The 54838-nt window shown below is 71.5% G+C and carries 61 protein-coding genes and 1 riboswitch (1 of these 62 cut by a window edge); of the genes, 31 read left to right on the top strand and 30 right to left on the bottom strand.

Features of this window, described 5'->3' with window-relative positions:
- A protein-coding gene (miaB, locus tag VGO10_RS00585; protein WP_327464135.1) for a tRNA (N6-isopentenyl adenosine(37)-C2)-methylthiotransferase MiaB crosses the window boundary here: on the top strand, nt 1-111 show its 3' end. The gene continues 1221 nt to the left of window position 1, outside the view; only the last 111 of its 1332 coding nucleotides appear in the window; its start codon lies off the left edge, out of view; the stop codon is at nt 109-111.
- A gap of 69 nt (nt 112-180) precedes the next feature.
- Nucleotides 181-2220, top strand: a complete 2040-nt coding sequence (locus VGO10_RS00580; protein WP_327464134.1) for a hypothetical protein — start codon at nt 181-183, stop codon at nt 2218-2220.
- Here VGO10_RS00580 and VGO10_RS00575 read toward each other — a convergent pair.
- Nucleotides 2217-3008 (bottom strand): SDR family NAD(P)-dependent oxidoreductase, encoded by a 792-nt coding sequence (locus VGO10_RS00575; RefSeq protein ID WP_327464133.1) that lies wholly within the window; start codon nt 3006-3008, stop codon nt 2217-2219. The two genes, VGO10_RS00580 and VGO10_RS00575, sit on opposite strands and share 4 nt — an antisense overlap.
- 67 nt (nt 3009-3075) lie before the next feature.
- Between VGO10_RS00575 and miaA the strand changes: the two genes are divergently transcribed.
- Genes miaA through dapD form a run of 3 tightly spaced genes read left to right on the top strand, consistent with a single transcriptional unit; the run spans nt 3076 to nt 5843 of the window.
- Nucleotides 3076-3966: a tRNA (adenosine(37)-N6)-dimethylallyltransferase MiaA gene (gene miaA / locus VGO10_RS00570; RefSeq protein ID WP_327464132.1), complete on the top strand. Its 891-nt coding sequence runs from the start codon at nt 3076-3078 to the stop codon at nt 3964-3966.
- Between the two features lie 14 nt (nt 3967-3980).
- Nucleotides 3981-4829: a diaminopimelate epimerase gene (gene dapF, locus VGO10_RS00565; RefSeq protein WP_327464131.1), complete on the top strand. Its 849-nt coding sequence runs from the start codon at nt 3981-3983 to the stop codon at nt 4827-4829.
- Between the two features lie 12 nt (nt 4830-4841).
- Nucleotides 4842-5843: a 2,3,4,5-tetrahydropyridine-2,6-dicarboxylate N-succinyltransferase gene (gene dapD, locus VGO10_RS00560; protein ID WP_327464130.1), complete on the top strand. Its 1002-nt coding sequence runs from the start codon at nt 4842-4844 to the stop codon at nt 5841-5843.
- 357 nt (nt 5844-6200) lie between these two features.
- Here the strand turns inward: dapD and VGO10_RS00555 are convergent, their stop codons facing one another.
- From VGO10_RS00555 to VGO10_RS00545, 3 genes are all read right to left on the bottom strand, one after another.
- The gene (locus tag VGO10_RS00555; RefSeq protein WP_327464129.1) at nt 6201-7337 is read right to left on the bottom strand and encodes a pyridoxal phosphate-dependent aminotransferase; all 1137 of its coding nucleotides are present in this window, start codon (nt 7335-7337) and stop codon (nt 6201-6203) included.
- A complete protein-coding gene (gene dapE / locus VGO10_RS00550) occupies nt 7328-8386 on the bottom strand; it encodes a succinyl-diaminopimelate desuccinylase (RefSeq protein WP_327464128.1) in 1059 nt (352 codons plus the stop codon). The genes VGO10_RS00555 and dapE overlap by 10 nt, the downstream gene beginning before the upstream one ends.
- Before the next feature lie 89 nt (nt 8387-8475).
- Nucleotides 8476-8871 carry a TOBE domain-containing protein gene (locus VGO10_RS00545; RefSeq protein WP_327464127.1) on the bottom strand — a complete coding sequence of 132 codons (396 nt, stop codon included), beginning with the start codon at nt 8869-8871 and terminating at the stop codon, nt 8476-8478.
- Between the two features lie 170 nt (nt 8872-9041).
- On the opposite strand from VGO10_RS00545, the gene hflX reads away from it, so the two are divergent.
- The 3 genes from hflX to VGO10_RS00530 all read left to right on the top strand — a co-directional run bounded on the left by hflX (nt 9042) and on the right by VGO10_RS00530 (nt 11643).
- The gene (gene hflX / locus VGO10_RS00540; RefSeq protein WP_327464126.1) at nt 9042-10343 is read left to right on the top strand and encodes a GTPase HflX; all 1302 of its coding nucleotides are present in this window, start codon (nt 9042-9044) and stop codon (nt 10341-10343) included.
- Nucleotides 10343-10798 (top strand): dUTP diphosphatase, encoded by a 456-nt coding sequence (gene dut / locus VGO10_RS00535; protein WP_327464125.1) that lies wholly within the window; start codon nt 10343-10345, stop codon nt 10796-10798. The genes hflX and dut overlap by 1 nt, the downstream gene beginning before the upstream one ends.
- A 146-nt stretch (nt 10799-10944) precedes the next feature.
- Complete coding sequence (locus VGO10_RS00530; RefSeq protein ID WP_327464124.1) at nt 10945-11643, top strand: DUF4097 family beta strand repeat-containing protein; 699 nt, start codon at nt 10945-10947, stop codon at nt 11641-11643.
- 85 nt (nt 11644-11728) lie between these two features.
- On the opposite strand, the gene VGO10_RS00525 is transcribed toward VGO10_RS00530, so the two are convergent.
- The 4 genes from VGO10_RS00525 to VGO10_RS00510 all read right to left on the bottom strand — a co-directional run bounded on the left by VGO10_RS00525 (nt 11729) and on the right by VGO10_RS00510 (nt 16007).
- Complete coding sequence (locus VGO10_RS00525; RefSeq protein ID WP_327464123.1) at nt 11729-13432, bottom strand: glycine betaine ABC transporter substrate-binding protein; 1704 nt, start codon at nt 13430-13432, stop codon at nt 11729-11731.
- Nucleotides 13429-14151 carry an ABC transporter permease gene (locus VGO10_RS00520; protein ID WP_327464122.1) on the bottom strand — a complete coding sequence of 241 codons (723 nt, stop codon included), beginning with the start codon at nt 14149-14151 and terminating at the stop codon, nt 13429-13431. The genes VGO10_RS00525 and VGO10_RS00520 overlap by 4 nt, the downstream gene beginning before the upstream one ends.
- On the bottom strand, nt 14148-14948 hold the full coding sequence (locus VGO10_RS00515) for an ABC transporter ATP-binding protein (RefSeq protein WP_327464121.1): 801 nt from the start codon (nt 14946-14948) through the stop codon (nt 14148-14150). Before VGO10_RS00515 ends, VGO10_RS00520 begins: the two co-directional genes overlap by 4 nt.
- A gap of 111 nt (nt 14949-15059) precedes the next feature.
- Complete coding sequence (locus VGO10_RS00510) at nt 15060-16007, bottom strand: hypothetical protein (protein ID WP_327464120.1); 948 nt, start codon at nt 16005-16007, stop codon at nt 15060-15062.
- Nucleotides 16008-16267: 260 nt separating this feature from the next.
- Between VGO10_RS00510 and VGO10_RS00505 the strand changes: the two genes are divergently transcribed.
- Nucleotides 16268-16693: a GFA family protein gene (locus VGO10_RS00505; RefSeq protein WP_327464119.1), complete on the top strand. Its 426-nt coding sequence runs from the start codon at nt 16268-16270 to the stop codon at nt 16691-16693.
- A gap of 7 nt (nt 16694-16700) precedes the next feature.
- On the opposite strand, the gene VGO10_RS00500 is transcribed toward VGO10_RS00505, so the two are convergent.
- From VGO10_RS00500 to VGO10_RS00465, 8 genes are read right to left on the bottom strand one after another with little or no spacing between them, the layout of a single operon-like run.
- Complete coding sequence (locus VGO10_RS00500; protein WP_327464118.1) at nt 16701-17444, bottom strand: glutamine amidotransferase; 744 nt, start codon at nt 17442-17444, stop codon at nt 16701-16703.
- The gene (locus VGO10_RS00495; protein ID WP_327464117.1) at nt 17437-18171 is read right to left on the bottom strand and encodes a class I SAM-dependent methyltransferase; all 735 of its coding nucleotides are present in this window, start codon (nt 18169-18171) and stop codon (nt 17437-17439) included. The genes VGO10_RS00500 and VGO10_RS00495 overlap by 8 nt, the downstream gene beginning before the upstream one ends.
- Before the next feature lie 31 nt (nt 18172-18202).
- Nucleotides 18203-19588: a Mur ligase family protein gene (locus VGO10_RS00490; protein ID WP_327464116.1), complete on the bottom strand. Its 1386-nt coding sequence runs from the start codon at nt 19586-19588 to the stop codon at nt 18203-18205.
- Nucleotides 19585-20490, bottom strand: coding sequence for a diacylglycerol kinase family protein (locus tag VGO10_RS00485; protein ID WP_327464115.1), 906 nt, complete (start codon nt 20488-20490; stop codon nt 19585-19587). Before VGO10_RS00485 ends, VGO10_RS00490 begins: the two co-directional genes overlap by 4 nt.
- A gap of 20 nt (nt 20491-20510) precedes the next feature.
- Nucleotides 20511-21329 (bottom strand): HAD-IIA family hydrolase, encoded by an 819-nt coding sequence (locus VGO10_RS00480; protein ID WP_327464114.1) that lies wholly within the window; start codon nt 21327-21329, stop codon nt 20511-20513.
- Complete coding sequence (locus VGO10_RS00475) at nt 21326-21817, bottom strand: GNAT family N-acetyltransferase (RefSeq protein ID WP_327464113.1); 492 nt, start codon at nt 21815-21817, stop codon at nt 21326-21328. Before VGO10_RS00475 ends, VGO10_RS00480 begins: the two co-directional genes overlap by 4 nt.
- A 30-nt stretch (nt 21818-21847) precedes the next feature.
- Nucleotides 21848-22561 (bottom strand): SOS response-associated peptidase, encoded by a 714-nt coding sequence (locus VGO10_RS00470; RefSeq protein ID WP_327464112.1) that lies wholly within the window; start codon nt 22559-22561, stop codon nt 21848-21850.
- A 2-nt stretch (nt 22562-22563) separates the two neighbouring features.
- On the bottom strand, nt 22564-23178 hold the full coding sequence (locus VGO10_RS00465) for a hypothetical protein (protein WP_327464111.1): 615 nt from the start codon (nt 23176-23178) through the stop codon (nt 22564-22566).
- Nucleotides 23179-23246: 68 nt separating this feature from the next.
- On the opposite strand from VGO10_RS00465, the gene VGO10_RS00460 reads away from it, so the two are divergent.
- Nucleotides 23247-23630, top strand: coding sequence for a hypothetical protein (locus tag VGO10_RS00460; protein WP_327464110.1), 384 nt, complete (start codon nt 23247-23249; stop codon nt 23628-23630).
- A 49-nt stretch (nt 23631-23679) separates the two neighbouring features.
- Here VGO10_RS00460 and VGO10_RS00455 read toward each other — a convergent pair whose 3' ends face one another.
- A complete protein-coding gene (locus tag VGO10_RS00455) occupies nt 23680-24471 on the bottom strand; it encodes a hypothetical protein (RefSeq protein ID WP_327464109.1) in 792 nt (263 codons plus the stop codon).
- A gap of 172 nt (nt 24472-24643) precedes the next feature.
- Here VGO10_RS00455 and VGO10_RS00450 point away from each other — a divergent pair, with 172 nt between their 5' ends.
- From VGO10_RS00450 to VGO10_RS00430, 5 genes are all read left to right on the top strand, one after another.
- Nucleotides 24644-25426 (top strand): phosphodiester glycosidase family protein, encoded by a 783-nt coding sequence (locus VGO10_RS00450; protein ID WP_327464108.1) that lies wholly within the window; start codon nt 24644-24646, stop codon nt 25424-25426.
- 52 nt (nt 25427-25478) lie between these two features.
- The gene (locus tag VGO10_RS00445) at nt 25479-26810 is read left to right on the top strand and encodes a glycosyltransferase family 4 protein (RefSeq protein ID WP_327464107.1); all 1332 of its coding nucleotides are present in this window, start codon (nt 25479-25481) and stop codon (nt 26808-26810) included.
- Nucleotides 26807-28567, top strand: a complete 1761-nt coding sequence (locus tag VGO10_RS00440; RefSeq protein WP_327464106.1) for an ABC transporter ATP-binding protein — start codon at nt 26807-26809, stop codon at nt 28565-28567. Before VGO10_RS00445 ends, VGO10_RS00440 begins: the two co-directional genes overlap by 4 nt.
- Nucleotides 28564-29226, top strand: coding sequence for a hypothetical protein (locus tag VGO10_RS00435; protein WP_327464105.1), 663 nt, complete (start codon nt 28564-28566; stop codon nt 29224-29226). The genes VGO10_RS00440 and VGO10_RS00435 overlap by 4 nt, the downstream gene beginning before the upstream one ends.
- 329 nt (nt 29227-29555) lie before the next feature.
- Nucleotides 29556-30125, top strand: coding sequence for a CAP domain-containing protein (locus VGO10_RS00430; protein ID WP_327464104.1), 570 nt, complete (start codon nt 29556-29558; stop codon nt 30123-30125).
- A gap of 39 nt (nt 30126-30164) precedes the next feature.
- On the opposite strand, the gene VGO10_RS00425 is transcribed toward VGO10_RS00430, so the two are convergent.
- The 5 genes from VGO10_RS00425 to VGO10_RS00405 all read right to left on the bottom strand — a co-directional run bounded on the left by VGO10_RS00425 (nt 30165) and on the right by VGO10_RS00405 (nt 34372).
- Nucleotides 30165-30446, bottom strand: coding sequence for a DUF2277 domain-containing protein (locus VGO10_RS00425; protein WP_327464103.1), 282 nt, complete (start codon nt 30444-30446; stop codon nt 30165-30167).
- A 131-nt stretch (nt 30447-30577) separates the two neighbouring features.
- Nucleotides 30578-31504: a peptidoglycan-binding protein gene (locus VGO10_RS00420; RefSeq protein WP_327464102.1), complete on the bottom strand. Its 927-nt coding sequence runs from the start codon at nt 31502-31504 to the stop codon at nt 30578-30580.
- Between the two features lie 8 nt (nt 31505-31512).
- Nucleotides 31513-31647, bottom strand: a riboswitch (cyclic di-AMP (ydaO/yuaA leader).
- A 67-nt stretch (nt 31648-31714) separates the two neighbouring features.
- Nucleotides 31715-32542 (bottom strand): ABC transporter permease, encoded by an 828-nt coding sequence (locus VGO10_RS00415; protein WP_327464101.1) that lies wholly within the window; start codon nt 32540-32542, stop codon nt 31715-31717.
- The gene (locus VGO10_RS00410; protein ID WP_327464100.1) at nt 32539-33324 is read right to left on the bottom strand and encodes an ABC transporter permease; all 786 of its coding nucleotides are present in this window, start codon (nt 33322-33324) and stop codon (nt 32539-32541) included. The genes VGO10_RS00415 and VGO10_RS00410 overlap by 4 nt, the downstream gene beginning before the upstream one ends.
- 46 nt (nt 33325-33370) lie before the next feature.
- Nucleotides 33371-34372 (bottom strand): ATP-binding cassette domain-containing protein, encoded by a 1002-nt coding sequence (locus VGO10_RS00405; protein WP_327464099.1) that lies wholly within the window; start codon nt 34370-34372, stop codon nt 33371-33373.
- 439 nt (nt 34373-34811) lie between these two features.
- On the opposite strand from VGO10_RS00405, the gene VGO10_RS00400 reads away from it, so the two are divergent.
- Complete coding sequence (locus tag VGO10_RS00400) at nt 34812-35015, top strand: cold-shock protein (RefSeq protein WP_327464098.1); 204 nt, start codon at nt 34812-34814, stop codon at nt 35013-35015.
- A 185-nt stretch (nt 35016-35200) separates the two neighbouring features.
- Here VGO10_RS00400 and VGO10_RS00395 read toward each other — a convergent pair whose 3' ends face one another.
- Nucleotides 35201-35725 (bottom strand): cupin domain-containing protein, encoded by a 525-nt coding sequence (locus tag VGO10_RS00395; protein ID WP_327464097.1) that lies wholly within the window; start codon nt 35723-35725, stop codon nt 35201-35203.
- 24 nt (nt 35726-35749) lie between these two features.
- Here VGO10_RS00395 and VGO10_RS00390 point away from each other — a divergent pair, with 24 nt between their 5' ends.
- From VGO10_RS00390 to VGO10_RS00370, 5 genes are all read left to right on the top strand, one after another.
- Complete coding sequence (locus tag VGO10_RS00390; protein WP_327464096.1) at nt 35750-36289, top strand: ribonuclease H; 540 nt, start codon at nt 35750-35752, stop codon at nt 36287-36289.
- 45 nt (nt 36290-36334) lie between these two features.
- Nucleotides 36335-36601, top strand: a complete 267-nt coding sequence (locus VGO10_RS00385; protein ID WP_327464095.1) for an SAP domain-containing protein — start codon at nt 36335-36337, stop codon at nt 36599-36601.
- 66 nt (nt 36602-36667) lie between these two features.
- On the top strand, nt 36668-37486 hold the full coding sequence (locus tag VGO10_RS00380) for a helix-turn-helix transcriptional regulator (protein ID WP_327464094.1): 819 nt from the start codon (nt 36668-36670) through the stop codon (nt 37484-37486).
- Nucleotides 37487-37584: 98 nt separating this feature from the next.
- Complete coding sequence (locus tag VGO10_RS00375; protein ID WP_327464093.1) at nt 37585-38265, top strand: ferritin-like domain-containing protein; 681 nt, start codon at nt 37585-37587, stop codon at nt 38263-38265.
- Between the two features lie 19 nt (nt 38266-38284).
- Nucleotides 38285-38953: a ferritin-like domain-containing protein gene (locus VGO10_RS00370; protein WP_327464092.1), complete on the top strand. Its 669-nt coding sequence runs from the start codon at nt 38285-38287 to the stop codon at nt 38951-38953.
- A gap of 16 nt (nt 38954-38969) precedes the next feature.
- On the opposite strand, the gene VGO10_RS00365 is transcribed toward VGO10_RS00370, so the two are convergent.
- Nucleotides 38970-40400 (bottom strand): FAD-binding oxidoreductase, encoded by a 1431-nt coding sequence (locus VGO10_RS00365; RefSeq protein ID WP_327464091.1) that lies wholly within the window; start codon nt 40398-40400, stop codon nt 38970-38972.
- A gap of 77 nt (nt 40401-40477) precedes the next feature.
- Here VGO10_RS00365 and VGO10_RS00360 point away from each other — a divergent pair, with 77 nt between their 5' ends.
- The 4 genes from VGO10_RS00360 to VGO10_RS00345 are packed head-to-tail and all read left to right on the top strand — an operon-like array spanning nt 40478 to nt 42985.
- Nucleotides 40478-41554, top strand: coding sequence for a histidine kinase (locus VGO10_RS00360; RefSeq protein WP_327464090.1), 1077 nt, complete (start codon nt 40478-40480; stop codon nt 41552-41554).
- Nucleotides 41542-42198 (top strand): response regulator transcription factor, encoded by a 657-nt coding sequence (locus VGO10_RS00355; protein ID WP_327464089.1) that lies wholly within the window; start codon nt 41542-41544, stop codon nt 42196-42198. Before VGO10_RS00360 ends, VGO10_RS00355 begins: the two co-directional genes overlap by 13 nt.
- 27 nt (nt 42199-42225) lie before the next feature.
- Entirely contained in the window at nt 42226-42420 is a 195-nt protein-coding gene (locus VGO10_RS00350; RefSeq protein ID WP_327464088.1) for a hypothetical protein, read from the top strand.
- Between the two features lie 25 nt (nt 42421-42445).
- Nucleotides 42446-42985: a cysteine hydrolase family protein gene (locus tag VGO10_RS00345; protein ID WP_327464087.1), complete on the top strand. Its 540-nt coding sequence runs from the start codon at nt 42446-42448 to the stop codon at nt 42983-42985.
- Between the two features lie 25 nt (nt 42986-43010).
- Here the strand turns inward: VGO10_RS00345 and VGO10_RS00340 are convergent, their stop codons facing one another.
- The 4 genes from VGO10_RS00340 to VGO10_RS00325 are packed head-to-tail and all read right to left on the bottom strand — an operon-like array spanning nt 43011 to nt 46153.
- Nucleotides 43011-43895 (bottom strand): MYG1 family protein, encoded by an 885-nt coding sequence (locus VGO10_RS00340; protein WP_327464086.1) that lies wholly within the window; start codon nt 43893-43895, stop codon nt 43011-43013.
- Nucleotides 43895-44446 (bottom strand): HhH-GPD-type base excision DNA repair protein, encoded by a 552-nt coding sequence (locus VGO10_RS00335; protein ID WP_327464085.1) that lies wholly within the window; start codon nt 44444-44446, stop codon nt 43895-43897. Before VGO10_RS00335 ends, VGO10_RS00340 begins: the two co-directional genes overlap by 1 nt.
- A 25-nt stretch (nt 44447-44471) precedes the next feature.
- Nucleotides 44472-45467 (bottom strand): hypothetical protein, encoded by a 996-nt coding sequence (locus VGO10_RS00330; protein WP_327464084.1) that lies wholly within the window; start codon nt 45465-45467, stop codon nt 44472-44474.
- On the bottom strand, nt 45464-46153 hold the full coding sequence (locus VGO10_RS00325) for a hypothetical protein (RefSeq protein ID WP_327464083.1): 690 nt from the start codon (nt 46151-46153) through the stop codon (nt 45464-45466). The genes VGO10_RS00330 and VGO10_RS00325 overlap by 4 nt, the downstream gene beginning before the upstream one ends.
- A gap of 74 nt (nt 46154-46227) precedes the next feature.
- Between VGO10_RS00325 and VGO10_RS00320 the strand changes: the two genes are divergently transcribed.
- Nucleotides 46228-47142: a crotonase/enoyl-CoA hydratase family protein gene (locus VGO10_RS00320; protein ID WP_327464082.1), complete on the top strand. Its 915-nt coding sequence runs from the start codon at nt 46228-46230 to the stop codon at nt 47140-47142.
- Here the strand turns inward: VGO10_RS00320 and VGO10_RS00315 are convergent.
- Both VGO10_RS00315 and VGO10_RS00310 read right to left on the bottom strand, forming a co-directional pair.
- Complete coding sequence (locus tag VGO10_RS00315; protein WP_327464081.1) at nt 47132-47827, bottom strand: glycerophosphodiester phosphodiesterase; 696 nt, start codon at nt 47825-47827, stop codon at nt 47132-47134. The genes VGO10_RS00320 and VGO10_RS00315 overlap by 11 nt on opposite strands.
- A 65-nt stretch (nt 47828-47892) precedes the next feature.
- Entirely contained in the window at nt 47893-48696 is an 804-nt protein-coding gene (locus VGO10_RS00310; RefSeq protein ID WP_327464080.1) for an MBL fold metallo-hydrolase, read from the bottom strand.
- 102 nt (nt 48697-48798) lie between these two features.
- Here VGO10_RS00310 and VGO10_RS00305 point away from each other — a divergent pair, with 102 nt between their 5' ends.
- The 5 genes from VGO10_RS00305 (at nt 48799) to VGO10_RS00285 (ending at nt 54643) form a co-directional block, all read left to right on the top strand.
- Nucleotides 48799-51462: a choice-of-anchor Q domain-containing protein gene (locus VGO10_RS00305; RefSeq protein ID WP_327464079.1), complete on the top strand. Its 2664-nt coding sequence runs from the start codon at nt 48799-48801 to the stop codon at nt 51460-51462.
- A 124-nt stretch (nt 51463-51586) separates the two neighbouring features.
- A complete protein-coding gene (locus tag VGO10_RS00300; protein ID WP_327464078.1) occupies nt 51587-52756 on the top strand; it encodes a tyrosine-type recombinase/integrase in 1170 nt (389 codons plus the stop codon).
- Nucleotides 52738-53442, top strand: coding sequence for a tyrosine-type recombinase/integrase (locus tag VGO10_RS00295; protein ID WP_327464077.1), 705 nt, complete (start codon nt 52738-52740; stop codon nt 53440-53442). Before VGO10_RS00300 ends, VGO10_RS00295 begins: the two co-directional genes overlap by 19 nt.
- The gene (locus VGO10_RS00290; protein WP_327464076.1) at nt 53439-54245 is read left to right on the top strand and encodes a site-specific integrase; all 807 of its coding nucleotides are present in this window, start codon (nt 53439-53441) and stop codon (nt 54243-54245) included. The genes VGO10_RS00295 and VGO10_RS00290 overlap by 4 nt, the downstream gene beginning before the upstream one ends.
- Nucleotides 54242-54643 (top strand): DUF6262 family protein, encoded by a 402-nt coding sequence (locus VGO10_RS00285; protein ID WP_327464075.1) that lies wholly within the window; start codon nt 54242-54244, stop codon nt 54641-54643. Before VGO10_RS00290 ends, VGO10_RS00285 begins: the two co-directional genes overlap by 4 nt.
- The last annotated feature ends 195 nt before the right edge of the window (nt 54644-54838 follow it).

The raw sequence follows: 54838 nt of genomic DNA, 5'->3' as shown, positions 1-54838 counted from the left end.
TTCTCGGGTCTGGCACAGGCCGGCGAGATCGTTCCGGTCCAGATCACCGGCTCGACCTCGCAGACGCTTTCCGGCGAGATGTCGCTGCTCGCGCGGGCCCTCGTCTCCTGACGAACGCAGAAGTGCCTGCTACGAACAGATGTTCGTAAATCCGTAACAGCTATGCGAACATGTGTTCGCATGCGGTGGGACAATCTGAAGATCGAGGGCGAGGAGGAGGCACGGCTTCCGGGCTATCGCGAGCCGGCGGCGGTGCGGCGTTTCGATGCGCCCGAGGCGCTCGACATGCGCTTCTACGAGATCCACGCCAAGAGCGCGCTCAACCGCGTGCCCGAGGCATCACGTATGCCGTTTCGGTGGACGATCAACCCGTACCGCGGCTGCTCGCACGCCTGCGTGTACTGCCTGGCCGGCGAGACGCCGATCCTGATGGCCGACGGGCGCACGCGCCCGCTGGCGGAGCTCCGCGTTGGCGACGAGATCTACGGCACCGAGCAGGAGGGCACGACCTACCGACGCTACGTGCGCACGCGGGTACGCGCCCACTGGGCCACCGAGAAGGCCGCCTACCGCGTGACGCTGCAGGACGGCACCGAGGTCGTGGCCAGCGCCGACCACCGCTTCCTGACCAACCGCGGGTGGAAGCATGTGCTGCGCGCCGAGCGCGGCGCGACGCCGCGGCCGTACCTGACCCGGGCGGTGTCGCTGCTCGGGCCGGGCCGCTTCGTCACGCCGCCCGTCGACACGCCTGAATATCGGCGTGGCTACCTCTGCGGGGCGGTGCGCGGCGATGCACAGGAACCCGAGGCGCGCGGGCGCGCCTCGGCCTACCTCGCCGCCTGTGGCATCGACGGCGGCCTGGTCGGACTCAGCGGGATCGGGGGCGCGACCACGCGCCGCCGGCGGACGCCGGGCGCGCTGCTGCGCGCCGAGCGGATCGACGCGCTGGTCGTGTGGCCGTTCACGCCGAGCGACGACTGGCGCAAGGGCTATCTGGCCGGCATCTTCGACGCCGACGGCAGTTGCGGCAGCGACGGCCTGCGGATCGACAACGCCGACCCGACGATCCTGTCGTGGACGGAAGCGTGCCTGCAGTCCTTCGGCTTCGCGTGCGACGTCGAGCCGCCCGACGCGCTCGGGGTACGGGGTGTGCGCGTGCGCGGCGGCGTCCGTGCCCAGCTGCGCTTCTGCCACCTGACGGGTCCCGCGGTGACGTCGAAGTGGGGGCTGGAGGGCCGTCCGGTGAAGTCCAACGCCGATCTCGCCGTCGTGGCGGTTGAGCCGCTCGGCGCACCGCAGAAGTTGTATGACATCACCACCGGGACGGGGGACTTCATCGCCAACGGCGTCGTCTCGCACAACTGCTTCGCCCGGCCGACGCACACCTACCTCGAGTTCGATGCAGGCCGTGACTTCGAGCGCGAGATCGTCGTCAAGGTCAACGTGCCCGAGGTGCTGCGCGCCGAGCTGCGGCGGCCGTCGTGGCAGGGCGAGCACATCGCGATGGGCACCAACACCGATCCGTACCAGTGGGTCGAGGGCCGCTACCGGCTGATGCCCGGCATCTGGGAGGCGTTGCGCGACTTCCGCAACCCGTGCTCGGTGCTGACCAAGTCCCCGCTCGTGCTTCGGGATCTGCCGTTGCTCAAGGAGATCGCTGAGGTGACCGATGTGAGCGCCAACCTCAGCGTGCCGACGATCGACGAGCAGGCCTGGCGGGCGACCGAGCCGCACACGCCCCATCCCCGTGCCCGGCTGGAGGCCGTGGCCGAGCTCAACCGCAACGGCATCCCTACCGGCATCCTCGTGGCGCCGCTGATGCCGGGGATCAACGACGACCCCAGGCAGGTCGAGGAGATCATCCAGACGGCGATCGACGCCGGCGCGACGAGCATCGGCGGGATCGGCCTGCACCTGCGCGGCGAGGTCCGCGGGGTCTTCATGGAGTGGTTGCGCGCGTATCGCCCGGATCTCGTGTCGCGCTACGAGGAGCTGTATGCGCGTGGCGCGTACCTGCAGCAGCCCGAGCGCGACCGGATCGCACGGGTGCTGCGCAACGCCGGCGCGCCGCGGGCCCGGCCGTTCCGCCGCGACCCGGCCGACGAGCGGCCGTTTGACCGTGCGTTCCGTCGGGCCATGGGGCCGCGCGGGCGGATCGAGCGAGACGTCGGCCTGCGCCGCCTCGGGCCGCCTGACGCCGTCCAGGAGTCGCTGTTCTAGCGCTTGTCGGCCTGCCCGCTCGCCAGCTCTTTGGCGATCTTGTCGCTGCCCAGGCGCTTGGCGACGCGTGCCGACGTCGCGGGAGCGAGCTGTGCGAACGCGGTGCCCATGCGGATCCCAGCCGGCGCGACGTCGATCTCGCCCTTGTCGGCGGTGATCGCCTTGACCACGGCGGCGGCGACGTCCTCAGGCGAAGAGGTTCCGACGCCCTTGGGCAGCTTGGTGCCCGACTCGTGGAACATGCCGGCGTCACGGATGAAGCCGGGGAAGACGGTGCTGACGCCGACGCCGCGCGGCCCGAGGTCGCCGCGCAGGCCCTGGCCAAAGCCGCGCAGGCCGAACTTCGTCGCGCTGTAGATCGAGCTGGACGCTTGGCCGGACTTCCCCGACAGCGAGGAGATCAGGACGATGTGGCCGCGGCCGCGCATCGCCATTCGCTCGCCGAGCACGCGCGACAGGATCACCGGCGCGCGCAAGTTGACCTCCAGCGCGCGGTCGATCTCGGTCGGCGTGAAGCTCAGGATGTCGCCCGAGGCGGGCAGCGCGGCGTTGGCCACCAGGATGTCGACCTCGCCGGCCTCGTCGAGCAGGCGGTCGACGGCCTCGCGGTCGGCGAGGTCGACCGCGGTCGCGCGCCCGCCGACCTCGGCCGCCAGCGGCTCCAGGACGTCGGTGCGCCGGCCGGTCAGCAGCAGCGACGCGCCGGCGCCGTGCAGGTGGCGGGCGATGGCGTGACCGATGCCGCCCGTGGCACCGGTGAGCAGGACGGATGAGCCGCGGAGTTCCATGCGGGCACTCTTTCATGCTGTCGCGCAGGACGCGGCGGCGGCGCCGCGTCGGCCACACTGTGGCGCGGTGACCCTCCTCGCCCTCTTCGGCCCGACCGGCGTCGGGAAGACCGCGCTGGCGCTCGCGGTCGCCGACCGCCTGCGCGCGCGCGGCGAGCGACCGGTCGCGGTCTCGGCTGACGCGCTGCAGGTCTATCGCGGGTTGGAGATCCTCAGCGGTGCGGCCGACGCGGCCGATCGTGCGCGCCTGGAGCATCGGATGATCGGCATCGTCGAGGTCGACGAGCGCTACTCCGTGGCCGAGTACGCCCGGCGCGCACACGCCGAGATCGATGAGCTCCTGGCCGGCGGTGGCACGCCGATCGTCGTCGGAGGCACCGGCCTGTACTTGCGTGCGGCGCTCGCCGAGCTCGATCTCCGCCCGCCGCCCCCGCCCGGCGTTCGCGAGGCGCTCATGGCCGACGCCGAGGCTCGCGGGCCGGAGAGGCTTCACGCGGAGCTGGCGACACGCTCTCCCGCCGTCGCCGCGGCGATCGATCCGCGCGACCGCCATCGCATCGTGCGGGCGTTGGAGCTCGAGGCCCAGGGCGCGCTGGAGGACCAGCCGCCGGCCGAGAGCCGGCTGTGGACCGCTGAGACGCGCTGCCCGACGCGGCTGGTCGCGCTGACGATGGAGCGCGAGCGCCTCAAGGCGCGCATCGACGCGCGGGTCGACGCGATGCTCGCGGCGGGCGTCGTCGACGAGGTGCGCGCGGCGGACGCCGCCGGCGCGTCGGTCACCGCGCGCAAGGCGCTCGGCTTCCAGGAGCTTTTGGATGGCGACGTCGAGGCGATGAAGCGCCGCACGCGGCAGTATGCCCGGCGCCAGTTGACCTGGTTGCGCAAGCTTCCGGGCGTCGAGCACGTCGACCTCACCGACCGCGCGCCCGAGGACGTGGCGCGGGAGCTGCTGGGATAAGGTCGCGCCCGCCGATGCGATTTCAGAAGTGGCAGGCGCTGGGCAACGACTACATCATCGTGGAGCGTGACGCGCTGCCCTTTGCGCTGACCGCCGCACGGGTCCAGCTGCTGTGCGACCACCACCTCGGCATCGGCGCGGACGGCGTCCTCGAGCTCTCGCCGGCCGACGCCCAGGGCTTTGTCGCGCGCCTGCGCATCTTCAACCCCGACGGCTCGGAGGCCGAGCTGTCGGGCAACGGCGCGCGCGAGGCCGTGATGTACCTGCGCGCGTCCGGCTGGACCGACCAGCGGCAGTTCTCGATTCAGACCGCGGCGGGCGAGATCCGGCCGACGATCCACGACGAGCGCACCTGCACGCTGGACATGGGGCGTGCGCGGCTGCAGTCGGCGGACTTCCCGAGCGGCGGCGCCGATGGTTTGGGAGAGCTTGACGCCGGCGGCCGAGTCTGGCGCTTCCAACACGTACAAGTCGGGAACCCGCAGTGCGCGATCCACGTGCCCGACGTCGAGGCGCTGGAGGCGCTCGACCTGGCAGCCATCGGCCCGGCGATCGAGCACAGCGAGCTGTTTCCCAACCGCACCAACGTGTCGTTCTTCAGCGTGCTCGCGGCAGACCGCATCCGCGCACGGATCTTCGAGCGCGGCGTGGGAGAGACGAGCGCGTCGGGCACGGGCGCCTCGGGCGCCGCGATCGCCCACGTCCTGCGCGGGGGCGACAGCCCCGTGACCGTCGTCCTCGACGGTGGCGAGCTGACGGTGGACGTCGACGAGAGCCTGCTCTTCACGCTCACCGGCTGGGCCATTCCGGTCTATGCGGGCGAGGCGAGCGTCGCGCTGCTGGCGGACCTCGCTGCGCTCTAACCTGCCAGGCAGATGACCGACCAGCAGCGCATCACCGGGCCCGCGTGGGCCGTCGGCCTGGCGACCATGACCGTGCCGGAGGGCAAGGTCCTCGACACGCTCTACCTCGAGCCGCGCCTGGGCCTCGACAGCGCGCCGGAGCACGCCGGCGGCGGAACCCGGCCGCTGAAGACCGCCGAGGCCACCGACCTCGGCGGTGGGGCCTTCGCCGGCGCGACCGGTCCCGACGAGCTGCGCGGCGTCACGGTCGCGCCCGTGCTGACCGTCATCGAGGACCTGTCGGCGCCGCCGTCCGACACCCACGACGCCTACCTGCGCCTGCACCTGCTCAGCCATCGCCTGGTCGCGCCCAACAGCATCAACTTGGACGGCATCTTCGGCGCGCTGCCCAACGTCGCCTGGACCAATCGCGGCCCGGTCGACCCCGCCGACCTGCCGACCGTGCGCCTGCGCGCCCGCGCGCTGGACCGGCCGCTGAGCGTCACCTCGATCGACAAGTTCCCGCAGATGACCGACTACGTCGCGCCCGGCGGCGTGCGCATCGCCGATGCCCGCCGCGTGCGTCTCGGCGCGCATCTCGCCGAGGGCACGACGGTCATGCACGAGGGCTTCGTGAACTTCAACGCCGGCACGCTCGGCGCCTCGATGGTCGAGGGGCGCATCAGCCAGGGCGTCGTCGTCGGCGATGGCAGCGACATCGGCGGTGGCGCCTCGATCATGGGCACGTTGAGCGGCGGCGGCAAGGACATCATCTCGGTCGGCACCGGCAGCCTGATCGGCGCCAACGCCGGCCTCGGCATCTCGCTCGGCGACGGCTGCATCGTCGAGGCCGGCCTCTACCTCACCGCCGGCACGCGCGTGACGACGCCGGAAGGGGAGACCGTCAAGGCCCGCGAGCTCTCCGGCCAGAGCAACCTGCTCTTCCGCCGTAACTCGATGACCGGCGCGGTCGAGGTGCTGCCGCGCTCCGGGACGTCGTGGGGCGGCCTGAATGCCGCCCTGCACGCGAACTAGCGCCGGGCGCCAGCGTCGGTGGCGCTCAGTTCGCGGCGCTGGTCGGGGTGCGCTGTGTGGTCTGCCGTCACCGAGGAGCGAGCGGTGTGGACGTTCGTGACGCCAAGGGGCGTCCGCCGGCCTTAGTTGTTGGGGTGGTAGATCGAAGCGACAGTGAGTGTCGCCAATGTCGACCACCCCAACAACTCACGCGATTTGGGCGCGACCTCGCCCGCCTCAGCGCTGGCGGACGACGGGCCAGCGCACCGAGTCGCATTCCTCGCTCGCTCTCGGCGGCGACGACAGACCAGGTTGCGCACCCGCGGCCGACCCTGCGCTGGACGCCATCTACGCCCGCGCCACCGGTCCTTGACCCGCTTAACCCGCCGGCAGCCGTCGTGCCGCCTCCGCGCACGCCTCGGGCGTTGGGACGAGCGCGAAGCGCACGTGGCCGGCGCCGCCGGGTCCGAAGAAGGAGCCCGGCGCGCAGACGATGCCGTGCTCGAGCAGCCGCACCGCGCAGGCCTCATCGTCCTCGCCGTCGGGCGTCTTGCACCATAAGAAGAAGGTCGCGGGGCCGCCGGCGTCGCGGAAGCCCGCGGCTTGCAGCGCCGGCCAGAGCAGGTCGCGCTTCTCGCGGTAGCGGGCACGGACCTCCTCGACGTGTTTGTCGTCGTCCCACGCCGCGATCGACGCGAGCTGGACGAACTCCTGCGGCGCCACGCCGACATTCGGGCGGTACTTCTTCAGCGCGGCGATCAGGCGCGGGTCGCCGGCCACGAAGCCGCTGCGATACCCCGGCATCGACGAGCGCTTCGAGAGCGTGTTCAAGACCACCACGTTGGTCCGATCGGCCAGCTGCAGGGCGCTGACCGGCGCATGGCCGGAGAACCACAGCTCCGAGTAGGCCTCGTCGCAAGCCAGCACGAAGTCGTGCTCGCGCGCCAGCGCCGCGGCGCGCTCGAGCAGCTCCAGCGACGCCACCGAGCCTGTCGGGTTGTTGGGGAAGTTGAGCCAGAGGAGGCCGAGGCGGCTGAGCGTCGCGCTGTCGAGCGCGTCGAGATCCGGCAGGAAGCCGGCCGTCGGGTCCAGCGCAATCTCGACGACCTCGCGACCCGCGAACAGCGCGCCGCGCGCGCCCACCGGGTAGCCGGGCACCGTCACGCCGACCGCGACGCCGCCGACCACCTCTGCCATGTGGAAGACGGCCTCCTTGGACCCCAGCGTCGGCACGATCTCGGTGTCGCGATCCAGCGCGATGCCGCCGAAGCGGCGGGTGACCCAGCGCGCGATCGCTTCCCGCAGCGCCGGCAAGCCCTCGGCCTTCGGATACGTCGACACCGGCGCCAACGACGCGGCCAGCGCGGCGCGGATGAACTCCGGCGTCTCCTCACGCGGCTCGCCGACGCCGAAGTCGATGAGCTCGATCCCACGCGCCGTCGCCACCCGCTTGGCCTCGTCCAGACGCACGAACGGATAGGTGCCCAGCGTCTCCAGCACCGGGTTCAGGCGCACAGGAACCTCACGAGCGTCTCGTAGGAGCTCACTAGCGCGGCGGCCTCGACCTGCTCGTCGCGCCGGTGGGCGAAGCGCGGCGCGCCAGGCCCGAAGTTGATGGCATCGACGCCAGCCGCAGCGAACTCCGCCACCGGCGTCCACGCCTGCTTGGGCGCGGTCTCCAACCCGCCGGCCTCGATCAGCCGCGACACAAGGACATTGCCTTCTGGGACGGCGCCCGAGGGCGCGTTGCCGTCGATGGTGAGCTCGCCGTGGGGCTCGCAGAGTGCGCGCAGCCGCGCTTCGGCATCCGCTGCGCTGGTCCCCGGTGCGTAGCGCATGTTGATCTCCACGACGCACTCGTCGGGCACGACGTTGCGCGCCACGCCACCGCGGATCGTCACGGCCGAGATGACCTCGCGGAACGTCAGCCCGGCGAACTCGTGGTCGACGGGCTGCAGCGCGGCCAGCTCGGCGATGCCGCGGCCAGCGCGGTGGATCGCGTTGTCGGCCAGCCATGGCCGGGCGCTGTGGCCGGCGGTGCCGCGGAAGGTCCACGTCGCGTTGACGTTCCCGACGCAGCCGGCGTGCAGCGCGTTGTCGGTCGGCTCCATCACCACGACGAGATCGGCCTCGCGCAGCCCGGGCTCGCGCGCCAGCAGCGGCGTCAGCGCGCTGTCGCCGAACGGCAGCTCCTCGCGCCCGAAGAAGACGAAGCCGACGTCGACCGTGGCCGCGGGCAACGACGTGAGGGCCAACTCCACCATCACGCCGAGCGCGGCCTTCATGTCGGCGGCGCCGAGCCCGTAAACCACGCCATCCTCCAATTGCCCCGGCAGGTTGCCCTGCGCGGGCACGGTGTCGAGGTGGCCGGCGAGCAGGATCAGCGGCCGGTCGCCACGCGCCGTGGTGCCGGCCAGGATGCAGCTGTCGCCAGCATCGCGCGCGTCCGGCAGGACCGAGAGCACGTGGGCCGCCAGCGCCGCCTCCGAGCGGGACTCCGACGGCACGTTGACGAGCTCGAGAACGCGCGAGGCGAGGCGGTCGGCAAGGCCGGCGGACGACATGCCGCCAAACTACCGCGGCACCCCAGGCCGCGGGTTTCGCCCGCCGGGCGAACACCCGCAATGAGAACCGAGCCCTCTGGGCGAGGTTCTCACCGCTTTTCCACAACCACTGTCGTCGACTTCACCAGCGCAACTGCCTGATCGCCGGGCTTGATGCCGAGGTCGTCGGCGGCCTCGCGCGACATGAGCGACACGATGCGGTACGGGCCGCAGGCCATGTCGATCTGGGCCATCACGCCGTCGCGGCGCACGCCGAGGACGATGCCCTTCAGGCGGTTGCGTGCCGACGAGCGGCCCTCGCGGGCACGCTCGCGCAGGAGGTTGGCCAGTTCGTCGGCGCGGAGGTAGCGCTGCTGCCCGCGGCGTTCGAAGACGATCCGGCCGTCGCGCTCCCAACGTCGCAGCGTGTCGACGCTCACGCCCAATGCCGCCGCGGCCGCGCCGATGCGGATCCAGTCCTCGGGCCGTTCGATGACCTCCGACATCAGGCACCACCTCCTCGGAGCACGCTACTCCTTGACCGCTCGGCAAAGCCTCCATCATCCGTTGAGTGCGCAGCACAGATCTGAGTAACCAACATAAGGGTTCACGCACAGAAATCTGGAGCCATGCGATTGCCACGGCGCTGTCCTCAGCACCTAGACTCAAGGGGCACATGGAACGCAGTCGCAACGGACGCACCACCCAGACGCGCAACGGCGCAATACCGGTCGAAGGCCGCGCCAAACAGCGCGCCTACATCGTCGCCGCGCTCGAGTCCGGCGACGATCTCTCAGAGCTGCGCGAGCTGCTGGCCACGGCAGGCGTCGCGGTCGTCGGGCAGGCCGTCCAGCACCGCGACAAGCCGCATCCCAACACCTACCTCGGCCCCGGCAAGCTGCTGGAGGTCAAGGACGCCGCGAAGGCCGCGGACGCCAACGTCATCGTCGTCGACGACGAGCTCAGCGCGCGCCAAGAGCGCAACATGGAGAAGGAGGTCGGGATCTCGATCGTGGATCGCACGGCGACGATCCTCGACATCTTCGCCGCGCACGCCAACACGGCCGAGGGCAAGCTCCAGGTCGAGCTCGCGCAGTTGGAGTACAACTTGGCCCGGATGCGTGGGCTGTGGACGCACCTCGAGCGCCTCGGCGGCGTCTCCAGCGGCGGCTTCGCGACGCGCGGACCGGGCGAGTCGCAGATCGAGACCGACCGCCGTCTCGCGCGCGACCGCATCGCCGCGCTGCGCCGCCGGCTGGAGCAGGTCAAGGGCACGCGCGCGATCCAGCGCGCCGAGCGCGAACGCGCGCACCTGCCCCAGGTCGCGCTCGCCGGCTACACCAACGCGGGCAAGTCGACGCTGCTCAACGCGATGACCGGCAGCGACGTCGGCGTCCGCGACCGGCTCTTCCACACGCTGGACCCGACCACGCGCCAGCTGTCGATCGACGGCCGGCCGTACCTGCTGACCGACACGGTCGGCTTCATCCGCAAGCTGCCTCACCAACTCGTCGATGCCTTCGGCGCGACGTTGGAGGAGACGCGCCTGGCCGACCTCGTCCTGCACGTGGTCGATGCCAGCGCCGACGAGGACGATCGCCAAGAGATGCTGCGCGCGGTCGAGGACACGCTGGAGGAGATCGGCGCCGGCGATCGTCCACGGCTGTTGGTCCTCAACAAGGTCGACGTTCTCGACGCCGACGAGCGCGAGGCGCTAGGCCACCGCCATCCCGACGGCATCCAGGTCAGCGCGCTCTCCGGCGACGGCATCGACGACCTCCACGTCGCGATCGAGCACGCCTTTGCCCGCACGCTGGAGTCGGTCGAGCTGCTGCTGCCGTATTCCGAGGGCGGCCGGCTGGCCGAGCTGCACGACGTCGCCGGCGACCTGCACCGCGAGGACACCGCCGAAGGCGTCCACGTCGTCGCCCGCCTACCGACGGCGATCGCCGAGCGCTACGCGCGTTTCGCGGTCTGATGCAGACACCCGTCGCCGCGGCCGAGTTGGCCGTCCGCCTGCTGCATCCCGACGCCAAGCCGCCGGCTCGTACGCGTCCGCACGACGCGGGCTATGACCTCAGCTCGACCGAAGCGGTGACGCTCGCGCCGGGCGAGCGGCGACTGGTCGGCACGGGCGTCGCCGTGGCGATCCCGCCCGGCGTCGCCGGCCTCGTCACCCCGCGCTCAGGGCTGGCGATCAACCACGGGATCCACCCGCTCAACTCGCCGGGCCTCGTGGACCCCAACTACCGTGGCGAGCTGCGCGTGGCGCTGCACAACGCGAGCGCCGAGCCGTTCGAGGTCGCCGTCGGCGACCGCATCGCCCAGCTGCTGCTCGTGCCGTTCTGGGCTCCGGCGATGGACGTCGTCGACGAGCTTCCGCCGTCGCCCGACGATCGCGGCGAGGCGGGCTTCGGCTCTTCGGGGCGCTGACGCTCGCTGCCCGCCCGCGCAAGTGCGCGCATTTGCAGGCGGGCGGGTGGGGGCGGGCGGGGCCGACTAGGACACCTGCAGTGGGGATGCAAGAAGGGGTGTCAGCCGTACCTCACGCCGGACGGTCGCGCTCTAGCGTCTCGCGGGTGTCGACCGCCCGGATCGTCCTCCTCGCCGCGCTCGGCCTGCTCGTCTTGAGCGGGGCGGCGTTCGGGCTGTCCGAAGCGCTGCATCGCAGCGCGACGGTGCGGACGATGCTGACCAATCCGGTCCACAAGATCGTGGTCCGCGCGGACGCCGGTGACGTCGACGTGCGTGCCGGTTTGACCGGCGACGTCATGCTGACGCGCCACGACGCCTGGACCGTCGACCGCCCGACGGTCAGCGAGCGCTACGCCGGCGGCGTGCTGACGATCAAGACCCGCTGCGGCGGGCTGAAGGCCGTCCTGCGCTGTCGCAGCAACCTGCAGATCGACGCCCCGCCAGACGTCGACGTGACGATCCGGACCGATGCCGGTGACGTGGACCTGCGCGGGCTGAGCGGCCGCGCCGATGTGCAGACCACCTCGGGCGACATCCGCACCCACCGCTTGGAGCCCGTCACGGTGCGCGCGATGAGCGACGCCGGCAACGTCTCGCTCGACCTCTTCGGCGAGCCGGTCCGCACCGAGGCCGAGAGCAATGGTGGCAACGTTCGCGTCACCGTGCCCTACGGGCCCTACCGCGTCGACGCCAACACCAAGGGCGGCAACGTCAAGGTGGAGGGGTTGATCCGCGACGACCTCGCCCCGCAGGCCATCGACGCCCTGACCAACGCGGGCGACATCACCGTCCGGGCACGCTGACGCCTGGCGGTCCCAGGGGCGCGCGAGCGAGCCCCTGGGCGAGTTCGCGCTGCGAACCCGAGCCGCCAGGCGAGGCGTTCGCCGGCTACTGGAGGTAGCCCGCCTCCTTGAGGTACTCCGCGGCGACCGCCGCGGGCTTCTCCTTGTCGAGGTCGACGCGGGAGTTGAGCTCCTGCATGACCGGCAGCGTCAGCCCGGCGGTGACCAGGTTGACGGTCTTGACGAAGTCCGGCCCGGCGGCGTCAGCCACCGACGTCTTGGCCAGCAGCGTCGCGTTGTAGGGCGGGAAGAGCTGCATGTCGTCCTTGAGCAGGACCAGGTTGTCGGCCTTGATCTGGCCGTCGGTGGTGAAGACCTCACCAACGTCGGTCTGGCCGTTCTTGATGACCTCGTGACGCTTGGCGAGGTCGATCGACAGGAACTTCTTGAACTTCAACCCGTAGGTCTTCTCCAGGCCGAGCAGGCAGTCGATGCGCTGCTGGCACTCCGGCGGACCCGAGATGGTCAAGGTGGAGGCCTTGCCCTTGAGATCCGACAGCGTGGTGATGTTGCCGAGCTTCTTGGCCGTCGCTTGTGTGACCGCGAAGCCGTTGGAGTCGGTGAACGGCGTCGGGTTCTCCGCCGTGATGCTGTCCTTGACCATGCAGGTCTTGGCCTGCGTGAAGGCAGCAGCCGGATCGTGGCTGACGTCCTTGTCCTTGACCTTGCAGAAGCTGGTCAGGATCGTGCCGGTGTACTCCGGGTAGGCGTCGACGCGGCCGGCCTTCAGGGCCTTGAGCGCGATCTGCTCCGAGCCGAGGTTGAGCTGCTTCTTGACCTTGTAGCCCGCGGCCTGCAACGCCTGGGCGTAGATCTCCCCGAGGATGAACTCCTCGGTGAAGTTCTTGGAGCCGATGGTGATCGTCGGCTTGGAGCCGTTGTCGGCGTTGGCCGTGATGATCTTGGTGTTGGCGGCCGGGGTGGTCGCGGCGGCGGTGCCGGTGTCGGCACTGCCACTGGAGTTGTTGTCATCGCTGCCGCACGCGGCCAGGCCGACGGTGGCCAGGACGAGCAAGAGCAGTGCGAGAACGCTGCGAGATCGCATACGTCGGTTCCTCCTACTGGGGGTGGTGTTCGTTTGGGAGAGCTTGAGTCCGCGAGGGGTGACGGCCCGCTGCAGCGCGGCGAAGAGGAGCTCCGCCGCGATCGCCAGCAGCGCGATCAGGAGTGCCGTGCCCAGGCGCCCCGCGTCGCCGTGCACGTTGGCGTTGATGATCGGCACGCCGAGCGTGTCGACCCCGACATATGGACCGAGGGTCGCCGTCGCCAGGACGTTGACGACCGACGTGCGGATGCCGCCGAAGACCAGCGGCAGCGCCAGGGGGAGCTCGACGCGGAGTGCCAGCTGGCGCTCGGAGAGCCCCATGCCACGCGCCGCGTCGACCACGTCGCGGTCGACTTGGCGAACCCCGACGTAGGTGTTGGTGAAGATCGGCGGGATGGCCAGCAGGACCATCGCGAAGACGAGGTTGCCGGCATTGAGCCCCAGGTAGGTGCTGGCGAAGACGAGCACGGCGAAGCTCGGGACCGCGCGGCCGACGTTGGCCGCCGTGGAGGCCGCGAACTGGCCCTTGCCCTTGTGGCCGAGCCAGAGCCCGAGCGGCAGCGACAGCGCGATCGACACGACGATCGCCTCGAAGGTCACGCGCAGGTGGGTCCACAGCAGCGGCAGCAGGTGGCTGCCGCCGACCTGCACGCCGCCACCGACCGACTCGCGCGAGTGCAGCAGGTAGTTGATGGCGTCCTTCATGCGGTCGCCGTCGCGCGCTGCCAGGGAAGGAGCAGCCGCTGGATCCCCAGCAACCCGAGGTCGAGCACGAAGGCCAAAAGCACGCAGAGCCCACCGGCGACCAACACGTTGGACTTGAACGCGATGTCGCTCAGGATCTGCTGGCCGAGGCCGCCGGCGCCCGCGTAGAAGGCCAGCGCGGCGAGCCCGACGTTGGTCGTCGTCGCGACGCGCAGACCGGCGAAGATCTCGGGCGCCGCGAGCGGCAGCTCGACCTTCCACAGCAGCTGCTGCTCGGTCAAGCCCATCCCGCGCGCGGCGTCGCGCGCCTCGTCGGGCACGTTGTCGAGCCCCGCGATGATGTTGCGAAACAGGATCAGCAGCGTGTAGGTGGTGAGCGGGATCAACGCGGTGGTGAACCCGAAGCCGGTGAGCGGGATCAGGATCGCGAAGAGCGCCAGCGACGGGATCGTGTAGAGGATTCCGGTGACGCCGATGATCGGGCCGGTCAGCCAGCGGCGGCGGTGCGCGAGGAGCGCGAGGGCAAAGGCGATGGCAAAGCCGATGACAACGGAGGCGAGCACCAGCTCGAGGTGCTTCCACAGCGGTGAGAGGTAATCGCCGAGGTGGTGCACGATCCAGGTCGGGCAGATGTTGTTCTTCTGCACGCAGGTCAGCGAGCCGCTGTCGCGCTCGTGGATCCGGACCTGCGCGAGGATGTCGATGGCCGCCGCGCTCACGTGCTGCGGCCCTCCTGACGCACGCTGGTCAGCCACTCCAGCCGCTTGATCATGCGCTCGGCGCCGACGAACTCCTCGACGAACGCGTCGGCGGGGGAGCGGACGAGCTCCTCGGCGCTCGAGTACTGCGCCAGCTCGCCACCCGGCTTGAGGACGGCGATCTTGTCGCCGAGCTTGAGCGCCTCGTCGATGTCGTGGGTGACGAAGATGACGGTCTTGCCGAGGTCGGTCTGCAGGCGGCGGAACTCCTCCTGCAGGCGGCTGCGCGTGATCGGGTCGATGGCGCCGAACGGCTCGTCCATCAACAACAGCGGCGGGTCGGCCGCCAATGCCCGGCCGACGCCGACGCGCTGGCGCTGGCCGCCCGACAGCTGGGCCGGGTAGCGCTTGCCCATCGCCGGCTCCAGCCCCACGAGGTCCAGCAGCTCGTCCACGCGCTTGCGCACGCGCCCGTGGTCCCAGCCCAGCAGCTTGGGGACGGTCGCAATGTTGTCGGCGACGGTCAGATGGGGGAAGAGGCCGATCTGCTGGATCGCGTAGCCGATGCCGCGTCGCAGCTCCGATGGCGACTGGTCGCGGACCGAGACGCCATCGACGCGCACGTCGCCAGAGGTCAGCTCGATCATGCGGTTGACGAGCCGCATCGCGGTCGTCTTGCCCGAGCCCGACGGCCCGATGAAGATCGTCAGCTCTCCGGCGGGGACCTCGAGCGTGAGGTCGCCGATCGCCGGCTCCTCGGTGCCGGGGTAGGTCTTCGAGGCGTGGTCGAACTCGACGGTTGCAGCGGACGCGGACATCAGTTGTCCACCAACCTAGTGAAGAATGACAGCGGGTAGCCGGACGGCCCCTCGGGGTGGGCGGTGTTCGGAGGGCGCATAGAGGATCCGCGGCCGGCGGACCCAGAGATCCTAGCCCGCTGCACGGAGGGGTCGGCGCAGCGCGGCGCGCGCGGACTCGTCGGTGCCGTTGGCCACGTGGGCATCGATGAGCTGCAGGACGCCCTTGGCGCGGCCCGTGACGGCGACGGTGCCGAGCGCCGAGTCGACCGCGACGGCGTCGGGCTGCTGCACGGTGGGGAGCCGTCGGACCGGGCCTGGGCGGCCGTCGATCGGCAGCGAGACGAGTTCGTTGCGGGCCGTGAGCGTGACCCAGAGCCGGTGGCGCACGGGATCGAGCGCGAGGCCGTAGGGCGCGCTCCCGCGTGGGAGCGGCACGCGCCCGGCGCGGGCCAGCGGGCGGCGGCCGGCGTCGGTGGCGAAGACGAGGATCGCGTCACCGCGCGTGTCGGCGACGTAGAGCCGATCGCCGCTGGCGACGACGGAGGTCGGGCCCGCGCCGGCGGGAAGCTGGGCGACGCGGCGCAGCGTGCGCGGGTCATAGAGCGCGAGCGTGCGCTCCCTGGTGGCCACGACGGCGAGCCGGCGGTCGAAGTCGGCCGCGTCGAGCCCACCGGGGTGGATCGTGGCGGGCAGGGCTGCGGTTGGGCGGCCGCGGTCGAGGACCGTCACGGCGGCCGCGCGGGCGTCGGCGACGAACGTCCTGCCGAGGACGAGTGCGGCGCCCGGCGGGAGCGCTGCGGCTGCGGTGCGCAGCGCGGGCTGGATCGCCAGCGCCCGTCTGCCGGTCTCGGCGGGGACGAGGAAGACGGCCGGCACGGGTGGTGGGTCGCCGGGGCGGCGCGTGCCGGTCGGAATCGCCACACGCTCCCGAATCCGCCCGGTCCGCACGCTGACGATGATGAGGCGGCTCGGGTCGTGGACCGCGACGGCGAAGATGTGGGCGTTGGGGTCTGCGGCGACGGCGTCGGCCAGCGCGCCGACGTGCAGGACGCGGCCGGCAGGGCGGATGGTGGGCACCGAGGCGGCCGCGGGCCGGGCCGTGGGCGGGAGCGGCGGCGGTGCAGGCTCGGTGGACCCACAGCCGGCGGCGAGCACGGGGAGGAGGAGGGCGGCAAGGCGCGGGCGGCAGCGCACCAGCCGAGGGTCGCACGCCACGTCCGTTCCGGTCGCACGTCCCCAGCGGCGTCGAGGGACGATCTATGGTCGATAGTCGCACAGCATTCGTCCCTCGACGCCCCGGGCTGCGGTGCGGGGAGCTCGGTGGCATCCTGGAGGGCATGGCTGCTCTTCTCACAGGTGGGTGTCTGTGTGGCGGCGTGCGCTATGAGGTCTCGGCGCCGCTGGTCTCCGCTGGCTACTGCCACTGCACCCGCTGCCAGCGCCGGACGGGCACGGCCGCGGCAGCCTCGGCCAAGGTCGCGCCCGGAAGCTTCCGGGTGACCGCAGGCGAGGAGCTCATCCGCGACTACGACCCCGGCGATGGCGGCTTCCTGAAGTCCTTCTGCAGCGCCTGCGGCGGTGCGCTCTACAGCTCGCACCCCGAGCATCCCGACATCCTGGGCATCCGGCTCGGCACGGTCGACGGCGACCCCGGCATCCGCCCGAGCTACCACCAGCGCGTGGAGACCGCGGCGGTCTGGGAGGCGCTTCCCGACGATGGGCTCCCGCGCTACGAGGGTCCGGCGCCGGGCGCGCGCGAGTAGCTGCTGCTCAGACGCCGGCGGCGCGGCGCGCCGAGGCGTGCGCGGCGTCTTCCAGCGCGTCGTCAAGCGGCGCCAGCGAGTCAGGTGCGACGCCCAGTGCCGTGGCCAGCAGCCAGTCGGCGAACCAGGCGTTCTTGGGCAGCAGCGGGCCGTGCAGATAGGTGCCGATGACCGTGCCGTGGTGGACGCCTTCGAAGCCCGAGCGGCCGTCGTTGCCGTGGCCCTTGAGGACGCGGCCCAGCGGCGTCTCGCCGGCGCCCAGCGTCGTCCGGCCACCGTGGTTCTCAAAGCCGGCCAGGACGCGCGGGCCGTCGAGGCCCGCCAGCTCGACCTCGATCGCGACGTTGCCGATCAGCCGCGTGCCGTCGATCGCGCGGACGGTCTTGAGGTCCACCAGCCCGATCCCCGGCACGCGCTCGTCGCCGAGCTCGTAATGGTCACCGAGCAGCTGGATGCCGCCGCAGATCCCCAGGACGATCGCGCCGCGGCCGGCGGCGGCGTGCAGCGCGTCGCGCTTGGTGTCGACCAGGTCCTGGGCGCAGAGCTGCTGGTCGCGGTCCTGGCCGCCGCCGAGGTAGAAGAGGTCGTGGGCCTCAGGGTCGATCTCGTCTCCGAGACCGGCAGCCGTGAGCGCGAAGCCGATACCGCGCCAGCTGCAGCGCCGCTCCAACATCACCATGTTGCCGCGGTCGGCGTAGATGTTCATCAGGTCGGGGTAGAGCGCGCAGACGCGCAACGTCTGGTCAGGCACCGCGCAGGACCACCACCGTCGAGCCGACGTAGACGTCGGTGGCTGGGATCCGTCGCGCCGCCTCGGGCGTCAGCCCGACGGCTTCGGCCTCCTCGGCGACCTCGGCGGGGCTCACCCGCGCCAGCCGAATGACGTCATGCTCTTCAAAGCCATTAACTTGTCGCAGGCGGTGGATCGCGGCATGGTCGCCCTCGTCGACGACGGCCAGCGGCAGCGAGCTGTAGGTCAACCCGTCGACGGTGGCGACGTCGGGGTCGGGGAGACCGTCAGACGCGCCGTCGAAGCTGTCCAGGGCGTCGGCCAACGCGGCGGCGACCGCGCCGCCGGGTCGCAGATGGCGCGCGGCGCTGCGCAGGAACCCCGCACGGCCATCGGCGCCGCCGAGCAGCTGCAGCGTCTGCATCGGCACGGCGACCAGGCCGAAGCGGACGTCGCCGAGGTCGAAGTCGCGGGCGTCGGCGCAGACCGTCGTGACGGTCAGGCCGGCCGCCGCTGCGCGCTCGTCCAGGGCAGCGAGCAGCACCGGATCCGTGTCGAGTGCGACCACCTCGATGCCCTGGGCCGCCAGGTCCAGCGCAATCCGACCCGTTCCGGCGCCGACGTCCAGGACCGGTCCGTTGGCTGCGGCGGCGAGCTCGCGCCAGAGCGCGACGTCCTCCAGATAGCCGCCGCATTCGACGTCATGCCAGACCACCGCGCTCACGCCGAGCCCTCCGGCGGCCAGCACGCCATTGGCGCGTCGTGCGAGGCGCGAGCCCTCATTCGAAGCTGTCCTTCGCCACGCCGCGGGCGACCAGCTCGCGGCGCAGTTCGAGCATCGCCGTGTAGGTCGGGATCGCCACCAGCCTGCCGCCTCCGGGGCCACCCTCCGGCACGGCGGCGACCGCGCCGTCCAACCCCGCAGAGAGCGACGGCTCCACCACCAGCCGCTCCTCCGGCACGCCGGCGTACTTCAATCGCAAGGCCATTTCGGCCGCGCGCGTACCGCTGCAGGTCACACGCCGCAGCCGCCCGGCGAGCAGCTCGAAGTCCGCGTCCCAGACCCAGCTGATATCGCGCCCGTCGGCGGTGTGGTCGTTGAGCACCGCCAGCAGGTCGTGCTCGCCCGCCTCCAACGCCAGCGTGCGCAGCACCTCGTTGGCGCCCGCCGGGTTCTTGACCAACAACAGGAGCAGCTCGTGGCCACTGATCCGCACGGTCTCCGCGCGGCCGAACGCCGCCGAGACCGCCTCCAGGCCCGCGACGACATCAGCCGGCGGCGCGCCCAACGCGGTCGTCAGCGCGGCGGCGGCCAGCGCGTTGTAGACGTTGTAGAGGCCGGGAAGGGGGAGGCGCACGTCGACCGTCGCGGTCGGCAGGCGCAGGGTCAACCGCGCGCCGGCGAGGCCGTCGAGCACGACGCGCTGCGCCGCCACCGACGGCGCGGGGCGCGCCGCGCCGCACGCGTCGCAGTGGTAGTGACCCAAGTGCCCCAGGAACACGTAGTCATACACGTACGGCGCGCCGCACCGGCGGCAGTGCTTGGAGTCCGCGGCGTGCTGCATGCCCGCCAACGCCATCGCGGGGTCCTCCACGCCGAAGAAGACGGCGCCCTCGCGGTCGCGTCCGAGGTCAGCGACGAGCGGATCGTCGGCGTTCAGGACCAAGATGGTGTCCTGCACGTCAGCGACCACTCCCGCCCAGCGGTCGGCGATCGTGTCCAGCTCGCCGTAGCGGTCGAGCTGGTCGCGGAAGAGGTTGGCCAGCAACAGCGCGCGCGGCCGGATCTGCGGGACGAGCTGGTCGAGCCAGAACTCGTCGATCTCAAACAGCCCCATGTCGCCGGCGATCGATCCGCCCGATCCCGCCGCCTCCAGCAGCGTCCCAGCGATCCCGCCCGCCATGTTGGCGCCGGCGCGGTTGTGCACCAACTGGTGGCCGCCACGCTCCAGGATCGAGGCGACCATCGCGGCCGTCGTGGTCTTCCCGTTGGTCGCCGAGATGACCGCGCTGCCGTTGGCGAGCCGCCCGGCCAGCTCACCGACCGCGCCGGGCTCCATCCGCAGCAGGAGCTTGCCGGGCAGCGACGTGCCGCCCCGGCCGGAGCGGCGCGACACCGCACCGGCGGCGCGCGCGGCGGCGAGCTTGGCCCCCAACAAGGTCATGTGGCCGGCAACAGGACCTGGATCGCGCCGGGCACCGCCCGCACGGTGGCCGGCAGCTCTCCGATCGGATCGCCGTCGGCATAGACCGTGAACGGACGGTCGGCGGCGATCCGCACCTCGGCGCCGCGCAGGACGGCGATGCCCTCGCGCCCCAGGTGCGTGCCCTGGAAGACCTGCCGCAGCCCGCCGACGAAGTGCCGGCGCGAGCGCGGGGAGACCATGACGACGTCCAGCATGCCATCGTCGAGCTCGGCGTCGGGGGCGATGAACATGCCTCCACCGTAGGCCTTCGTGTTGGCCGCCGCGACCGTCCAGCCCTTGAAGGTCCGGCGCTCGCGATCGACGGTGACGTCGAAGGTCGCCGGCCGCCAGCTGACCATCGCCCGGATGGCTGCGTAGGCGTACACCAACGGCCCGAGGAACGCCGGCGCCTCGTTGGCGAGGCGGTTGGCCTCGGAGTCAAATCCCAGCGAGGCGATCCCGACGAAGGTCTGGCCGCCGTCGGCCGCGCCGCCCGAGATGACCTCGCCGAGATCGATCGGCCGCGCCACGCCCGTCGCCAGGATGGCGCACGCGGCCACGGGATCGCGCGGGATCCCGCAGACGCGGGCAAAGTCGTTGCCGCGCCCGCCGGGTAGGACGCCCATCACCGCGCCGGGGCGATCGCGCAATGCGCCGGCCACCGCGCCCACGAGCCCGTCGCCCGACAGCGGCACCGGCACCTCGCCGGCATCGACGGCGGCGACCGCCAGCTCGCGCGCGTGACGGATCGACTCCGTGCGCTGCACGCGGTAGGCAAGACCGAGCCGCGCCAACTCGGCCTCGACGCGTGGGAGCGCTTTCAGCGCGCGGCCTCCACCGGCCGAGGGGTTGACGAGCAGGGCGAGATGACGGGGCTCCATGCGCCGCCCATCCTGTCGCATCAACGGTGCAGGACGAGCTCTGCCAGGGATGCGGCGATCGCGACCGGCTCGGGCTCCACCGCGGCCCGTGCCTGCGCTGCGCTCGTCGCGCCGGTCAGCACGATCGCCCCGTCCAGGCCCGCCGCGGCCGCACCCGCCAGGTCGCTGTCCAGCCGGTCGCCGACGACCAGCGCCCGCGATCGGGTCCCCACCCGCCCGGCCGCGCCGAGGCGTTCCAGCGCCGTGTGGAACGGCTGCGCCGCCGGCTTGCCGAGGTTGACGGCGTCCACGCCGGTCGCGGCCTCGATGGCTGCGACGACCGCGCCGGTCCCAGGCCACGGGCCGTCGGGCATCGGAAAGAGCGCGTCGCGGCCGGCGCAGACCAGCTCCGCGCCGCCGAGCACGGCCTGGACGGCGCCGCGCAGCTCGGCGTAGGTGAAGTCGTCGTGCGCGGCGGCGACGACCACGTCAGGCGATGGCACGTCGCGCCCGTTGACGATCTTCAATCCCGCCTCCTCGACGTGCCGGTGCATCACCGCAGCACCAACGACGTAGGCGCTGCGCCAGCGGTCCGTATCGGCCAGCACGTGCTGGATGGCACCGCCGACGGTGACGACCTCCTCCAGGGATGCACGGAAGCCGAGCCGCCAGAGCTTGCGGACGTACTCCTCGCCGGCGTGGCGGCCATCGTTGGTGACGAACGCGACGCCCTTGCCGGCCGCCCGCAGCGCGGTGACCGCGGCCGCCGCGTCGGGCGTCGGCTCATCACCGACCCAGACGCAGCCATCGAGGTCGAGCAGCACGTGGTCGTAGCGCGCGAGCAGCGGCGTCAGGCTCACGGTGCGTGGATCTCGTAGACCTTGCGGTCGCCCTCGTCTGAGGCCAACCGCATCCCGGCGCTGAGCAGGACCCGCTGCGAGGCGAGGTTGACGAGGTCGGTGTCGGCCTGGACGGTCCGCACCTCGGGTTGCTCGAGCGCCCAGTCCAGGAGCCCGCGTAGCGCTTCGACGGCGTAGCCGCGACGGCGGGCGGCGGGGACGATCCCGAAGCCGATGCTGACCTCGCCGAGATCATCCGGCGGGGCGTGGAAGCCGATGTCGCCGATGACGACGTCCTCCTCGCGCAGCAGCACCTGGTAGTGGCAGAAGCCGCCGCGGTCGACGGCGTGTTTGACGAGGTCGGCCTGCATTGCGACCGCGACGAGCGTGCCGTCCAGAGGGTAGCCCTCGGCCCAGCGCTGACCCTCCACGGCCTGGCCCTCGAGCAGGTCCTGCATCTCGGCGGGTGCGAGCGGCCGGAGGCGCAGGCGAGGGGTAGTCAGGTCCACTAGTGACGACCCTAGCCGACCCCCGTCAGCTCAGAACAGGCTCGGGTCCTGCTGGTCGTCATCTTCGGACGGGGCGTCGTCGAGGCAGTCGGGCTCGTCGTGGCGCGCGTCGCTGACGGCCGGGCCGACGGCGCGACGGGCGGTCAGCGCGTCGGGGAGCGGGACGAGCAGCTCCTGCAGCAGGGGAGCGGGCGTGGCATGGTCGAGCCACGCCTCCTCAGCCGCCTGATCTCCCAGCATCACCGGCATCCGATCGTGGATGTCGCGCAGGCGGTCGTTGGCCTCGGTGGTGATGATCGTGCAGGTGCGCAGCGTCTCGTCGCCCTTGCCATGCCAGATGGCCCAAAGTCCGGCGAAGGCGAACGGCGCGCCGTCTGACCGGGTGATGTGAAACGGCTGCTTGCGCGACCTGCTTGCCCGCGGCTGCCACTCGTAGAAGCCGTCGGCGACGATCAGGCAGCGGCGGGTCTTCAACGCGTCGCGGAAGGCGGGCTTCTCGGCCACCGTCTCGGCCCGCGCGTTGATCATCTTGTAGCCGACCTTCGGCTCCTTGGCCCAGAACGGCACGAGCCCCCAGCGCAGGATCGCACCGCGCGGCTCGCCCTCCTTGGAGGTCGTGACGGTGACGACGTCGTCACCGGGTGCGACGTTGAACCGCTGACGGATCTCCAGTGATTCACCGAGGGCGAAACGCGCCCGCAGGTCGTTGGAGGCCGGGGTGGCGAGCGAGTAGCGCCCGCACACGGCTAGGACCCTGGACCGGCGGCCCTGGCCGCCTTGGCGTTGGCCTGCCGGCGGCGACCCAGGAGGGCCAGCACCGCCAGCACGACGATGATCAGCAGGATCCCGACCCAGACGGCGACGAGCGTGCTTAGCCCGCCCAGCGGCCAGGCGATCAGCTTGACGATCAGCGTGCCCAGGACGATCAGGGCCACGATCAGCCCGATGATGATCGCCACGCCACGCACGCGGGCGACCCGGCCGGCGCTGGCCGACGGGGCGACGAGGCCCATGAAGCGCAGCAGCATCAGCTGGCGGTTGGACGGCGGTGCCTGCCCGAGCCGCTCGACGGCGGCCTTGAGGTCGTCCGGCCGACGCTCGGCCAGTGCCAGCGAGGCATCGGCCATGCGGCGCAGCGCGATGCGCTCCTGCGGGCGGGCGGACGCCAGCGCCTTGCGGAAGTGCTCGCGCGAGGCTTTGGCGTCGTAGCGCTCGGCCGCGCGGGCGCCTAGGATCGCCTGTGCGGCCGCCTTGAACTTCTGCTCGCGCTCGAGCTCTTCGTCAGAGCGGGTCTCGAGCTGCTGCATGGCAGCGAGCCCACCTTGCTGCTGCATCCGGATCTGGCGCTGCTTGGGCGGCATGTCACATGCAGCCTATCGGGCAGCGTTTGATCTGACCCTCGCCGTTCGCACGTGGCAGGATGCGCCGGATGCTCCGCCGGTTCGCCCTGCTCATCTGCCTCTTCGCGCTGGCCCTGCCGATCGCCGCGCACGCCCAGAGCTCCCCGTTCGCGCCGCTGCCGCCGGCGAGCACGACGCCTGCTCCGACGCCCACGGTGACGACCAGCAACACCTCCACCGGCAACGGCGGGCTGGCCGGGTGGCAGCAGATCCTGGTCTTCGGGGCCGGCGGCTTCCTGCTGCTCGGCATCGCGTGGGCGATCGTCCGTGACGCGCGCAGCGTCGCGCCGACGATCACCACCGAGGACCAGGCCGAGTCCCGTGAGCGCCGCGAAGAGGACATCAAGCGCCGCAAGGCCAAGAACCGCGCGGCGGCCAAGCGCTCGCGCGCGGCGCGCAAGCGCAACCGCTAGCTGCCGTCGGTCGTCGTGCCCTGCTCGCCGGGGGCGAACGCCCGGCCTGCTATCCGGTTGTCCCGTTTTGTTCGCCGGGCGCGGCGACGTAGCCGGTACCCAGTGCCTTGCCCGTGGCGGCCAGGCACGCGCGGTCGAGCCGGACGAAGACCAGGGACTTGCCCGCCTCGCCCTGGGCGGGGTTGTTGCGACACCAGGTGTAGTGGTAGGTCCTGAAGTTCAGCGCGGCGACGAACGCGTAGCCGAGCTCGGCGACCTTCTGGCCCGGGTGCAGCGTCACGTCGCGCTTGATCGCGACACAGTCGTAGCGTCCGATGGGCTTGGTCAAGACGCGGTCGTCGGGGATCGCGGCCTTGGACTTCAAGATCGGGCCGCAGGCGGTGTGGGAGAACGGCCCGTCGAGCTCACCGGTCTTCACGCGGGCGCGGGCGTCGTCGGTGATCCGGCGCTCTACCGCGGTGACCAGCGTTCTGCGGGCAGCGAGGAGCTGCGCGTCGGTGGCCCAGGGCGGAGGCTTGACGCCGTACGCCACACCGCGGTGCGGGGCCTGCTCGCGGGCGATCCGGACGCGCAGCGCCGCGACCTGCCGTGTCTGCTCGATCTTGTTGGCTGCGTCGCGGTCGGACCGATCGCCGAGGGCGATCACCGCGATGGTGGCGAGCAAGGCGGCCAGGACGGCGGCGATCGTGCCGCCGATGAGCCACCGCCGACGCCGCTGGCCGCGCGTGCGGGCGTAGTACGAGGTCTGGCAGAACGGACAGCGCTCGTACTGCGTCCGCGCCTCGCGTCCGCAGTTCGGACAGGTGCGCAGCGGTAGTTCGGGCGGCTCCTCGACGGTCACGTCCTCACGAAGCGTAGAGATCGTGCAACCGATCGCCGCCGGATGCGTACCTAGTCTTCCGAAGGGTGCGCGAAGGCGGCGGCGAACTCATCCTTGCGCTTGCACGGTCGATCAACGAACACAAGACCTTCACGCGGCGCCCGCTTTCGAGATCCACACTGTGACCCGAGCCATGGCCAGCACCCTGCCTCGCCTGACGCCGCTCCGCGCGCCGCTGCCCAAGCTGCGCCACCTCCGGCGCGAGCGGCTCCGGCTGGCCGACGGCGAGCGGACCACGCTGTACGTGGCGCGCTATGACCTGCGCCGCTTCGATGTGCGCGTCGTCCGCCTCCCGCGGCCCGCGCCGCTGGAGGTCTACTGCCGCGCCAACGGCTTTGACGAGGCGCTGGTCGGTGGCTTCTACCAGCGGCCGGAGCTGACGCCGCTGGGCGAGCTGCGCACCGGTGGCGTCGTGCGCCGCCACGTGCCCTTCACCGCGCCGTTCGATGACGTGCGCGCGTGCATCAACGTCGATGGCTCGCGGGTGGCGATCGGCCGCCGCGGCGATCTGTCCGACGCGCCGGCCGGAGACTTGCTGCAGGCGGGACCGCTGCTTGTGCGCGGTGGCGCGCTCGTGCACGGCGACGTCGAGGGCTTCTCGGCCGGCTCGCATCAGTTTGACTCCGACATCACCGCCGGGCGCCATCCGCGCGCGGCGATCGGCCTGACGCGCCGCAACGAGGTGCTGGCCGTGGCCTGTGACGGCCGCGCCGACGACGAGGCCGGCCTGAGCATGCCCGAGCTGGCCGAGGCGATGGCGGCGCTCGGCGCCGTGCAGGCGATGAACCTCGACGGAGGCGGCTCGACGTCGCTGGTCTGCGGTGGCCGGCTGCGCAACGTGCCGCGTGAGGCGCACGGCATCGCGCTGCCCGGTGGGCGCACGGTGCCGACGGCGGTCGTGTTCCGCCGCCGTTAGTCATCTTTCCGGCACGTCGTACAACAAGAGGGTGCGCGCTCTCTCCGGTCTGATGTTCTTCCCACGCGGCGGTTCAGCGCATGTCGCCCGGGCCCTGGCGACCGAAATGCCCGCCCATGGATGGGACGTGACGCTCGTGACGGGCTCGCTGGCCGGCGGCCACGGCGATGCGCACGCGTTTTACAAGGACTTGGACGTGCGGCCCGTCGACTTCGGCGCCGGCGACGCGCCGATGCATCCGTCCTACGAGGACCGTTCGGGAGCCGCCGACGGCGTCTTCGCCGCGATCGACGACGCGGGCTTCGAGCGCCACGTCGCCGCGTGGTCGCGGGCCTTCGTGGCCGCCGACGCCGACGAGTGCGACGTCCTGCACCTGCACCACCTCACGCCGCTGCACGAGGCGGCGGCGCGCGTGGCGCCCGGCGTCCCGGTCGTCACCCACCTGCACGGCACCGAGCTGCTGATGCTTGAGGAGATCGCCGACGGCGCGCCGTGGCCGCACGCCGAGGCGTGGGCGCGGCGGATGCGCCGCTGGGCCCAGCGCTCGGAGCGCCTGGTCGTGCTGTCGCCGGGGCAGGTGGACCGTGCGGTGGCGCTGCTCGGCGTCACGCCGGAGCAGTGCGTGCTGAGCCCCAACGGCTTTGACCCCGAGCGCTTCGACGAGCTCGAGGTCGACCGCACCGCCCACTGGCGCCATCACCTTGTGGCGTCGCCGCGCGGCTGGGCGCCGGGCGAGGACGAGGGCTCGATCAGCTACAGCGAGGCCGAGATCGCGCCGCTGGCGCGCGGGCCCGTGGCCATCAGCGTCAGCCGCTTCACCGCGGTCAAGCGGATCGGCCTGCTGGTCCGCGCGTGGGCACGGGCCCAGAACGAGGACCGGCTGCCCGCCGATGCGTCGCTGGTTTTGCTCGGCGGCTACCCGGGAGAGTGGGAGGGCGAGCATCCGGCCGACGCGATCGTCGCCTCGGGCGCGCGTAACGTCTTCCTCGCCGGCTGGCACGGCCACGACGAGCTGCCGGCGTTCCTGTCGGCCGCCGACGTCAACGTCTTGGCGTCGGTGCGCGAGCAGTTCGGGTCGGTGCTCGTCGAGGGCATGGCCTGCGGGCTGCCGCCGATCGCCATCAACCGCTTCGGGCCAGCCGACATCGTCACTGACGGCGCGACTGGCTGGCTGGTCGGCCCCGACGACGAGGCGGCGCTGGCCGGCGCGCTGGTCGAGGCGCTTGGCGATCCGGTCGAGCGCCGCCGGCGTGGGCGCCGCGCCTGGCGCGACGCGCATGAGCGCTTCTCGTGGCCGGCGCTGGCCGAGGATCTGGCCGGCGTCTTCGACGAGGTGGCCGACGTCGCAGACGGGCGCGTGGCGGAGCGCGCTCCGGTCGCGTGAGGGGCCGCAGCGAGCTGCGCCGCATCGGCGCGCTCTTTTCGCCGTATCGCAAGCCGCTGGGCTCCGTCCTGGCGCTGATCGCGCTGAGCGCCGGGCTCAGCATGATCCCGCCGTTCCTGCTGCGCGAGATCCTCGACCAGGCGATCCCGGAGCGAGACACCGGCCTGCTGACCTGGTTGGTCGTGGGGATGATCGCGATCGCGATCGCCACGGGCGCGCTCGGCGTGGCGCAGACCTACCTGAGCAACATCGTCGGTCAGGAGGTCATGCACGACCTGCGGGCCGCGGTCTACCGCCACTTGCAGCGGTTGTCCTTGGCCTTCTTCACGCGTACCCGCACCGGCGAGGTCCAGGCGCGGATCGCGTCGGACATCGGCGGCATCCAGTCGGTCGTGACCTCGACGGCGACGTCGATCGTCTCCAACGCCACGACGGTCCTGGCGACGATCGGGGCGATGTTCGCGCTGGACTGGCGCCTGGCCGCCTTCTCGCTCGCCGTGCTGCCGTTCTTCGTGTGGATGACGCGCCGCGTCGGCGGGGAGCGGCGCAAGATCACGGCGGCCCGGCAGGGGCGCGTGGCCGACATGTCGTCCTTGGTCGAGGAGTCGCTGTCGGTCAGCGGGATCTTGCTGGGCCGGACGATGGGGCGCGGGGAGGAGCTGGTGCAGCGCTTCACCGCCGAGTCGCGCGAGCTGGCCGAGCTGGAGGTGCGCTCGCGGATGGCGGGGCGCTGGCGGATGGCGTCGGTGCAGATGTCCTTCGCGATCATGCCGGCTCTCGTCTATTGGTTTGCGGGGCAGACGTCAGCGATCTCGGTGGGCACGTTGGTGGCCTTCACGACGCTGCAGACGCGGCTGCTGTTCCCGATCGGCTCGTTGTTGTCGGTGTCGGTCGACCTGCAGTCCTCGATGGCCTTGTTCCACCGGATCTTCGAATATTTGGATCTTCCTGTTGATCTGGAGGAATCGCGCGAGCCCGTCGAGCTGCGCGACGTCCGCGGCGAGGTGCGCTTCGAAGGCGTGACCTTCGGCTACGACGCCGACGCGCGGCCGACGCTGGACGGCGTCGACCTCGACGTTCCCGCCGGGTCGTTCACGGCGATCGTGGGGGAGACGGGCAGCGGCAAGACGACGCTCGCCTATCTGGCCGCCCGGCTCTATGACGTCGGCGCGGGGCGGGTCACGATCGACGGCGTCGACGTGCGCGAGGCGAGCTTCGCGTCGCTGGCGCGGACGGTCGGGCTGGTCTCGCAGGACACGTACCTGTTCCATGCGACGGTCCGCGAGAACCTGCGCTTCGCGCGGCCGGAGGCGACCGACGAGGAGCTCGAGGACGCTGCGCGCGCCGCCCAGATCCACGACCTGATCGCGTCGCTGCCTGAGGGCTATGAGACGACGGTGGGGGAGCGTGGTTATCGCTTCAGCGGCGGCGAGAAGCAGCGGATCGCGATCGCGCGCGTGGTCCTGCGCAATCCGCCGATCCTCGTGCTCGACGAGGCGACGAGCGCGCTGGACACCGAGACCGAGCGCGCGGTGCAGGACGCGTTGGACGCGCTGGCCGCCGGTCGCACCACGATCGCGATCGCGCACCGGCTCTCCACGGTGCGCGACGCCGACCAGATCGTCGTCCTCGACGGTGGGCGGATCGTCGAGCGCGGAACTCACGAGGAGCTGCTGGAGCGCGGCGGGCGCTATACGGCGCTGCAGGCGGCGCAGCGTGAGGACGCGGCGCAGCAGGGTGAGGAGGCGACGGCGTGAGCGACGACGACGGCGCTGCTGCTGCCCGGCCGCGGCTCGTCGCGGTCGAGGTGCGCGCTGATCCGGATGCCTGGTGTGCCGCGGGGTTCACGGTCGGCGACGACGGGCGCTGCCGGATCGGCACGACCGACGTGGTGCTGTCGGGCGGTGACGGTGGCTTCGCCGGCTGGACGATCGCGGGCGCGATCCCGGGTGCCGACGGGCTCGATGGCGTCCCCACCCACGTGACGGCCTGCGATGCGCCGGTGACCGACGCGCCGCCCGCACACTCCAACGGCGTCACCGCGATCGACCACGTCGTCCTGGCCACGACCGACATCGCACGGACCTACGAGACGCTCGAGGCGGCGGGCTTTGCGCTGCGTCGCGTCCGTGACGGCGGCACGCCGGAGCGCCCGCTGCGCCAGGGCTTCTTCCTCTTCGCTGATGTCCTGCTCGAGGTCGTCGGCCCGCCTGAGCCCGCGCCGGGCACGAGCGATCCGGCCGCGTCCCTGTGGGGCATCACGCTGGTGACCGCCGATCTCAGCGCCGCTGCCGCAAGCTTCGGCGCCACGCTCAGCGCCCCGCGTGCCGCGGTCCAGCCTGGCCGCGAGATCGCCCTCGTGGCCCGCGAGGCCGGCCTCGGCGTGCGCGTGGCGCTGATGACGCCCCGTCTTTGAGACCGCATCGACACTGACGTCCGGCACACGGCGGCTTACGGTCATCGGTTTCCTGACCGCCGTCCTCCGCTGGACCGGACCATGGCGGTCACCGGCAGGCGTCCTCGGCCCCGCACGGTCGGGGGCGCCCTGCCACCGCTTCGCGGCTTTGCGCCTTTGCGGATCGGACAGGTGTCCACGCTGGTCAAGATTCGTTCAGGCCCGTGGACCTGGGTTCGATGCGCAGGACAGTGCTTCGTTTTGCTCGCCGCCTGCTCGTCCCGATTGCCGCCCTCGCCGCGCTCGCCGTCTCTGCTCCCGCAGCGTTGGCCGCATGTGCTGACGATGGCGTGTCCGCGTCGGATTCCGGCGCGACCGCCGCGACGCTCTGCCTGCTCAACGAGCAGCGCGCCGATCACGGGCTGAAGGCCTTCAACGAGTCGACCACGCTCGACCGGGCCGCCGACGACTATGCGGCCGACATGGTCAAGCGTCGCTTCTTCGACCACGTCTCGCCGGGTGGCGGGACGATGATGGATCGCATCAAGGCCGCAGGCTGGGTGCCGGTCGGCAGCTGGAGCGCGGGCGAGAACATCGCCTGGGGCTCGGGCTCGCTGGCGACGCCGGCCTCGATCGTCGACGGATGGATGCACAGCGCCGGACACCGCGCCAACATCCTGAACGGCGGCTTCACGCAGATCGGCATCGGTGTCGCCGCCGGCGCGCCGCAGGCCGGGGTTCGTGGTGGCGGCACCTACGTGACCGACTTCACCTCCGGCAACGCGTCGGCGTCGTCCAAGCGCCCCGCAGCCCGCTGCGCCACCCGTGCCCGTGCTGCACGGCGTCACGGACGCCGCGCCCACATCGCGCTCGTCGGGCATCGCGCCGCTGCTACGCGCCGCTGCGCGACCAAGCGCTAGCTCCCCGAGACCACCGCGCCCGACGCCGCGCAGCCGCTCCTAGCTCGGCGCGGCGATCGTGTAGCGCGCCTGGGCCCGCTTACGCGCCTTGGCGGCCTCGACCTCGCGGTCCTTCGGCGGCGCGTTGGTGACGAGCTCGGCCAGCAGCCGTTCGGTCACCTCGGTGACCGCGTCGATGGCGCGCGAGAACGCCTCCTCGTTGGCCTGCGACGGCTTCGTGAAGCCGCTGATCTTGCGGACGTACTGCAGCGCGGCAGCGCGCACCTCGTCCTCATTGGCCGGCGGCGCGAAGTTGTAGAGCGTGCGGATGTTGCGGCACATGCCTCCAGGGTAGAGGCCACATCCCGCACCGGGCCAGCATTGATCCCACATGAGGGGTCTGACCCCTCCACGCGGTTTCCGCTGCAAACTGCTGCCAACCAATTGTTGAGCGCAGATTAAGGGTCTGACCCCTAGAGGCCTAGTGGGTGGCGTGCGACGTAGCCCGCCGTCGACCGCTGGCCTGGACCCCAGCGGGAGCCGGAGGATGAGCGGCCGCTGGTGTCGTAACGGCGGCCGTTGACCACCATGAACGCGTGGCCGGCGTTGGCGTAGATCGTCACGTAGCGTCCGCGGCCGGGCTTGCCGTAGTGCATCAACTCGCTGGAGTCCAGCGGCGCGTCAAGGCGGCCCATGCCGTGCAGGACGTAGGAGACCGAGCCCGAGCAGTCATAGCCCGCGGCCCGGAAGCTGCCGTGGCCGCCGCCGTAGATGTAGGGCTTGTAGGCGATGCGGTTGCCGGCGGCGACCGCGCGGCGCAGGAGGATCACGTGGCGCGGGACGGCGAGCACGCCGCCGCGCAGGCCGGCGCGCTTGAGCACCGGATGGCTCCCACGGACGCCGAGCGCCTGCCAGGTGCCGGGGCCGACGATGCCGTCGGCCGTCAGCCCGTGGGCGCGCTGGAAGGCCTTGACCGCGCCCGAGGTCCCCGGCCCGAAGACGCCGTCGGCGCCGATGCCGAGCTTGCGTTGCAGCAGTCGCACGGACGAGCTGCGGCCCTGCACACGCGCACGGCGGCCGCTACCGACCACACCCGAGGCGTGCGCGCGGTGGTGGCGCGAGCGTCGGATCATCGACCACGTCACGGCGCCGACGATCCCGTCGGCGTGGAGGTGATGGCGGCGCTGGAAGCGCTTGACCGCGCGCGAGGTGCCGTGGCCGAAGATGCCGTCGGCCGGGGCGATGCCAAGGTCGCGCTGCAGGACCTTCACGCGCGTGCCATGGCTCTTGTACTTGAGCGACTTGGCGTCAGCGGAGGCCGACAAGGAGAGGGCGAGCAGGGCGGCGACGAACGTCGCGGCGAGCAGCGCCAGGAAGGGGCGGGAGATGAGAGCGGGCATGGTTGGGGCGCCTGCGAGGTGAGCTGTCGGGCTCGCGCCGCTGAGCGGCAGCGCTACGCGGTCATCCGAACCGCGATTCGCCCCGGCGACCGGGTCACGGTCGCAGTGGGTCCCCCGTCCGTTCGCAAGCGAACGATTCGGCGCGTGGCGGTTCTATCAGCCAAAATCCCTGCACTCCGCAAGATCGCTTGCAGCGACAGGGAGGAAGAACTACACGCCGACGCGCCGCAGCATCCGGACGGCGAGCGCGCCGAGGACGAACAGCAGGCCCGTGATCGCGACCAGCGCCGGCCACGTGTCGGCCCACGTCACGTGCGCCACGAAGCCCTGGCGCACGCCCTCGAGCACCTGCGTGACCGGGTTGACCGTCGCGATTGCCCGCATCCAGCCCGCCAGCAAGGCCAGCGGCGCGTAGGCGCTGGTGAAGAGCACGGCCATGAAGCCGACGGTCTGCATCAGCGGGGCGGCCTGTTGGGTCTTGAAGCGCAGCGCGACGAGCACGGCGTAGAAGGCGATCGCCGTCGCCAGGCCCATGACCAGCAGCGCATCGAGCGCCAGCGCGCCCACGCCCGGGAAGTCGACGCCGAGCGCGAACGCGACGATCAGCAGGAAGGTCGCCGGCAGGAGCGCCCGCAGCGCCGCGCTCGCCACGATCCCGATCAGGATCGTCGTGCGCGGCGCGGGACAGACCATCAGCCGGTCAAACCAGCCGCGCTCGATGTCGCGCGCCATGTTGACGCCCGTCGCCGCGCCGCTGAAGGCCGCGCCCTGCAGCAGGCCCACCGGCACGATGAACGTGCGGAAGTCCGTGGCGTCAAAGCCCGGCAGCCGCGCGGCCTCGCCGAAGACGCCGCTCAGTCCGACCAGGAAGATCGTCGGTGCCAGGACGCCCGGCACCGCGGCGCCGGGCACGCGCGTGATCTCGTTGAGCGCCCGCCGCACCAGCGCGCCGATGACGCGCAAGGACACCATCAGGCCGCGCGGCGCCTGCTCGAACGTGCGGCCCGTCAGCGGGCGGCCAATCGCCTCGCTGCTCACGCTGCACGCAGCCTTCCGCGCAGCGCCAGTACCGCAAGCCCGACGAACGCCCCGACCAGCAGCGCCGCGGCGGCGAAGCCCTCGAGCACCGGCGTCGCCGAGATCGATCCGATGATCGGGTCGCGCATGCCGTCGGCCACATAGCTCAGCGGGTTGTACTCCGCAAACCAGTTGGCGGGCGCCTGCAGCAGCGCCCGCGGGAAGAACGCGCTGGAGATGAACAGGATCACGAAGACCAGCGGGAAGATCCCTTGGACCGTCGAGGCGTTGCGCGCCCGCAGCGCGATCAGCACCCCGAGCGCCGCGAAGCCGGTCCCGGCCAAAGAGCCGATCGCCAACACCAACAAGATCCCCGGCACGCCGCCGTGGATCGACACGCCGAAGATCACGCCCAAGACCAAGAACCACAAGATCTGCGCGGCGGCGATCGCCGTGCCCGCGAGGATCCGGCCGAGCACGATCGACACGCGCGGGATGGGGGAGGCGACGAGCCGATCGAAGAAGCCGCCCTCGATCTCCAACGCCGTCGCGATCCCTTGCATCACGCCGCCGAGCAGGAGCGACTGGGTCATCGCCCCGGCCAGCTGGAAGTCGAGGAAGCCGTCGACGTGCGGGAAGCCCGGCAGGTTGGTCGTGCGGTGCAGGCCGCCCGTGTTGATCGCCAGAAACAGCGTGGGCATGATCACCAGCGGCGCGAGGAACTGCGGCCGGCGCAGCGCGCCGCGCAGCGTCCGGCGCGCCAGGGCGAGCGAGGGAACGGCAATGGACCTCAGCGTGGTCACGCGGGTGACCGCATGACGATGGACTCGCTCCTACGGGATTGGCGCGTCATGCGGCGACCGGCGCTTCGGGCTCAACGTCGGCCGTGGGCGCGACGGCCTCGGCGCCCTCCAGCCGGTGGCCGGTCTTCTCGGCGAAGACGTCGTCCAGCGTCGGGCGCACGAGCTCGATGCCCTCGACCGCGAAGCCCGCTTCGTCCAGCGCGCGCACGACCGGGGCGATCGCCGCGGCGCCGTCGACGACGCGCAGCGACACATGCGCGCCGGGCGTCGTCGCGCACAGCTGCCCGAACGGCGCGACCGCGCGGCCCGCGCTGTCGGCGTCCGGCGCATCGCCCAGCAGCGTGATGTCCAGGTGCGGCAAGCCGACCTCGGCCTTCAGCGCTGCCGGCGTCCCCTCGGCCACCAGGCGCCCGTGGTCGATGATCCCGACGCGGTCGGCCAGCTGATCGGCCTCCTCGAGGTACTGCGTGGTGAGAAAGACGGTCGTGCCCTCGTCGCGCAGCCGGCGCACCTCGTCCCACAGCGTCGTGCGCGACGTCGGGTCGAGGCCTGTGGTCGGCTCGTCGAGGAAGAGCACCTCGGGCTCGTGGATCAGCGCCATCGCGAGGTCCAGGCGCCGGCGCATGCCGCCCGAGTAGGTCGCGACACGGCGCTCAGCCGCCTGCGAGAGCCCGACCCGCTCGATCAGCTCGGCCGCGCGCGGGGCGACCGTGCGGCGCGGGATCCCGTGCAGCGTGGCCTGCAGCTCCATCAGCTCGCGGCCGGTCATCAGCAGGTCCAGCGCCGCCTCCTGCAGGGCGACGCCGATGCGCCGGCGCACCTGGCCCGGCTGCGTGGCGACGTCGAAGCCGGCGATCGTCGCGTGTCCGCCCGTGGGGCGCAGCAGCGTCACGAGCATCCGGACCGTCGTGGTCTTGCCCGCGCCGTTGGGCCCGAGGAACCCGTAGACCTCACCGGGCGCGACCGCGAGGTCGATGCCTTGCACTGCCTTGAGGCCGCCGCTGAACTCGCGTTGCAGCCCCACCGTCTCGATCGCTGGTTTGGACACCGGTCCGCATCCTACGAGGCGTCCGCGCCTGACGAGCCTCAAGGGCGTGGCACGCGAGCGGATGACGGCGCCCGGACCGCGTGGGTCCGAGCGCCTCCGCCCGGTCAGAGGCCACCGCTGTTTTCTAACATCCCAGGACGAGTGTGTATGCCTGGGCGGCGTCACACTCCAGACCACCCGGACTGACCGCCGATCCGAAGATCGGCGCGTTGCCAAAGCTGGGTCCACCACGAGGGAAGACCCTGGTCCAGTGGGCAGCCCGACCGGACGACGAAGAGTAGCCGCTGGCGCCGCCTCGGTCGCGATGTCCAGTGCTGCTAGGCTCTGCTACGTACAGGCCGAGGAGAGACCTCGGCAAAGCAGTGCCCGTGTGTCCGCAGTCGTTGCCAAGAAGCATCCTCCGCGTAGCACCAGAGCACCAAGCAGTGGAGGACCAGAAATGGCTACCGGAACCGTGAAGTGGTTCAGCGACGAAAAGGGCTTCGGCTTCATCACCCCCGACGACGGGGGCAAGGACCTCTTCGTGCATCACTCGGCGATCAACAGCGACGGCTTCCGTTCGCTGCCCGAGGGCGCGAAGGTCTCCTACGAGGCTGAGAGCGGGCCCAAGGGCCCCAACGCGGTCAACGTCTCGCAGCTGTAGCACTAGCTCGCTGCCACGGCGCCTGATCGCGCCGACAGAAAGGATCACTCGATGATCCGCCTGATCTGTGGGAACTGCCTGCGTCTTTGGGACGCGCAGTTCCATGGCCACCGCAGCACCTGCCCCCATTGCGGGGGCGCGCTGCGGTCCCACTAGAGGGACATCACCGGCCCGGGGCGTGCAGTTCACGTTCCGGGCAGGGTTCCCTCCCGGTAGGGCTCGCCCGCCGAGTCCGGCGTGCCCGCGTACGCCTCGTCCGGATCCGTGGTGTAGGTGGCAACGCCTGCGCCCAGCCGCTGGGCCTTCGGGTCCTCCGGGTACTCGCAGTCGGTCTCGACGCCGTCACGGCGCGCGCCGACCATCAGCAGCGCGCACGGCTCGTCGCCGGTGTTGGCGAACGTGTGGCGCGTCCACGCCGGGCAGTGCAAGAAGTCCCAGGCCTTGAGCGCCAGGACCTCGCCCTCGATGACCACCGTGCAGGCGCCCGACAACACCAAGAAGTCCTCCTGGCCGTCCTCGCCGTGGTACATCGTCGAGCGCTCGCCGGGCTCGATGACGTGGATGTTGATGCCGAAGTCGGCAAAGCGCGTGCCCTCCGGCTCGAACTTGATGAAGCGTCCCCAGCCCGGCGCGGCCTTCCAGGTCGCCTCGGTCGCGTTGACGACGAACCACGGCTCGGTGGGGGTGCCCAGACGCTCGGAGTCGGTCATGGTCGCAGCCTATGCTCCCGACCGATGCCGTCTTCCGCACCGCCGTACCGCCGCCGACCCAAGGCGCCGCGCGCCCCTGAGACGCCGGTGCAGGCCCGGCCGGGGGAGGCGCTGGTGTGGACCGACGGCGCCTGCAGCGGTAATCCTGGTCCTGGCGGCTGGGCGGCGATCGTGGTCGGCGCCGGCGGCGCCGAGCCGGTGGAGCTGTCGGGCGGGGAGGGGCACACCACCAACAACCGCATGGAGTACACCGCGGCGCTGGAGGGCCTGCGCTCGCTGCCGGCCGCCTCGACGGTCTGCATCGTGACCGACTCGACGCTGCTGCTGGACTCCATGACCAAGTGGATCCACGGCTGGAAGAAGAAGGGTTGGAAGACCTCCTCGGGCGACCCGGTCAAGAACCAGGACCTGGTCATGGCGCTGGAGGAGGCGATCGCCCGCCACGCCCAGGTGCGCTGGCACTGGGTCAAGGGCCACGAGACCGGCGCCGAGCACGCCCACAAGGCGCTCAACGACCGCGCCGACCAGCTGGCCGTGGCGGCGGCGCAGGCGGCCAAGGGCTGACATCGTCGCGCATGGTGGCCCGGGATCTCCGGGTAGGCCTCAGCCATGCCTGGATCAAAGAGCCCCGGCCCGAGCGTCAAAGACGACAAGACCTACGAGGCCCTCCGCGACGACGGCGCGTCCAAGGAGAAGGCGGCGCGCATCGCCAATGCCAAAGCCGGCGGGACCAACGTGTCCAAGAAGGGCGGCGAGTCCGGCTCCTACGAGGACTGGACCGTCGACGACCTGCGCGACCGCGCGGCCGAGATCGGCATCGACGGCCGGTCCGACATGAACAAGCACGAGCTGATCGACGCGTTGCGCAACCACTGAGGCGCGGCGTCGCCATGACCTCCGAGGTCTTGGCGACGCCCGCGTCGGCCGCATACCGTTGACGGCGTGAGCACCGCCGCCGTCCTGTCCCCGCCGGCGCCGCCCCGCGGCGTCGGCCCGCTGCTGCGCCGCTGGCGCGACCAGCGCCGGCTCAGCCAGATGGAGCTCGCGCTGGAGGCCGACGTCTCCACGCGCCACCTCAGCTTCGTCGAGACCGGCCGCTCCAAGCCGAGCCGCGACATGGTGGTCAAGCTCGCCGAGCATCTCGACGTGCCGCTGCGGGAGCGCAACGAGCTGCTGCTGGCCGCCGGCTACGCGCCCGCCTATCCCGAGACGTCGCTGGAGGATGCCGAGCTGGGGCAGGTCCGCGAGGTCGTCGGTCGCCTGCTGGCCGCGCACGAGCCCTACCCGGCGGTCGCGGTCGACCGGCGCTGGGAGCTGGTCGACGGCAACGCCGGCGTGCCGCTGATCACCGCCGGCGCCGCCGCACATCTGCTGGAGCCGCCGATCAACGCGCTGCGTCTGAGCCTGCATCCCGAGGGCATGGCGCCGCGGATCGTCAACCTCGCCGAGTGGCGCAGCCACATCCTCGGCCGGCTGCGGCGCGAGATCGGCGTCACGCAGGATCCGCAGCTGCGCACGCTGCTGGCCGAGTTGGAGGCCTACCCGGGTGGCGATCCTGACGACGGGTCGCCCGCCACACAGCCGGGCCCAGGGGAGATCGTCGTTCCGCTGCGGCTGCGTCACGAGGCCGGTGAGTTGGCCTTCATGTCGACCATCACGACCTTCGGCACGCCGCTGGACATCACGGTCGCCGAGCTGTCGATCGAGGCGTTCTTCCCGGCCGACGCGCACACCGCAGCAGTGCTTCGCGCGCTCGTCTGACCGCAGACCGTCGGCGCGCCACATCGACGACAGGTTGATCCGGGCCGGCGGCCGCGGCGCAAGGACATGGAGATGCTTCCTCCCGATAGGAGAATTCCATGCATGATGAGCTGAGCGTCGTCGCGTTCGACGGCGATGAGGCGGTGGCCGAGGCCATGGCCGGGCTGGACGAGGCGGGCCAGACCCGCGGTGCGATGTTCCGGCGGGCCGGCGCGGCGGCAGGCGGCCTGGGCGTCGCGATGGCGCTGCTGGGCGGTGGGGGCGTCGCCGGGGCGCGCGAGGGCGGCTCCAAGAAGAACGACATCAAGATCCTCAACTTCGCGTTGACGCTTGAGTACCTCGAGGCGGCGTTCTACGCCGAGGCGCTCGCGCGCGGCGGCTTCTCGGGCTCGGTCTTGAACTTCGCGCAGGTCGTGGCCGGCCACGAGGCGACCCACGTCGCGACGCTCAAGGGCGTGCTCGGCGCCAAGGCCGTCGCCTCGCCGTCGTTTGACTTCAAGGGCACGACCCGGAAGTGGAGCACGTTCCTTCGCACCTCCAAGGTGCTGGAGGACACCGGCGTTGCCGCCTACCAGGGCCAGGCGCCGCGGATCCACCAGAACGCCGTGCTCGGCCCGGCCGGCGCGATCCTCGCGGTCGAGGCACGCCACGCCGCATGGGTGCGCGACCTGCTCTACGCCGGCAAGTCGGTCAAGCCGGCGCCGGAGTCGTTCAGCACGCCGATGTCCATGTCCGAAGTCCTGAGCGCGGTCAAGAAGACCGGCTTCATCAAGTCCTGACCCGGGAGATCAAGAGATCATGTTCATGACCAACAAGCCCAGGGTCGACCTCAGCGGGGTGCTCGACTTCGACGTCGACGGCGCGCTGCAGGAGACCGCCGACACCGCCCAGCGCCACTCGCGTCGCGGGTTCCTCAAGAGCTCGGGGATCGCCCTCGGTGGCGCGGCGGTCGCCGGTGGCCTGCTTCCGACCGCCGGGGCGATGGCCGCGACGCCCAAGGGCGACGTGGCGATCCTCAACTTCGCGTTGACGCTCGAGTACCTCGAGGCGGCGTTCTACGCGAGCGCGCTCAAGCACGCCGGACTGACCGGCGAGCACAAGCGCCTCGCGCGCACCGTGCACGCCCATGAGGCCGCGCACGTCCAGGCGCTGAAGAAGGCGCTCGGCTCCGCGGCGGTCAAGCGCCCGACGTTCGACTTCGGCGCTGCGGTGACCAGCCAGGCGGCGTTCACGTCGACGGCGATCGTGCTCGAGGACACGGGCGTTCAGGCCTACCAGGGCCAGACGCCCTATATCCAGTCCAACGCGGTCTTCAAGGCGGCGATCTCGATCCACCCGGTCGAGGCTCGCCACGCCGCGTGGATCCGCAACATCGGCGGTCAGGCGCCGGCGCCCGACGCGTTCAACCCGGCCCTCACGAAGGATCAGGTGCTCGCGGCCGTCACCGGCACCGGGTTCATCAAGTAGCCGACCCGCCCGCAGCTCAGCTGTCGAAGCCCAGGCCCAGCCGGTCGAGGGTGCGCAGCCAGGGCCCGCGCCGACCGCCGTTGCGGTCGGCGCGGGCCAGCTCGCGTTGGGTGAGCGCGATGACGCCGGCGCGCAGCGGCTCGGGCGGGAACGGGACGGGCTTGCGGCGCACGTAGTCCAAGCTGGTGGCCTCGGTCGCGCGGCCGTCGAGGAGGTCGAGGCCGACGCGGGCGCCAAAGCGCGTCGCGGCCACGCCCAGGCCCGTGTAACCGGTCGCGTAGGCGACGCGGCCGCCCAGGGCGGTGCCGAAGAAGACCGAGAAGCGCGAGCAGGTGTCGATCGCGCCACCCCAGCGGTGGGTGAAGCGCAGGCCGTCCAGCTGCGGGAACGTGGTGAAGAAGTGCTGGGACAATGCCGCGAACGTCGGGTCGTGGTCGTCGAGCTGCGCGCCGACCGGGCCGCCGCGGCGGTAGACGGCATCAAACCCGCCCCACAGGATCCGGTCATCGGCGGTCAGCCGGTAGTAGTGAAACCGGTTACCAGCGTCGCCGACACCCTGCCGTCCTCGCCAGCCGATGGCGTCCTTCTGCGCAGTGCTCAACGGCTCGCTGACCAACACGTAGTCGTACACCGCGACGACGAAGTGCTTGAGCCGTGCCAGGAGCGGGGGATAGGCGCTGGTGGCCAGCAGGACGCGGCGTGCCCGGACGGCGCCGCCGGGCGTCGTGACGGTGACGCCGCCGTCAGCCGCCTTGGCCAGCCCGCCCGCCGGCGTGTGCTCGTAGATGCGCACGCCCGCGGCCAGCGCCGCGCCGCGCAGGCCCGCAACCAAGCGGCCGGGGTGGACGAGGCCCGCACCGCTGCGATCCCACACGCCGCCGAGGTAGGTGGGGGAGTCGACCTCGGCGCGCATCGCGGCTGCGTCGAGCACCTCAACGTCATGGCCGTAGGCGCGCAGCAGCGCCGCCTCCTCCTCGGCACCCGCGACCTCATGGGGCTCCAGCAGCGCGGTCAGCTCACCGGTCTCCTCTAGCTGTGCGTCGATGCCGTGGGCGATGAGATCGGCCTTGAGCCCCTCGAAGTACTCGAACGCCAGGCGCTCCAGTGTCTTCATCTCGTCGGGGAAGCGCGCCAGGCCGTTGGCCAGCCCGTGCGTGAGCGAGGCAATTAAGAACCCACCGTTGCGCCCGCTGGCGCCCGCGCCGACGCGGTCGGCCTCCAGCACGACGACGTCGCGTGCCGGGTCGTCGGCTTTGGCGTGCAGCGCCGCCCATAGCCCGGTGAAGCCGCCGCCGACGATGCAGAGGTCGGCGTCGACGGTGCCTGCGAGCGGCGGATCGGCGGCGCGCGCGGGCAGGTCGTCGAGCCAGTACGACACCACCTTGGCGTCCGCGTAGGCGGCGCGGTGTGCCGCGGTGGGCGGCGTGGTGGGCCACGGACGGGGCATCGACCAGCCGACCGTAGCGTGGCCCGGGGGAAGGCCCCCGTCACGATCGCCGTGCAGGTTGCGATCATGGCCTCGTCGTGGACGCCGACACCGCACCCACATCGATCTCGCTGCGGTCGCCCGACCAGGCGCCCGAGCAGCCGCCGGCCAACGCGCTGCCGCTGCACATCGCGCTCTCGGCGCTCGCCGGGCTGGTCGCCACGATCGTCTGGGCGGTCACCGGTGGCGGCTACTACTGGGCCGCGTGGGTCTGGCTCGGCCTCGCCGTCCCCGTTGCCGTCCACGCGATCATCCGCTTCGGCCTCAGCCAGCCGGCCAGCGCGCGCCACGGCCTGGCGCTGCACTCGATGGTGACCGGGATGGTCTGCGGGATCCTGCTGATCGTCTGGGGCTTCACGACCGACGGCGTGCGCGGCTTCTGGCCGCTGTGGCCGCTGTTGATCCTCGGCGTCGCCGTCGCCGTCCACGCGCTGGTGATCTACGCCGACCGGCTGCCCGGCCGCGAGCGCGAGGCGCAGCTGGCCGAGCGCGTGGGGGAGTTGACCCGGACGCGTCGCGGCGCGCTGGACGTCCAGGCCGCCGAGCTGCGCCGCATCGAGCGCGATCTTCACGATGGCGCCCAGGCGCGCCTGGTCGCCTTGAGCCTGCTGCTCGGCCGGACCGAGGAGCGCCTCGGCGACCGTCCCGAGGAGGCCGAGCTCGTTCGGCGCGCGCGCGAGGAAGCCAGCGCCGCCATCGGCGAGCTGCGCGATCTGGCGCGCGGGATCGCCCCGCCGGTGCTGGCCGACCGCGGGCTGGCCGCGGCCGTCGAGGCGCTGGGCCGCCGCGCGGCGACGCCCGTCACGGTCGAGACCCAGGAGCTCACCGCCCGGCCGCTGCCCGTCGTCGAGACCGCCGCCTACTTCGTCGTCGCTGAAGGCTTGACCAACGTCGCCAAGCACGCCTCCGGCGCCGCCGCCGTCGTCCGGCTCAGCGAGCAGGATGGGCGGCTGATGATCGAGATCGCCGACGAGGGGCCCGGCGGAGCGGATGCTGACGGCAGCGGGCTGACCGGTCTCCGCCATCGGGTCGAGGCGCTGGACGGCACGCTGACGGTCACGAGCGTCGCTGGCTCCGGCACGACGATCCACGCGGAGCTGCCGTGCGGGCGGTGATCGTCGAGGACCTCGCGCTGCTGCGCGAGGGCATCGTCGCGCTGCTGCGCGAGCACGATGTTGATGTTGTCGCTCAGGCAGAAGACGGCGAAGGCCTGCTGCGGATCGTCGCCGGGCACAAGCCCGACCTCGCCGTCGTCGACGTGCGCCTGCCGCCGACGTTCACCGATGAGGGTCTGCGCGCGGCGATCGAAGCGCGGCGGCGTCAGCCCGGGCTCAACATCCTGATCCTGTCGCAGTACGTCGAGCCGATCTACACGGCCGAGCTGTTGGAGTCCGGCGAGGGCGGCGTGGGCTACCTGCTCAAGGAGCGGGTCGGCGAGGTCCGCTCGTTCATGGATGCCGTGCAGCGGGTGGCCGCCGGCGGCACCGCGCTGGACCGCGAGGTCGTCTCCGAGCTCGTGCGCCAGCGCACCGGCGGCGCCGGCGACGACGCGCTCGCCTCGCTGACCCCGCGCGAGCGCGAGGTGCTCGAGCTGATGGCCGAGGGGCGCACCAACGCGGCGATCGCCCGTCACATGGTCGTGACGCCCGGCGCCGTCGAGAAGCACGTCACCAACATCTTCGGCAAGCTCGACCTGCCGGCGACCAACGACGATCACCGTCGCGTGCTCGCCGTGCTGGCCTTCCTGCGCTCGGCCTAGGTCGCACGGCCTATCATCGACGGTGCCATGGGCAACAACCTCTCCCGTCGTCAGCGCGAGTCGCGCGCGTTCTCCCTCGTCGCCATCGGTGGCGGCGCTGCGGTCGTCGCCGTCGTCGCGCTCGTCCTCGCGATCGCCGGCGTCATCGGCTCCGGCCTGTTCTTCCTCGCGGTGATCGTCGCCGTGGCCTGCGGGCTGCTGTTCCGCCGCTCCGTGCGCTGACCCCGCGGTCGGCGATGATGCGCGGATGTCTCGAGCCCTCGTGATCATCGACATCCAGCGCGACTACTTCCCCGGGGGCGCGTACCCGCTCGTCGAGCCCGAGGCCGCCGCCGCCAACGCCAAGCGCGTGCTGGAGGCCTTCCGCGACAGCGGCGAGCCGATCGTTCACCTCCAACATGTCTGGGACGCGCCGGACGCGACCTTCATGCGGCCGGGCACCGAGGGCGTGGAGATCCACCCCGACGTCGCGCCCGAGGACGGCGAGACCGTCCTGTCGAAGACCGAGCCCAACGGCTTCGTCGGCACTGCGCTGGAGCGCGAGCTGCGCGGGCATGGGGTGGAGGAGGTCGTCGTCGCCGGGATGATGAGCAGCATGTGCGTGGACGCGACCGTGCGGGCCGCAGTCGACCACGGCTTCACGGCGACAGTGGTGCACGATGCCTGCGCGGCGCCGGACCTCGAGTTCGCCGGTGAGGCGATCCCGGGCGCGACGGTCCACGGCGCGTTCATGGCCGCGCTCGGCGACGGCTATGCGCGGCTGGCGCGCGCTGACGAGCTGACGTAGGCGGGGAGGTCGGCCCGCCCGCGGGCTATCCCTGCGCCATGGCCAGCCGCGCCAGCGTGGTGATGCCCTCGCGTGAGCCGGCTGACGCGTAGAAGCCGGCAACGTGCGCGAAGACGGCATCCTCGACCCCCGTCGCCGCGGCCAGCTCCTCGCTGGCCAGGCCGCCCCATGCCGACGGCAGGCGCTGGCGGTTCTCGAACGAGCCCGGTGCGGTCGGCACCGCCTGCAGGCCCCAGCCATCGGACTTGGGGTAGATGACGTAGAGCGCCTCGGGCGCGCCGGCCACGACGGCCTCGCGCCACGGCATGTTGCGGTCCAACTCGATCACGCGCGGGTCCTCGGCGCGGGCGATCGCGTCGAGCACGAGCTGCCGCGCGCGGTCATAGGCCGCCGCGCCGGCGACCTCGCGCTCGAGGATCCGGGTCGCGAGCGCGACGGCCTCGTCGAAGCGCGCGTCCTCTTGGGCCGGCGTGAGCTCCTCGTCCCAGGAGGGGTTGAGCGCCGCGATGACGCCGCTGACGCTCATCGCGCGGATGTCGCCGACCAGCGCCTCGGCGATCGTCTGGCCGGTGTCGTTGGCGTCGACGCCCTGGACGAGGCGCTCATCGATCGCTGCGGCCGCGGCCTCGCTGCCGGCGACCTGCGCGCCGAGCGCGCGCCAGACCAAGCCGAAGCTGGCGTAGCGGATGCCGTTGGCGCGCTCGCCGGCGCCGCCCTTCTGATGGTGGTCGAAGTCGCCGGTCTCGGGGTCCGAGCGTCCGCCGACGTCGACGCGCACGTCGGCCGCGGCCTGCATGGTCTCGTCGCGCGTGCGGACGACCTCGACGGCATCATCGTGCGCCAGGCGCAGCGCCGCCACCGCGAAGACATCGTCGGCGTGGAAGTTCCCGGGATGCGTTGCGACCTGCATCAGGCGGGAGCCTTGGCTTTGGTCCATTGGGCCTTGTGGATGCGCTTGGCCGCCTGGTAGTCGGTTAGCGCCTGAGCGGAGTCCACGTCGCCGAGCGTCGGATGCCAGGGCACGAGCTCCTGGGCGACGGCGATGTTGTAGCGCTTGGCCAGCACGGCGCTCATCGACTTCACCTTCATCTCGCCGAAGCCGGGCAGCGCCGCCAGATTGGCGCGCAGCTCAGCGGCGCTTGTCGCGTCGGTCCAGACGCGCGCGGCGTGGCCGTCGTAAGCGTCGCGGACGTAGACGGCGAGGTCGTGGACGCGCTTGGCCATCGCGCCCGGGTAGCGGTGGACGGCTGGCTTCTCGCGAAAGACCGTGTCGAGGTCGGCGTCGGCGAGCGTCTCGGGGTCGAAGGCGCCGAGGCGCTCCTTGATCGCCAGCGGGCCGGAGAACGCCTTCTGGACGGTGACCTGCTGGTCGAGGACGAAGCCGACGAGCAGCGCGAACGGATCGGCGGCGATCAGCGCGTTGGCCTCGTCGGATTCCGTGAAGTGCAGGCGATCGGGCACGGCCCGATCGTAGCTGGCAGTCGGTCTAGAAGATCGCGTACTCGCGGACCGCGGGGGCCAGCGAGGTCTCAAAGAGCAGGGCGAGCAAGCCGTTCTGGAACTCCGCCGCGAGGCGACGGACCTCGATGAACGTCGCCGAGTCACGGGCCGACGCGCGATCCAGGCCGGTGAGCTCCCCGCGCGTGTCGGCATCGCCGAGCATCCCGATCCAGCGGTCATAGGCGCCGAGGCAGCGAACGCCGGCGTCGACCTGGTCGGCGGCCAGGAACGCGTCGGCGAGCCGATCGCTGGCCGGCAGCGCGAGCTGCGCGGCGAGGAACGGCCGGACGTCGGCGCCGCGCAGCGCGTGGCAGCGCAGGATCGGGACCAGGCCACCGGCGAAGAGCATCTTGCGCGAGGTGCGCAGCTTGGCGTTGCGCAGGCCCCACTTGCGCTCGTCCTCGCGGTGCTTGCCGGCGAAGTCGACGGCGATCGTGCGCCAGTAGCGCATGGTGTCGTTGAGGAAGAAGCGCGGCGGCCGGTGGTCGCTGCGACCCTCGGCCAGATAGCGGTCGAGCACCTGCTCGGTGCAGCGGCGGTGGACGTCACCGCCGACGACCGCGACGGACTCGAGCATCAGCAGCATCCGCTGGGTCAGGTTGCGGTTGTCGTCCTCCTCCAGGCCGATGTGCTCGACGAGATCGCGGGCGGAGCTGACCGTGCCGAAGGCGCCCTGCGTTCCGGGACGGCGGTCGCCCGCGCCCAACAGCGTGCGGACCTCCTCGACGCTGGGTCGCACCGCGTCGCGCAGCGGGCCGTCGACGAGCAGCAGCCAGTCGTCGTCGGAGTGCTCGGTCAGCTCGCGGCGGCCCCAGGAACCGAACAGGACGACCGCGACGTCGTCATCCAGCTCGACGCTGGCGAAGCGGGTCCGGAGCCGCTCGATCTCAACGTTGGTCCGCGCCCGCGCGGCGAGCAGGTGCGGCAGCCCGTCCACGCTGTGGGCGGCAAGGCGCTCCAGCGCAGACGGCGAGGCGCTCAAGGCGCCAGCGGCGCTTCCAGGATCCACGGCACGTCGCGGCAGCGGCGCAGGACGGGCCGGAAGGCATCCTCGTCGTCTTTGTGCAGCGAGACGTGGTGGCCGTCGGCGTCCAACGAGCTGACGTGCAGATGGCGTAGCCGGCAGGCATAGCGATCCAGGAGCTCGTGGGCGCCCTGCAGCGAGGGGTCGACGTCCCGCGCGTGGGCGACGTCGAGGCACAGGCCGGCGGCCGGCAGCGCGGCGAAGTAGGGGACGAGCTCGTCGGCGGTGCGGCCACCGGCCTTGCGCGAGTCCATGTTCTCCAGCACCAGGCGCGAGCCCAGCCGCCGATACTCGGCGGGATCGTCGATGACGTCGGGGTGCACGACGATCGCGTCGACCTGCGCGGGCAGGCGCGCGAGCGTGTCGACGAGCTTGGCCTCGGCCATCCGCAGCTCCTTGGACGGCGCGTGCACGCTGAGGTAGTGGAAGGGCAGCGACGCGTCGTGCGTCAGGTAGGCCGCCAGGCCCGGCAGCTCGCTCTCTGACAGCGCGGCGAGCTCGGCCGTGAAGGGGGAGAGGGCGGCCGCGCGCTCGGCCAGCCGGGGCCAGTCGCCGCGGTCGTCTGCCAGGAAGCCGGTCGAGGCACCGATCGGATGATGGGCGAGCAGCGGATGGCGATCGGTGAGGGCGGCGACGGGCATCATGCGGGCGACGGAGCGTAGGCGACGCTCCAGACGGTTTCGCGCGCTCTCCCCGCTCCTACCGGTAGAAGTGCGGGATGCAGACGATCACCTACGAGGTCGACGAGCGCGTCGCCCGGATCACGCTGAACCGGCCGGAGCGCGGCAATGGCCTGACGCGCGGGCTCATCGACGAGCTGGCCGCGTGCGTCGAGCGTGCCGATCTCGACCCGGGCGTGCACGTGATCTTGCTCGCCGGCAACGGCAAGGGCTTCTGCGGCGGCTATGACCTGGTCGACTCGGCCGAGGGTCTGGGGCGCGAGGGGGAGGGTGGGAGCGATGCCCGCGCCGGCTCTCCGCTGGATCCGCAGGTCATGGCGGCCAACCACGACCCGCGCGGCACCTGGGACCCGATGGTCGACCACGCGATGATGTCGCGCAACGTCCGCGCGTTCATGTCGCTGTTTGAGTGCACGACGCCGGTGGTCTGCAAGGTCCACGGCTTCTGCGTCGCCGGCGGGACCGACCTCGCGCTGTGCAGCGACCTCCTGGTGATCGCCGACGACGCCAAGATCGGGTACCCGCCCGCGCGTGTGTGGGGCTCGCCGACGACGTCGCTGTGGGCGGCGCGCCTGGGCCCGCAACGCGCCAAGCGGCTGCTCTTCACCGGCGACTGCCTCTCGGGTGCCGAGGCGCTGGAGTGGGGGCTGGCGATCGAGGCGCCGCCGGCCGATGAGCTCGATGCGCGCGCCGAGGCGCTGGTGGCCCGGATCGCGAGGATGCCGCTCAACCAACTGCAGATGATGAAGCTCTTGGTCAACCAGCAGACGGTGGCTCAGGGACTGCCGGCCACGCAGCTGCTGGGCACGGTCTTTGACGGCATTGCCCGGCACACGGCTGAGGGCTATGCCTTCCAGCAGCAGGCGGCGAGCTCCGGCTTCCGTGACGCGGTCCGGGCGCGCGACGAGCCGTTCGGCGACGCGGGCGGCTCGCCCTCGGGCGTTACCGGCTGAGCGGCGCGGGGGCGACGCGCGGCAGGAACAGCCGCGGGTCGTTGGTGGTGATGCCCGCGACGCCGGTGAGCAGGAGGCGCTCGATGAGGATCTGGGAGTCGACGGTCCAGGCGTAGACCTCGCCGCCGCAGGCGGTCATCCGCGTCACGAAGTCGGCGTTGACCAGGCGGTGGTGGGCCATGAGGCAGTCAAAGCGACCGGACTCGATCGCCGCGACGATGCGCTGCTCGAGGCGGCGGTTCCAGCGGTGACGGCGGCGCGAGATCCAGCCGCCGACGCTGATGCCGACGCGCACGTTCGGATCGATCCGGCGCACGCGATCCAGGCAGCGGGCGAACTGGCTGGAGATCAGGCAGCGGTCGATGAGGCCGGCGGCACGCAGCGCGTCGAGGGCCTGGGCCTCGTAGCCGGGGCGCTTGAGGTCGACGTTGAAGGTGACGTTGGCGTACCGCTCGTCGGTCAGGTGCGCGAGGCCGGTCGTGAGGTCCAGCGACTGATGGCGCCGTGCCTCAAGTCGCGAATGAGCCAGGACGAGCCGCCCGCGATGGCGGGTCACGTCGAACTCGATGACATCCACGTCGGTGGCCAGGGCGGCCTCGAAGCTCGCCACGGTGTTGCCAGGCGCCAGCTGGCCGGCGCCTTTGTGGCCAACTCGCTTGACAGGCGATCGCGTGATCGCGGACATATCCCCTTGATCGACGCAATCGCGGGCAACCTGAATGCCGCAGGGGTGCCCGATGGCTCTTGACGTCAGTCCATTGCAGGGTCTTGCACGGGCTCGCCGATCGGCAGCCAGTGAAAGAGCGCTTTGATGTCGGCAGGCGCCGCGGCCAGCTCGCCCTCGATCGCGGTGCGACCTTGGCGGAAGTGCTTCCAGCCCTCGTAGTGGATCGGGATCGCGGCGCGGGGCTTGATCAGGCCGGTGAGCTCGATCGCCTCCTGCGCGGTCATCGTGTAGCGGATCGGGCCCGAGACGGGGAACTTGACGCCGCCGAGGTGGAAGATCGCGGTGTCGACGGTGAGGCGCTGGGCGACCTCGCGGACGCCGTCGTAGAGCACCGTGTCGCCCGAGATCCAGAGCACGCCGTGCTCTTGGCCGTCCCACTTCAGCGCGAAGCCGACGACCTCGCCGACGATCGGGTGGCTGCCGGGCGGACCGTGGCGGCACGGCGTCGCGGTGATCTCGATCGCCGGCTTGCCGGGCGCCTCCAGCCGCGTCGTGTCCCAGGCCGCGAGCCCGCGCGTGGGACCGCTGCCCGCCAGGCGCTTGGCGCCCGGCACGGTCGTGACGATCGTCCCCAGCTTGGGCAGCAGCGCGCGGCCCGCCGGATCGAGGTTGTCGCCGTGGTGGTCATGGCTGATCAGGACGGCGTCGATCGTGCCGAGCTGGTCTGCGGAGATCGCCGGGCCGGTGGTCTTGCGCGAGGTGGTGCCCCAGCCGAAGAAGTAGCGCTTGCCGGGCGCGTCGAAGGTCGGATCGGTGAGGATCCGCCAGCCGCCGACCTCGATCAGGAGGGTGGGGCCGCCGATGTGGGTGAGGCGGACGTCCTTCATGCGTGGTGGTCCGGGACGGCGATCGTCGGGCTCATGGAAGGACCCTATGTCAGATCCGTGACGCGAGTGGTCTGAGGAGCCTTACCGGATTAGGGTTGCGCCATGTCGATAGCCCTCATCCGCCGGCTGCTCGCCGTGCCGGCCACCACGGTCCTCGTGGCGGCGATGGCGGCGCCGGGCGCGGCGTTCGCGACCACGATCACCGTCACCGACGGCGGCGACACGCCTGTCGCGGGCGGCTGCACGCTGCGTCAGGCGGTTATCGCCGCCAACACGGGCGCGGCGGTCGGGAGCTGTGCCGCCGGCACGGGGATCGACACCATCAAGATCGCGGTGACGCGCGTGACGCTGTCGCAGCCCGGCTCGGGGACCGCCGACGCAGCGACCGGCGACCTGGACATCAACCACACGCTGACCATCGACGGCGCGGCCGGCGGCACGACGGTCGACGGCGCGCAGCTCGACCGCGTCTTCGACATTGCCGCGACCGGCAACGCGACGCTGACCGGCCTGACGATCACCGGCGGCCTGACGCCGCTGGATCCGGTCCTGCAGCCCGATGCCGAGAACGGCGAGATGGGCGGCGGCATCCGCAACGCCGGCGCCCTGACGGTGGCGCTTGTGACGATCACCGGCAACGCCACGGCGTCCGGAACCGACCTGCCGCCGGTCAGCAGCAGCCCGGGCGACGACTTCCCGTTCGGTGGCACGGCCGGCGCGGGTGGCGCCGGCGGTGGCATCGCGAGCTCCGGCACGCTGACGATGACCGCGAGCACCGTCGACCACAACGTCACCGGCAACGGCGGTCGTGGCGCGGTGGTCACCGGCGCATCGGACGTCACCGTTGGCCATGGCGGCGCCAGCGCCAACGGCGGCTCGGCCGGCCACGGTGGTGACGGGGGCGGCGTCTTCGCCGCCGGGCCGACGACCATCACGGCATCGACCATCACCGACAACGTGACCGGCAACGGCGGCGTCGGCGAGGCCGCGCACGCCGGCACGGGCGGGTCGCTGACCGGGACGAGCCAGGCCGGCGGCCCGGGTGGACGGGCCATCGGCGGCAGCGGCGGCTCGGGCGGAGCAGGTGGCGGGTTCGCCGTCGAGAACCCGGGGTTCTCGGTCACCGCGCGCTCGTCGATCACCCAGAGCTTCATCGCGCGTAACCGCACCGGCGCCGGTGGCCTCGGCGCGATTGGCTTCGCCGGAGGTGGGGGCAACGCCTCGTCCTCGGGCACGGCCAGCGGCGGTGTCGGCGGCGAGGGCGATGGCGGCACCGGCGGCCAGGGCGGCGCCGGTGGCGGCATCAAGGCCGACGCCGGCGGCTCGTTCGCCCACATCCTGGACGTGACGTCGACCACGATCACCGGCAACAGCACAGGCGCGGGCGCCGACGGCGGCCCCGGGTACGGCGCCCCCGCCGGTCGCTCGCAGGGTACGGCCGGGCCGAACGGCGGGCTCGGCAAGGGCGGAAATGGCGGTTCCGCGGGCTCCGGCGCCGGGGTGGCGGCCGGCGCAACCAACTATGTGGCGCTGATCGGTGACACGGTCGTCGGGAACGCGACGTCCGAGGTCGTCGGCCATGGCGCGACCGGTCTCGGCGGGTTCGGCGGCAACGGCACGACCTTCGGCGCCGACGGCCCGTCGACGCCCGGCCAGTCGGGCGGGCGCTCCGGCGGTGGCGTGCGGCCGTCGCCCAACGCGGCGAACCTGATCGGCACGATCGTCTCCGGCAACGTGCCCGACCAATGCGCGCCGGAGGCCGTGCCGGGCCCGACGATCACGAGCATCGCCTACCCGGGCGGTGGGTGCGTGGGCGCCGCCGATGTCGATCCCCGGCTCGGCTCCTTGGACGACCACGGCGGCGCGACGCCGACGTTCGCGCTGCCCGCCGACAGCCCGGCGATCGACGCGTTCCCCGCCGCCGCCGGCTGCCCGGCGACCGACCAGCGCGGGGTGGGTCGACCGGCGGGGGCGGCGTGCGATGTCGGCGCCTACGAGCGCTCGGCGCCTGCGGTGACGACCGGGCCGGTGACCGCGACGACGGCTGGCGCCGCGACGGTCGGGATGACGGTCGACCGTCGCGCCGGGGCGTCGCAGGCGCACGTCGTCTGGGGTGCGACGGCGGCACACGGCGCACGCACGGCCGACGTCACGGTGGCCTCGGGCGCCGACGTGGCGACGCTCACCATCACGCTCGACGGACTGGCGCCGAGCACGACCTATCACTACCAGGCAATCGCCACGGGGGCCGACGGCACCGGCGCAGGCGTCGACCGGACGTTGACGACGGCCGCGGCAGCCGGTGCGGGGTCCGGCGGGTCCGGCGGGTCCTCGGGGTCGGGCGGCGGCTCGGGTGGCTCGGGTGGCGCGACGGCCGCCACACCACCGGTGCTCAGCGGCCTGCGGCTGACGCCCGCGGCGTTCCGGCCGGCAACCAAGAGCCACAAGAAGGGCCGCGGCACCATCATCGGTTACACCGACAGCGCTGCCGCAACGACCACGTTCACCGTCCAGCGCAAGAGCGCCGGCGTGCGCAAGGGCAACTCCTGCGTCGCTCGCACCAAACACACGTCCCGAGGCGCCCGTCGCTGCACACGCTGGACGGTGCTCACCGGCACGTTCTCGCACCACGACGCGCGTGGCGCGAACCGCGTCCGCTGGACGGGAGTGCTGCACGGCAAGGCATTGGCCGCGGGCAGTTACCGGCTGCAGGCCCGTCCGAAGGCCGGCGCGGTGGCCGGCAGGGCGTTCACCGTGAAGCACTGAGCCCGGTGGCGATTCCGTGGCAATGCCCGCTAATCAGCGTTATGTATAGCGATACGTAGAGTGTCCACGACGTCAACGACTGAGCACCGAATACGTCCGAGAGCCCAGCTACGTTCAGGACGTCGTGCATGTCATCGATGTAAACCAACAGGATCCTTCCGGAGAAAGTGAATCCTCCGAGCGACTGGTTGTCAGAAGGTTGGTGCTGCCGTCAACGGGCACTGTGGCTTGGACACTGATCGGACCTGATCGACGGCCGGTCGAGATTGTCGACGAGTACCTCGCGTGGCTGACGCACAACGAGCGATCGCCGAACACCGTCGAGGCTTACGCGCGAGACCTCAAGGTCTTTTGGACCTACCTGCTGCGCAGAGAATTGAACTGGTCCAACGTAGGCGTGCGAGATCTTGCGGAGTTCGCGGCCTGGGCCCGACAGCCGGCTGACAACGTCGTCGTGTTGGCCCCCGAGGCAGCACGACGTTCGCCGCGAACCGTCAACCGGATGCTGACGGCGATCATCGGCTTCTATGAGTTCCACGGCCGCCGCGGCAACACCCTGGCCAAGGACCTCGTCGTACAGACCCGCAGTGGTTGGGGCGGCTACAAGCCACTGCTGGCCGGGATGGGCGGCCCGAAGCGGCTACGCGGTCGCGCCGTTCGGCTGCCCGAGCAGCGCGAGTTGCCCAAGACGCTCTCGCTCGAGCAAGTCACCGCGGTCATCGACTGCCAGAGCCGGCTGCGCGACCGGCTGCTGTTCGCGTTGCTCGCCTCGACCGGTATGCGCATCGGCCAGGCTCTGGCTCTGCGCCACGAAGACATCGTCGTCTGGGAGCAGCGCATCCAGATCACGCCGCGCGCCGATGACGACCCGCGGGCGCGGTCCAAGGGTGGAGCGTCGGGATCGGTGCCCGTGCCCGGCGAGCTGCTGCGCCTGTGGAACGACTACATGCACATCGAGTACGGCGACCTGGACTCGGATTTCGTCTTCGTCAATCTCTGGTGCGAACCGCGCGGCCGCCGGCTGACCTACCGAGCCGTGGACGACCTCATCCGCCGCACCCGAACCAAAGTCGGCTTCCACTTCACCGCCCATCACTTCCGCCATACCTACGCCACGCTGGCCTACCGCGACGGTGTCGCGATCGAGGTCATCGGCGCGCTGCTGACGCATCGCTCGCCGAGCTCGACGTTGGTCTATACCCACCCCACCGCCGCCGACCTTCGCAAGGCGCTGGCTGAGCGCGGCGTGCTGCAGAAAGTCGAGGATCTGATCACGTGTCCGTCCAACACCTGAGCGTCGTCGAAGGAGCAGGCCACCGCGGCGCATGGGCCGAGCTATGGGAGCGCGATCGCTGGCGACAATCCGAGCTGCCCAACGGCGATCTCAGCTCCACCTACCGTGGCGATCGCATCGTCAACTTCGCTCGTCTGCGGCAACCGTGGCTCAAGGAGGCCGCCAAGCGCTGGACCCGCGCCCGCGTGCTGGCCGGTACGTCGATCAGCTCGGTCTCGGCGTACGTCGGCGACCTGGCCGCCTTCAGCAACTGGCTCGCCGCCGCACGTCCGGAGGTGGTCACGCCGGCGATGATCAGTCGCGAGGTGATCGAGGACTACATGTTGTGGGTGCGAACCGAGACGCTGAAGGCCGCGACCCGCGCGCGGTACATCGGCTCGTTGCGGATGCTGCTCGATGAGCAGCGTGAGGACGGCCTCACCGGAATGCCCAAAGCAGCGGTCATCCACGGCGCTGAGATCCCGCGCCCGGACTATCGAGTGCCCAAGGCCCTCGGCGATGACGTCTTCTCCCAGCTCGTAGACCCCTCCAACCTCGCTCTGCTGCGTTACGAGCATCACCGCACCGTGGTGCTCCTGCTCGCCTACACCGGGTTCCGGGTCTCCAGCATCGTCACGCTGACGCGCGGCCCGCTAGCACCGGCCCTGACGGCCAGCCGTACCTGCGGTACTTCAACATCAAGATGAAGCGCGAGGCGATGCTGCCCATCCCGGAGGTGCTCGAGCAGCAACTCCGGACCCACGAGCAGTGGTTGGCCGAGAGCCGCATGGCCGAATCCCAGTTTCTGCTGCCCACGCGCCGCATGCAGCGCGGTGACCGCCACCTCACCCACTCGACGATCCGCAAGATCCTCAAGGCCTACATCTCGCTCGCTCAGATCCGGAGGGCCGACGGCAAACTCGCCGACCATGCCCACCCCCACCTCTTCCGCCATCACCTCGGGACCACCATGATCAACGATGGCGTCCCGATCAACGTCGTCGCCAAGGTCCTGGATCACAACTCGCTGGAAATGACGGCACGCTACGCCCACATCCACGATGAGACGCTGCGCACCGAGGTCCGCCGCTGGCACGAGCGCGTCAATATCCGTGGCGAGCGCATCGCCCTCCCCATCGAGGGCCCGTTGGCTGAGGCTGCGTGGATGAAGGAGCGCATCGCCAGAGCGAAGCAGGCGCTCCCAAACGGCTACTGCGGCCTGCCTCTGGTCCAGACCTGCCCGCACCCCAACGCCTGCCTCAGCTGCGACAGCTTCCTCACCGACGCGTCGTTTCGCACGATCCACGAGCAACAGCTCCAAGAAACCGGCCGGCTGCTCCAGGACGCACGCGCGAACGAGCAGGTGCGCCTGGTCGACGTGCTGCAACGCGACCAGACGTCGCTGCAGCGGATCCTCGAAGGACTCGAAGAGTTCGACACCCGCAACGCCGACGTCGAGCCAGCGATCGACCTCGTTGCCCTGGCCACCACCTCGCCATCTATCGCATGAGCACCAAGCCGCCCACCGCACTCGCCGAAGCCGCCGCCGGCCGCACGCTGGCCGCGGAAGACCGTGTCCGACACGCCCTGCGCAGCCTCGACCGCGACGGCCACCCCATCTCCTTCGCCGCCGTTGCGCAGCAGGCACGCGTCAGCCGAGCCTTCCTCTACAACCACTCCGACTTTCGGGCCGAGATCGAGGAACTCCGCGGGCGTCATGCCGCGGCACCAACCCGACTACCGGCCGCGGAGCGCAGCAGCGACGGCTCCGTTCGCAATCGGCTGCGAGCCGCGCTCGACGACAACCAACGACTGCGCCGCGAGCTGACGGAGCTACGCGAAGAATTGGCGATCGCCCACGGCCGCGCGAGAGAACTCGAACTTGAACGTCGCGTCCGCAGTGGGTGACCGCCGTCCCGTTAGTCGCGCCTGAGCACACATCATGGTCGCGCCAGCCCGACCATGGAGTGGACCCCGTTTGACGGACATGTGAGGGCTTGCGCGGCTGTGCCGCGAAAGGATGTGTCTGTCGATGCCGAGAACGCGACCTTCTTACCCCGATGATTTCCGACGCGAGGCCGTGCAGATGGTCTGTGCGGGCCG

It is taken from the genome of Baekduia sp. (assembly GCF_035996765.1).
Classification (GTDB): domain Bacteria; phylum Actinomycetota; class Thermoleophilia; order Solirubrobacterales; family Solirubrobacteraceae; genus Baekduia.
Note: the sequence above shows the minus strand (reverse complement) of the source record. Positions and strands in the feature narration are given on the sequence as shown.

What these genes read in the sequence shown, in the direction of transcription:
- VGO10_RS00580 (WP_327464134.1), top strand. Translation starts at nt 181, where the DNA reads ATGCGGTGGGACAATCTGAAGATCGAGGGCGAGGAGGAGGCACGGCTT.
- VGO10_RS00575 (WP_327464133.1), bottom strand. Translation starts at nt 3,008, where the DNA reads ATGGAACTCCGCGGCTCATCCGTCCTGCTCACCGGTGCCACGGGCGGC.
- dapF (WP_327464131.1), top strand. Translation starts at nt 3,981, where the DNA reads ATGCGATTTCAGAAGTGGCAGGCGCTGGGCAACGACTACATCATCGTG.
- dapD (WP_327464130.1), top strand. Translation starts at nt 4,842, where the DNA reads ATGACCGACCAGCAGCGCATCACCGGGCCCGCGTGGGCCGTCGGCCTG.
- dapE (WP_327464128.1), bottom strand. Translation starts at nt 8,386, where the DNA reads ATGTCGTCCGCCGGCCTTGCCGACCGCCTCGCCTCGCGCGTTCTCGAG.
- VGO10_RS00545 (WP_327464127.1), bottom strand. Translation starts at nt 8,871, where the DNA reads ATGTCGGAGGTCATCGAACGGCCCGAGGACTGGATCCGCATCGGCGCG.
- hflX (WP_327464126.1), top strand. Translation starts at nt 9,042, where the DNA reads ATGGAACGCAGTCGCAACGGACGCACCACCCAGACGCGCAACGGCGCA.
- dut (WP_327464125.1), top strand. Translation starts at nt 10,343, where the DNA reads ATGCAGACACCCGTCGCCGCGGCCGAGTTGGCCGTCCGCCTGCTGCAT.
- VGO10_RS00525 (WP_327464123.1), bottom strand. Translation starts at nt 13,432, where the DNA reads ATGAAGGACGCCATCAACTACCTGCTGCACTCGCGCGAGTCGGTCGGT.
- VGO10_RS00515 (WP_327464121.1), bottom strand. Translation starts at nt 14,948, where the DNA reads ATGTCCGCGTCCGCTGCAACCGTCGAGTTCGACCACGCCTCGAAGACC.
- VGO10_RS00505 (WP_327464119.1), top strand. Translation starts at nt 16,268, where the DNA reads ATGGCTGCTCTTCTCACAGGTGGGTGTCTGTGTGGCGGCGTGCGCTAT.
- VGO10_RS00490 (WP_327464116.1), bottom strand. Translation starts at nt 19,588, where the DNA reads ATGACCTTGTTGGGGGCCAAGCTCGCCGCCGCGCGCGCCGCCGGTGCG.
- VGO10_RS00485 (WP_327464115.1), bottom strand. Translation starts at nt 20,490, where the DNA reads ATGGAGCCCCGTCATCTCGCCCTGCTCGTCAACCCCTCGGCCGGTGGA.
- VGO10_RS00465 (WP_327464111.1), bottom strand. Translation starts at nt 23,178, where the DNA reads ATGCCGCCCAAGCAGCGCCAGATCCGGATGCAGCAGCAAGGTGGGCTC.
- VGO10_RS00460 (WP_327464110.1), top strand. Translation starts at nt 23,247, where the DNA reads ATGCTCCGCCGGTTCGCCCTGCTCATCTGCCTCTTCGCGCTGGCCCTG.
- VGO10_RS00450 (WP_327464108.1), top strand. Translation starts at nt 24,644, where the DNA reads ATGGCCAGCACCCTGCCTCGCCTGACGCCGCTCCGCGCGCCGCTGCCC.
- VGO10_RS00445 (WP_327464107.1), top strand. Translation starts at nt 25,479, where the DNA reads ATGTTCTTCCCACGCGGCGGTTCAGCGCATGTCGCCCGGGCCCTGGCG.
- VGO10_RS00425 (WP_327464103.1), bottom strand. Translation starts at nt 30,446, where the DNA reads ATGTGCCGCAACATCCGCACGCTCTACAACTTCGCGCCGCCGGCCAAT.
- VGO10_RS00420 (WP_327464102.1), bottom strand. Translation starts at nt 31,504, where the DNA reads ATGCCCGCTCTCATCTCCCGCCCCTTCCTGGCGCTGCTCGCCGCGACG.
- VGO10_RS00400 (WP_327464098.1), top strand. Translation starts at nt 34,812, where the DNA reads ATGGCTACCGGAACCGTGAAGTGGTTCAGCGACGAAAAGGGCTTCGGC.
- VGO10_RS00395 (WP_327464097.1), bottom strand. Translation starts at nt 35,725, where the DNA reads ATGACCGACTCCGAGCGTCTGGGCACCCCCACCGAGCCGTGGTTCGTC.
- VGO10_RS00390 (WP_327464096.1), top strand. Translation starts at nt 35,750, where the DNA reads ATGCCGTCTTCCGCACCGCCGTACCGCCGCCGACCCAAGGCGCCGCGC.
- VGO10_RS00385 (WP_327464095.1), top strand. Translation starts at nt 36,335, where the DNA reads ATGCCTGGATCAAAGAGCCCCGGCCCGAGCGTCAAAGACGACAAGACC.
- VGO10_RS00375 (WP_327464093.1), top strand. Translation starts at nt 37,585, where the DNA reads ATGCATGATGAGCTGAGCGTCGTCGCGTTCGACGGCGATGAGGCGGTG.
- VGO10_RS00370 (WP_327464092.1), top strand. Translation starts at nt 38,285, where the DNA reads ATGTTCATGACCAACAAGCCCAGGGTCGACCTCAGCGGGGTGCTCGAC.
- VGO10_RS00365 (WP_327464091.1), bottom strand. Translation starts at nt 40,400, where the DNA reads ATGCCCCGTCCGTGGCCCACCACGCCGCCCACCGCGGCACACCGCGCC.
- VGO10_RS00350 (WP_327464088.1), top strand. Translation starts at nt 42,226, where the DNA reads ATGGGCAACAACCTCTCCCGTCGTCAGCGCGAGTCGCGCGCGTTCTCC.
- VGO10_RS00345 (WP_327464087.1), top strand. Translation starts at nt 42,446, where the DNA reads ATGTCTCGAGCCCTCGTGATCATCGACATCCAGCGCGACTACTTCCCC.
- VGO10_RS00340 (WP_327464086.1), bottom strand. Translation starts at nt 43,895, where the DNA reads ATGCAGGTCGCAACGCATCCCGGGAACTTCCACGCCGACGATGTCTTC.
- VGO10_RS00325 (WP_327464083.1), bottom strand. Translation starts at nt 46,153, where the DNA reads ATGATGCCCGTCGCCGCCCTCACCGATCGCCATCCGCTGCTCGCCCAT.
- VGO10_RS00320 (WP_327464082.1), top strand. Translation starts at nt 46,228, where the DNA reads ATGCAGACGATCACCTACGAGGTCGACGAGCGCGTCGCCCGGATCACG.
- VGO10_RS00315 (WP_327464081.1), bottom strand. Translation starts at nt 47,827, where the DNA reads ATGTCCGCGATCACGCGATCGCCTGTCAAGCGAGTTGGCCACAAAGGC.
- VGO10_RS00310 (WP_327464080.1), bottom strand. Translation starts at nt 48,696, where the DNA reads ATGAAGGACGTCCGCCTCACCCACATCGGCGGCCCCACCCTCCTGATC.
- VGO10_RS00305 (WP_327464079.1), top strand. Translation starts at nt 48,799, where the DNA reads ATGTCGATAGCCCTCATCCGCCGGCTGCTCGCCGTGCCGGCCACCACG.
- VGO10_RS00290 (WP_327464076.1), top strand. Translation starts at nt 53,439, where the DNA reads ATGAAGCGCGAGGCGATGCTGCCCATCCCGGAGGTGCTCGAGCAGCAA.
- VGO10_RS00285 (WP_327464075.1), top strand. Translation starts at nt 54,242, where the DNA reads ATGAGCACCAAGCCGCCCACCGCACTCGCCGAAGCCGCCGCCGGCCGC.